This is a genomic window from Hymenobacter sp. YIM 151500-1, assembly GCF_025979885.1.
GTDB lineage: Bacteria > Bacteroidota > Bacteroidia > Cytophagales > Hymenobacteraceae > Hymenobacter.
On record NZ_CP110139.1, the window covers coordinates 2,821,709 to 2,865,000 of the forward strand.

Here is a 43,292-nt window from a genome sequence, read left to right on the forward strand (position 1 = left end):
AGTCGAGCAGGTTGCTGGTGAGGCGGGCTCGCATGAGGCCGTTGGAGGTGGCCGCCAGCAGAAACCCGCCCGCTACGGCCGTGGCGTAGGCCCGCACCACCGTGCCGCCCGGCCCGATGTTGGTGTAGGTGTCGCGGATTTCCAGGCGGGCCACATCCAACACCACAATGCCGAAGCTGGTGGCCAGGTAGGCTAGGCGCCCGTTGAGGTGGATGTGGTTGATAACCTTGCTGCCGCTGATTTCCTTGCGCAGAATGTCGGTAAGGTTGCGCACCTGCGCCTCGCCGCTGCCCAGGCGCAGCAGGTCGAGGTTGGTGTTGCGGTAGGCCACCACCAGCTGCTGCCCTACCGAGTCGTAGGCCAGCGCACTTACGCCCACGTCCGAGAGTCCGTCGCGGCGGGACAGCAGGCGGGTGGTGTTCAGCTCCTTGTCGTAGTAGAAAAAGGCGTCGGCCGTGGCCACGTACACGCGGCTGCCCGCTTCGGCCAGGGCCGTGGCGCGGTTGGTAGGCAGGTGAAGCTGCCAGTCGCCGAAGCCCACTCCGCCCGCCGACTGCGCCCCAGCCGGGCTGGTTAGCAGCAGCAAGCACGCAAGCAGCACCCAGGAACAGCGGCGGAAGTGAGGCATGAGAAGTGAGAGGTGATTAGACATGAGACAGTAAGATAGGAGAAGTGAGACTTCGTGCTGACAGCATGGTTACCGAAACATCGTCTCAGGTCTCACTTCTCATCGTCTCAGGTCTAGTATTCTCACTTCTTTCCCCTTCATGCCTTCCTGGAAGCAGTAGCGGCAGCGGGCCTCGTAGGCGTCGGTTTCGCCGAGCAGAATTTTGTCTTCGGAAGCCGCGACACGGAAGGAATAGGAGGCAATTTCGCCGCAGCACACGCAGATGGCGTGCACCTTGGTCACGAACTCAGCCACAGCCATCAGGGCCGGCATGGGGCCGAAGGGGCGGCCCTGGAAGTCCATATCGAGGCCGGCCACGATGACGCGGGTGCCGCCGTTGGCCAGCTGCACGCACACATCCACCAGCGACTCGTCGAAAAACTGCGCCTCGTCGATACCTACTACGTCGCAGCCGCTGGCCAGCAGCAGCATTTCCTGGGCCACCGGCACGGGCGTGGAGCGGATACTGTTCTGGTTGTGCGACACCACATCTTCCAGGTGGTAGCGGGTGTCGAGGGCGGGCTTGAAGATTTCGACCCGCTGGCGGGCTATTTTGGCGCGGTTGAGCCGGCGAATCAGCTCCTCGGTTTTGCCCGAAAACATGGAGCCGCACACAACCTCAAGCCAGCCCCGGCGGGCTGTGTCGCGGCCCGTTCCTACGCGCGGTTCTATAAACACAATGGCAAGCTGCGGAGTGAGTAAATGAAAGATGCGGCCAGCTGAACCGGCCGATGCAGAAGCCGAAAGTACGAGTTTAGCAGCACAGATTGTGCAGATTGACCGGATTGCCCAGCCCTAGAACTACGGCGCGCAGCTCGCGCGTCGCCCGCGCCGCTTGACTGGCCCCTGAGCTCCAAGGGCTGCCGCTTTGGGCCAGGCAGAGTAGTTCGACAAAGCCACTGCATAGCCAGAAGTTCAGCCCTGGGAAGCCCGAATGATTGGCGCGCTACGGCCCGTACTGCACGTGCGGGAGCTGCACGGCGCGGGGCACGCGCACCACCACTTCGGCGGCCGGGGCGGCGGTGGGCAGCAGGCGGGCCTGGCAGGTGAGGCGCTCGGTGGGCAGGAGGCGGCCGGCGGCGCGGTAGCGCAATTCGGCTTCGGTGGGCGGCGTTAGGTGGTCGGGGCCGTGCAGCACCTCTACCCGGCAGGTGGTGCAGCGCCCCCGGCCTCCGCAGGCGTGCAGCCAGTCGTGGCCGGCGGCCTGCACGCTGGCCAGCAGCGTGGCACCGGCCGACGTCGAAATGGGCCCGGCGGGCAGGTTTTGCACGGTTAGAGTGGGCATCTTTGCCTAAATTGCCCGTTGAACCAGGCTTTCCATGAAGACCAAATATAGCGACGCCAAGTGTGAACAATACGGCCGCCTGCTGGCCGCCCTGCTCTGCGACCAGCACTTCGGGGCCCGGCCCACAGCCACGCTCGACGGCCCGGCCGTGCTGCGCTTTACGCCCATTCGGCAGGTAAACCTGTTTGTGGTGCAGCAGCTGCTGGGCAAGTGGACCGCCGAAATGAGCCGTCTGCGCAGCCCCTACTTCGATTTCGAGGATGCCGATGTGCGCCAGGCCCTGACCCAGTTTATGAACGTGCTGTCGAGGCGCATCAAGCTGACGCGGCCCGCGTTTGAGCCCCTGCTGGCCACGGCCATCCAGGACACGCTGCTGGGCGCCCTCGACCCGGCCGACACGTTTGGGCGCAAGCTGGTGGGCGAGCAAGCCACCGCCACACCCGAGCAGCTGCGCGAAGGCCTGCGCTACCTCGACTTCAACAAGCCGGTGTTTGAGGGCTTTGTGGACCTGCTGCCCGCCGGCCAGGCCCAGGAGCGGGAGTACCTGACCAGCCGCTTCCGCCTGCACCTGGAAACCCAAGCTGCCGAGCTACAGCCCCTGCCCGAGCTGCTGGCGCAGTTCAACGTGCTGCTGCCCATCACCGAAGCCGACCTGAGCGAAGAAGCTGCCGCGCCCCAGCCCGCCACGGTTGCCGCGCCAGCACCGACTACCGCGGCACCCGCTGCTCCGGCCCCTACTCCGGCGCCCGCGCCAACTCCGGTTCCGGCGGCGGCTGAGCCCGTGCAGCCAGCCGCTGCGGCCGTCGCGCCCGTAGGGCCAGCTTCGGTAGCTGCTGCCACGGCGCCGCCCGCCACGGTGCCCTTATACGAAAAGTTGAAAGCCGAGCAGCCGGCCGCTCCCACGCTCAGCGAAACGCTGCGCCCGGACCGGGCCGGCGCCATGCTGGCCGAAAAAGCGCCCAAGGTGGAATCGTTGCGCGAAGCCATTTCCATCAACCAGCGCTTCAGCTTCATCAACGAGCTGTTCAACGGCGAGAACATGGAGTACCACGCCGCCATTCAGCACCTCGATACCCTGCCCGACGCCGAATCGGCGAAGCAGTACGTGACGGGCCGCCTGGCCTCCCAGTACAACTGGACCCGCAAGGAAGAGCACGTCAACAAGCTGCTAAAGCTGATTGACCGGAAGTTTGCGTGAGTTGTTGAGCGGCAAGCTGCTGTTCTAGGCTGTGTGGACAGTTGATACCAGCCCGTCATGCTGAGCGGAGCCGGAGGCGCAGTCGAAGCATCTCTACCTCTGGCTAATCTCAATCGTGTGAACGAAGCGGTAGAGATGCTTCGGCAAGCGGACGCCAGATGAAGCAGGACGGTTTTTTTACTGTTTTTGGACAGTTGGTACCAGACCCTAGCGGAAGTTCCAGAACATCAGCTTGCGGCTTGAAGCTTACGGCTTGCCGCTCACCTAGTACCGCTCCAAATCCTGCTTGCGGTAGGCGTCGATGGCCAGCAGGATAAACAGCAGCACGGTAAAGGACCACAGTGAGGAGCCGCCGTAGCTGAAGAAGGGCAGCGGTATTCCCACCACGGGCGCCAGGCCGATGGTCATGCCGATGTTGACGCAGAAGTGAAAGAAGATGATGCTGGCCACGCAGTAGCCGTAGGTGCGCCCAAACACCGATTTCTGCCGCTCGGCCACGTACACGATGCGCGCCAGCAGGGTCACGAACAGCACGATGGTGACCATGGAACCCAGCCAGCCCCATTCCTCGCCCACGGTGCAGAAGATGAAGTCGGTGCTTTGCTCGGGCACAAAGTCGAACTTGGTTTGAGTGCCTTGCAGGAAGCCCTTGCCGGCCAAACCACCCGAGCCGATGGCAATTTTGGACTGCGTGACGTTCCAGCCCACGCCCAGCGGATCGGCCGAGGGGTTGATGAGCACCTCGATGCGCTTGCGCTGGTGGGGCTGGAGCACGTTGTTGAAGAAGAAATCAACCCCGAATACCATCCCGATTACCACGGCCCACACGCTCAGCGACAGGGGCAGGTGGTGGCGTATCACCTTGGGGTTGAAGAGAAACACCAGCCCGAGCAGCACGGTAAAAGCCGCCGCCAGCCACAGCTTGGGCACCAGCAGGGCCAGAATAAGGATAATGCCCGCCGCGGCCAGGATCAGCAGGATCAGCGGCGACATGCCCTCCCGGAAATAAGCCAGCAGAAACGCCCCGAACACCAGGGCCTGGCCGGTTTCGTTGGCGGCCAGGATGAGCAGGGGCGGCAGCAGCGTGAGGCCGGCCAGCACCAGCTGGTCGCGGAAGTTTTGCTGGCGCAGGTTGATGCTGGCCATGTAGCGCGACACAGCCAGGGCCGTGACGAACTTGGCAAACTCGGCCGGTTGCAGGCGCATGGGCCCCAGCTCCAGCCACGACCGGGACCCGGCAATGGGCCGGGCAATAAACGGCGTGATAATGAGCAGCAGAATCATGCCCCCGTACAGCGCAAACGCAAACGTATCGTAGGCCTTATAATCGACGACGAGCAGCACCACAATCAGTACCACGGCGGCCCCAATCCAGAGTATTTGCTTGAACCAGTTGAAGGCCATCAGCTCCTGGAAGCTGAGGCTGCGCAACGGGTCAGCCGGCGCGTCGGGCGAGTAGCTGGCCGCGTACACATTGAGCCAGCCCAGCCCCACCATGAGCAGGTAGAGCAGGACCGTTACCCAGTCGATGCTGCGGGAATATCTTGCGGGCGAGGATGGCATAGGGTGTTTGTCATTCCGAGCGGAGCGAGGAATCTGGGGTAGCTTCTTGCAGGTAACCCAGATTCCTCGCTCCGCTCGGAATGACAGGTAGTTAATGTCGTTTTACAAACCGACTGGCGGGGCCCTGGAGCCAGTATTCCCAGCGTTTGCGCCAGGGGGCGATGTTGCCGCGCAGGTATTTTTCCATCATCAAAGCAGCTAGGGGCGCGGCGGATGAGCCCCCGAAGCCGGCGTTTTCGATGAAGACGGCAATGGCAATCTGGGGGTCGTCGGCGGGGGCGAAGGCGGCGAAGGTGGCGTGGTCGTCGCCGTGGGGGTTTTGCACGGTGCCGGTTTTGCCAGCCACCGAAATGCCGAATTCCAGCAGACTGGCGTAGTTGCCCGTACCGCCGCGCCCATCTACCACCGACTGCATGCCCGGAATAATAGCCTCGAAGTGCTGCGGGTCCACGCCCACGGTATGCCGCTCCCGAAACTGGGGCAGCGGCCCGCTTTGGCCCACGCTGCGCACAAAGTGGGGCGTGTAGTAGTGGCCGCGGTTGGCAATGGTGGCCATGATATTGGCCATTTGCAGGCCGGTAATGCCAATTTCGCCCTGCCCGATGCTCAAAGAGTACACCGTGCGGTAGTTCCAGCGGTGGTAGCCGTTGCGTTTGTCGTAGAAATCAGGGGATGGAATCAGGCCTTTTTTCTCCTGCAAGAGGTCCACACCCAGCTTTTCGCCCAGCCCGAAGTTCATTACCTGCCGGCGCCACTCGCCCAGGCCCAGGCGGGCGTCCTCGAAGCGGTTGGCCGAGCGGCCGCGCAGCACCGCTGCCCGCATCACTTGGTAGAAATACGGGTTGCAGCTCTGCTTGATGGCAATGCCCACGTGGCCGGGGTACTCGTGGCGGTGGGTGCAGCGCACCAGCTTCTGGTTGCAGGCAAAGCCGGTGGCGGGCGTCACCACGCCCATTTGCAAAGCCACCAGCTCGTTTACTAGCTTAAACACCGAGCCCGGCGGGTAGGTGGCCATGAGCGGGCGGTTGAACAAGGGCTTGGCCGTGTCCTGAAGCAGGGCCATGTAGCGGTTGCCCATGCCCTTGCCCGACAGCGTGGCCGGCTCAAAGGCCGGCGCCGACACAAAAGCCAGAATCTCGCCGGTTTTGGGGTCGAGGGCCACAATGGAGCCGCGCTTGTTCTGCATCAGCAGCTCCCCGTAAGCCTGTAGCTCCGAGTCGATGCTCAGGTGCAAGTCCTGCCCGGCCACCGACAGCGTATCAAACTCCCCGCCCCGAAAAGCGCCCTTCTCTATGCCGCGCACGTTGACCATGCGGTACTGCACGCCGCGCCGGCCCATGAGCTGGCTTTCGTAGTAGGACTCCAGCCCCGTAATGCCCAAGAAGTCGCCGGGCTGGTACTTGGCGTACTTCGGTTTTTCGAGAAAGGCGGGCGGTATGGAGCCCACGTAACCCAGAGCGTGGGCCAGGTTGGGCGTGTTGTAGGACCGCGCCATGCGCGCCTTGATGCTGAAGCCGGGAAAGTCAATCAGGTTGTCCTGAATGGCAGCCAGCTCTGGCGTGCTCAGGTTCTGCACCAGCGGCGAGGCCTTGACGCGGCTGAATTTTTTGGCGGCCTGGAGCCCGGCGCGCACCTCTTCCAGGGGCAGTTGCAGCAGCTGGCAGAAGCGTAGCGTGTCGAGTTGCTTCACCTCGCGCGGCACCACCATCAGGTCGTACACGGGCGTGTTCTGCACCAGAATCTGGCCTTTGCGGTCGTAAATCAGGCCCCGGTACGGCACCTGCACGATGCGCTGGAGCGTGTTGCGGTCGGCGGCCAGCTTGTAGCTGCCGTCCAGCACCTGGATATAAAAAAGACGTACCGCAAACACCAGCGCCACAGCCAGGAAAATGGCCTGAACCACGTACTTGCGGCCTTCGAGGTATTGCAAAACGGAAAAAGCTGAAGAAGTAAACGCTCCGAACCTGTTGTTGGACCGGCAAAGATACAACGCAGGCCTCACCCCCCAACCTTGCCACTGCTCCACGCGCCATATCCCATGAAGAAGCCTGCTGATTGACGCTTCCCATGCCGGCGACAACCCCTGGCGGCAGACTTAGCCAGCAGAGCTGGCGCGTCTGCCCGCCGGAGTTGGGGCAAATCTCCGGACTTGCGGCCGCGCAGCGGCCATGCGGAACTGCGCCGTCTGGATTAGTTGTGCGGCCAAAAGATGTAACGCGAAGTTGTACTTCGCGACGTGCCAGAACGAAATCGTGCGGCAACGCTCTAACGCGTCGCGAAGTACAACTTCGCGTTACATTCTTCTAGCGCAGGTGGCTAACCCACACGGCCCCTACGCCTGATGGCCGCTGTGCGGCCGCAAGTCGGGAGACTTGCCCCATTATCCGGCGAGCAGACGCGCCACCTACGGTGGCAAGTCTGCCGCCAGGAACCGGCTTCTACCGGTTGCGCCGCCGGGTGGGGAAGAAAATCAGCTGAATAATCAGCAGCGTTAACGTGGTGTAGAGGGTACTGGCAATGATTTTGGTCAGCGTGAGGCCCACCACTCGGAAGCTACCCAGCTCCAGCAGAAAAAACGCCGCGTGGTGCATGGCCACCAGCAGCAGCAAGTACACCATTGTCCACTGCCAGCCCATCTGGTGGATGTTCACCGAGTCCTGGGCGTCGTACCCGTCGCGGGGGGTGAGCAGGCGCAGCACCCAGGGGCGCACGTACATGAGCAGCACGGCAGCGGCGGCGTGCACCCCGCCGGTGTCGAAGAATACGTCCAGCGTGAGGCCCGTCACGAACCCCAGCACCAGCTGCACCACAATGGGCGTGGTGATGGGCAAAAACAGCATAAAACCCAGGTAAATCAGACACCAGCCCCGGTCAAACAGCACAAAGGGGCTGCTGCTGATGAGCCACACGTAGAGGCCCACATACACCACAAAGCGCAGCAGCTGCACCAGGAGCACACCCACGATTCCGCCCCTCATGGCCGCTCCTCCCCTTCCGGCTTCAGGCCGGCCCGCGCCTCCACCGTGTCACGCTCGGCTTTGGGGCGGCTGGTTACCACATACACGTGGGTGAGGCGCGAGAAATCCACGGCCAGGCGCATACGCACGGTCCAGAAGTTCTTGTCAGGCTCTTTCACGAAGGAATCCACGGTACCCACCAGAACGCCCTCCGGAAACAAAGCATTATACCCCGACGTGACGATGGTGTCGCCGCGCACCAGCTTGTTCTGGCGCGGAATGTAGTCCAGTAGCGCGTGGGTGGGGTCGTCGCCCAGCCAGCGCACCGTGCCAAACGTTCCGTCGCGGCGGATCTTGGCCGATAGGTTGGTCTTGGAGTGCAGCATCGACGTGACGGTAGTATAGTGCTCCGAGGCCACTTTCACCCGGCCCACCACGCCCTCAGCAGCCACCACGCCCATGCCGGGCCGCACGCCATCCACAGTGCCCACGTTCAGGGTCAGGTAGTTATCCACGCGGCGCAGGGTGTTATTGACCACGCGGGCCGGAATCAAGGGGTAGTCAGGGTCGCGGGCCGGGAGCTGGCGCAGGCCCAGCAGCAGCGAATCGGGGCGGCCAAGGAGGGCCAGCCGGGCCTGGGTGAGGCTGTCCTGAGCTACGGGCAGCACGGGGGCTTCACGATTACTGAGGTCGGGGCGGTAGAGCTGCTGGCGCAGACGGGCGTTTTCCTGCATCAGCCCCCGGTTTACTTCCACCAGCCGGAAATAGTCGTACACCTGGGTGCGCCAGTCGAGCACCTGTCCCACGTAGGCATTGGCCGAGTTGAAAAACGCCGCCCGCTGGTAGGAGCTGTTGCGCACCAGCAAGTACAAGCTCGCCACTTCCAGCAACGCAAACACGAGGATGCCCCGGTAGCGAAACAGAAAGGCGAACAGGTTTCTCATGAAAGTTAGAAGGTTTAAAAGTTAAAAAGTTGAGAAGTTCAGATGCTTTCCGGCAAACCAGTCACTTCCAAACTTCTCGACTTTTTAACTTCCAAACTTACGTTAGCAGCACGCTGCGGAAGGCGGTAATGTTTTTGATGGCGGCGCCGGTGCCGCGCACCACGGCGCGCAGCGGGTCTTCGGCAATGTGGATGGGCAGCTTGGTTTTCACGGCCAGGCGCTTGTCGAGGCCGCGGAGCAGGGCGCCCCCGCCGGTGAGGTGGATGCCGTTCTCGTAGATGTCGGCCGACAGCTCGGGCGGACTGATTTCCAGGGCTTTAAGTACAGCTTCCTCGATTTTGGCCACCGACTTATCGAGAGCAATGGCAATTTCGGCGGAGGTTACCTTGATAACCTTCGGGATGCCGGTCATCAGGTCACGGCCTCGCACCTCGAAGTCGGCGGGCGTTTGCTCTAGTTCGGTGAGGGCCGCGCCTACTTCAATCTTGATGCGCTCGGCGCTTCGTTCCCCGATCAGCAGGTTGTGCTGGCGGCGCATGTAGTCCAGAATGTCCTGGTTGAACACGTCGCCGGCCGTCTTGATTGACTGGTCGCAGACGATACCCGACAGGGCAATTACCGCAATTTCGGTGGTGCCGCCCCCAATGTCGATAATCATAGAGCCCACCGGCTGCTCCACATCAATACCGATGCCGATGGCAGCGGCCATGGGCTCCTGAATCATCCAGACTTCCTTGGCCCCGGCGTGCTCGGCGGAGTCACGCACGGCGCGCTTTTCTACTTCTGTGATGCCCGAAGGAATGCAGATAACCATGCGGTGCGAGGGCTGAAACAGCCGCGTCCGCGTGTCAATCATCTTAATCATGCCCTTAATCATTTCCTCGGCGGCGTGGAAATCGGCAATAACGCCGTCTTTGAGCGGGCGGATGGTCTTGATGTTGTCGTGGGTTTTCTCGTGCATCTGCTGCGCCTGACGACCCACGGCAATTACCTTATTGGTGGTCCGGTCCTTGGCAATGATGCTGGGCTCGTCCACCACAATCTTGTCGTTATGAATAATAAGCGTATTGGCCGTGCCCAGGTCAATGGCAATGTCGCTGGTCAGAAAATTGAAAAAACCCATGGGTTGACGACAAGTGAATGAGGTTGGGCCGGTTGCGCCCACAAAAAAAGTGGGGCAAAAGTACGCAAGTTTAGGGGAAGGTAGTGAGGAGGTGAATAGTGAGGAGGTGAATAGTGAGGAGGTGAATAGTGAGGAGGTGACAGGTGACAAGAGGAACAGTCATGCTGAGCTTGCCGAAGCATCTCTCCCGCTTCGTCCTCACGATTAAAATTAGCCAGCGGTAGAGATGCTTCGACTTCGCCTCCGGCTCCGCTCAGCATGACCGACGTGTTACCTGTCACGTGTCACGTGTCACCTCATCACCTTATTACCTCACTAATGCTTGAAGTGGCGCACGCCGGTCATCACCATAGCCAGGCCCAGGCGGTTGCAGGCGTCGATGCTGTCTTGGTCTTTGATGGAGCCGCCGGGCTGTACCACGGCCCGGATACCAGCTTCGGCGGCAATTTCCACGCAGTCGGGGAAGGGAAAAAAGGCATCGGAGGCCATAACGGCGCCTTGCAGATTGAAGCCGAAGCTTCGGGCTTTTTCAATGGCTTGGCGCAGGGCATCTACCCTCGAGGTTTGGCCCACGCCGGAGGCCAACAGCTGGCCGGCCGTGGCTAGCACGATGGTGTTGCTCTTGGTGTGCTTGCACACTTTCAGGGAAAACTCCAAGGCTGCCACTTCCTCAGCCGTCGGGGCCGACTCGGTGACGGTGCGGAACTCGGCGGCGCCTTCCATAGCCCGGTCGAAGTCCTGCTCGATGAGGCCGTTGAGTAGGGTTTTCACCTGCCTAGTGGGGAAGGCCACGGGCTTCTGGCGCAGCAGGATGCGGTTTTTCTTGCTTTGCAGCACTGGCAGGGCGGCGGCCTCAAACTCCGGGGCAATCAGCACCTCGAAAAACAGCTTGTTCAGCTCCTCGGCCGTGGCGGCATCCACGGGCTTGTTCACGATAATCACCCCGCCGAAAGCCGACACCGAGTCGCAGCTCAGGGCGTTCAGGTAGGCTTCGCGCAGGGTGCCGGCCTGGGCTACACCGCAGGCGTTGGTGTGCTTTAGAATAGCGCAGGCTGCCGGCCCCTCGGCCCCGAACTCCTGCATGAGCAGCACGGCCGCGTCCACGTCCACGAGGTTGTTGTAGCTCAGCTGCTTGCCGTGAAGCTGGTCGAACAGGGCGTTCAAGTCGCCGTAGAAGGTACCTTGCTGGTGGGGGTTTTCGCCGTAGCGTAGGGGCGTAGCAGGCTTCTCGCTGAGCTTGAGCGCGGCACCGGCCAGCTCGGTGCCCTGGGCCAGGTAGCGGAAGATGTGGGTGTCGTAGTGGGATGTCTGCTCGAAGGCAGCGGCGGCGTAGTGGCGGCGGTCCTCCAGGTCGGTGGCGCAGCCTTTAGCCTGCAGTAGCTCGGTTACGGCCGCGTACTGGTCGCGGGAGCTAACCACCAGCACGTCGCGGTAGTTTTTGGCCGCGGCCCGCAGCAGGGAGATGCCACCGATGTCGATTTTCTCAATTACGTCAGCCTCCGAAGCGCCCGAGGCTACGGTTTCCTCGAACGGGTACAAGTCCACAATCACCAGGTCAATGGGCGGAATCTGGTGCTGATCGGCTTCTTGTAGGTCGCCGGCTTCGTGGCGGCGGTGCAGGATGCCGCCGAACACCTTGGGGTGCAGGGTTTTGACACGCCCGCCAAACACGGCCGGAAAACCAGTCAGGCTTTCAACGGCTGTTACCGGAGCGCCCTGCTCCTCAATAAATTGCTGGGTGCCGCCCGTGGAGTAGATGGTTACACCGTGCTCCTTCAGCAATGCTACCAACGGCTCCAGCCGGTCTTTATAGTAGACGGAAACGAGGGCGGAGCGAATGGGCTGGGGCTGCATACGGAAGGAAGGTTGGGTGAAAGAACGAATCCGGCCGCGAAGGTAAGCAGCCCGGCTATGCAGCGGATGTTACCGAATTGTTATCTGGTTGAAGCCGTTTCAAAAGCTCAGAAACAGAGTATGGGCGCTATGCCCAATCAACCCAGCAGCCTTTATTTTAACCATCCTGCATGGTCCATACCTCTATCAAAAGCAATGATGAACACGCTGTATAAAGCACTGCTGCTTTTCGCCATTGTGGTGAGCTTTCTGCCAGCAAATGCCATGGGGCCTCCTACGCAGGGCTGTGAACAAGCAGCCACAGCTGCTCTGGCAACAGTAATTAAGGATGCTCGGCTAGCCAGATATCTGCTTGGTCACGCCCGGAATAACATTCCCATTCGAGTGGGATTTACCGCGTGGCCCCGTTGGGCTTGCTTTTGCACAGCCATGTTTTTTTTAAGCCCAGTTTAAAAGGCCTCGCCCAGCGCCAGGAAGAACGTGCCGGGCGAGTTGCTACCGCCGGCGTAGTCGAGGCGGATGTTGAGCCGGTCGCGGCGGTTGAAGCGGAAGCGCAGGCCCGCCCCGCCGGCTATCTTGGTTTTGTCGAGCTCCAGGTCCGAGACGCGGTTGCCTACTTCGCCCACTCCGGCAAAAACGGCCCCGTCGATGCGCCAGAACAGCTTTTGCCGGATTTCGCCTTGAAACGCGACGGTTTGCCGGTCGCGAAAACGCAGCTCGTAGATGCCGCGCATGATGCTGGCGTAGTTGAACAGGGCACTGCTCAGGTTTTCAGCCATGCCGCCCAACTCCCGGAATGGCACGTTGCCTCCGTGAAACTGGCCAATAAAGTTCAGGGCCAGGATGGTGTTGGTAGAGCCGAACAGGGGCCGGAAGTGGCGCACGTCGAGCTGGTAACGGGTGAAATGAAAGTCGGAGCCGGTCCAGCGCCGGTTCACTGTCCCGTACGCGTCCACGAACCAGCCGCGGTAGGTGGCCAGCACATTGTCGCGGCTGTCGTAGAGCACGGCTGGCCCGAAGCCCGAGACAAACGTGTTCTGCCGCTCCCGCGCCGACACGCGCGGGTCGCTCAGAAACGAATGCAGCCGGCCTTCGTTGTCGGTGCCTACCGGCTCGATGTCGGTGGTATTGGTGAGGCGGTAGCGTACCCCGGCAAACAGGTTGGGCCGCACCCGCGCCAGGGCTTTCTGGTCGAAAATCAACAGCTTATAACTCAGCGTTGACTCGCGGCTGCGGCTGGTTTCGTTGCCAATGCCGTAGAAAAACAATTCCTGGTTGTAGTGGCTCAGCTCCCCCGAGAAAAGCAGCTTTTCGCCCTTGGTGAAAATGGTATGCGTAAGCTGGGCCGTGCTCTGCCCTTCCTGCGAAACCCACGCAAACAAGCGGGCGTTGGACTTGCGCACGGTGGTGTCTTTCCCGAAGCGCCACACCGGCAAAATCGACAAGCCACCCGCAAAGCCAGTTTCCTGCTGAGCAAACACGAACGGCAAGGGAATCAGGTTGGGCTTGTCGCGGGGCTCAAACCACCCCCGAATGCCGGTGCGGGATGTAGGTGGGGGTGGGGCAGTGGAGCCAGCAGCAGAGTCGATAGGAGTAACCTGAGCACTACCAAAAAGTGGCAATAGGCATAACGCCAGCACCGAACATAGAAAACGCATAGCGCAGCAACTTAGAAGTTTAATCCGTATTACCCTGAAGCATATCTACTTACCCAAACGAACTTTCACGCCACGAAATTGCCGCCCCGTGTAGCCCACTAAAAGGCCTCGCCCACGGCGAAGTAGATGCTGCCGGGCGTATTGCTGCCGCCGGCGTAATCGAGGCGGATGTTGAGCCGGTCGCGGCGGTTGAAGCGGAAACGCAGGCCCGCTCCAGCCGCAATCTTGGTTTTGTCGAGTTCGAGGTCCGACATCCGGTTGCCCACCTCCCCTACCCCGGCAAACACAGCCCCATCGAAACGCCAGAACAGCTTCTGCCGGATTTCGCCCTGGAATACCACCGTCTGCCGGTCGCGGAAGCGCGACTCGTAGATGCCGCGCATGATGGCAGCGTTGTTGAACAAGGCCCCGCCCAGGTTTTGGCCCATGCCGCCCATTTCCCGGAACGGTACCGCCCCCGAATGAAACTGCCCGATGAGGTTCAGGGCCAGAATGGTATTGGTGGACCCGAACAAGGGCCGGAAGTGCCGGGCGTCGAGTTGGTAGCGGGTGAAGCGGTAATCGGAGCCCAGCCCCGAGCCGTGAAACAAGACGTGGGCATCAAGAAAATTGCCGCGGTACGTAGCCAGCACGTTGTCGCGCCCATCGTACAGCACGGAGGGGCCTACGCCGGAAACAAACGTATTCTGCCGCTCCCGGGCCGTGAGGCGGGGGTCAACCAGAAAATAATTGGGGCGGCCCTCGTCATCGGTGCCTTGCGGCTCGATGTCGGTGGTGTTGGTGAGGCGGTAGCGCACCCCCGCAAACAGGTTGTCGCCGACCCGCGCCAGGGCTTTTTCGTCGAATATGAGAAGCTTGTAGGTTAGCTCCGACTCGCGGCTGGTGCTGGTTTCGTTGCCGATGCCGTAGTAGAACAGCTTCTGGTCGTAGCGGCTCAGCTCGCCGGAGAAGTAGAACCGCTCACCCGGCGTGAAAATGGTGTGCGTGAGCTGGATGGTGCTCTGCTTCTTCTGGGAAAACCACGCAATCAGGCGGGCGTTGGACTTACGCACGGTGGTATCGGTACCGAAGCGCCACACGGGCAACACGGCCGCCCCACCCGCAAAACCGGTTTCCTGCTGGTAAAACGCCACCGGCACCGGAATAAAGTTGGGCTTGTCGCTGGGCGCAAACAAGGACGTACGGGTATTGGCAGCAGAGCGTGCACCGGCCGAAGCAGAGTCGGCAGACGAAGTTTGAGCCAGGGCCGGAGAAGCAGCCAGCACACCAATGGCCAGCAGCGGGTAGAGGAAGCGCATATATAGAAAGCTGATTCAGAGGCAGAACCGGCGCCTCCAACCGGAGCTGCTTTTCGCAGCCGGCTGGGCGCCACTGCCTTCGCTAACGCAACTGTCTGGCCTACGGTTGTACTGGCTAACTGCCCTCGGCTTCTCGCCTACCCTCTTTCGGCCCATAGCATGGAAAGCAGCCCGGCCAGCATCAGCACCTTGCACCAAGTGCTGAGCGCCGCAAAATGGCGGCGGCGGTCGGCGCGGGCCAGCTGCCAGGCTAGGCCGCCCAGCGGGGCCAGCACCAGCCCCAGCAGCCAGCCGCCCAGCAGCCGGTGCCCCGTGCGCCAGGCTTCCAGGCCGGCGCCCGCCACCAGCAGGGCCAGGCATGCCAGGAAAAACCCTGCCACCCACTTGGTGCGAGCCACGCCCCACACCAGGGGCAGGGTACGGCAGTCGTGGGCGGCGTCGCCGCGCATGTCCTCTACGTCTTTCACAATCTCGCGCACCACGGTAAGCAGAAAAGCCGCCAGAGCATACACCCACACGGCCTCCGAGCCGGTCCGGGCTTGCAGCTCGGGCAGCAGCACCAGGGCACCCGTGAGCGTGGCAATGGTGACGTTGCCCACCAGGGCCACCCGCTTAAACCGCGCCGAGTAGCCCCACAGCATCAGGGCCGAGCCCAGGTGCACCAGGCCCAGGCGCGGAGCCAGGGCCCCGCTCACCACCACGCCCAGCCCCGAGAGCAGCACATGAGCCAGCATGGCGTGGCGGCGGTTGACGGTGCGCCCCACCACCAGCCGGCCGGGCCGGTTGATGGCGTCAATCTTCACGTCGTAGTAGTCGTTGATGATGTAGCCGCCGGCGGCCACGCTCAGGGAGGCCAGCAGGAGCAGGCCAAACTCAGCGGGTAGCACCTGCGGCCAGGACGCGCCAGGCAGCAGCAGGCAGGCCCGCACCAGCACCAGGCACAAGGCCATCATAAGCAGGTTGGGCAGGCGCACCAGCCGGCTCAGCTGCCGCCACACCCCTTCCGGTGGCCCGTCGGCGGGCAGCGGGGCAGAAGCAGATCCGGCGGCAGTGGGCGTCATTACAAGCAGCAACACGAGCGAGCCGGCAAAGATGCACGATGCCCAGCAAAAGAAAGCCCCTCCCAGCATGGGGAGGGGCTTTGCTGTATGCTAAAAACCTTATGTAAAGCTGATGCTTACAGTTTCTTCACATTTACCGCATTAACACCTTTGCGGCCTTCCTGCGTGTCAAACTCCACGCGGTCATTCTGTTGGATCTGGCCCCCGTTAAGACCGGTAACATGGACGAAGAAATCTTCCTTCGTGCCGTCTTCCGTAATGAAGCCGTAGCCCTTCGACTCATTAAAGAATTTTACGGTTCCTGTTTTCATGAAATAAAGAAAATGGAGTGAATGATGGTCGGGTAAATATAGAGGTAAATTAGAAAAGCACAACCCTTGCGCCACGCAACCAGACCGGGGCCAACAGACTGCTAAAAACGGCTAAACCGGCCCCCAGGTTGCTTGTCCTACCATTTCTGCTGGTGCCTGAGCACGGCCTCAATCAGCTCGCGCGCGGCGCCGTGCCCGCCGGGCAGGGCCGCGGCATAGTTGCTGATGGCCCGCACATCGGCGGCGGCGTCGGCGGGGCAGGCCGCTACGGCGCAGCGCCGCATTACCTCCACGTCGGGCACGTCGTCGCCCATGTAGGCAATGTGGGCGGGGTCGAGGCGGTAGGTGTTAATGTAGGTATTGAAGATTTTCATCTTGTCATCGACACCCAGGAAAATGTCGCGCACGTCGAGCGACTCCAGCCGCTTGCGTACGCCTTCTTCCTCGCGGCCCGAGATAACAGCCACCCGGTAGCCCTGGCGCAGGGCGTGCCGGATGGCGTAGCCGTCGCGGATGTGGAAGGCCCGCGCCTGCTCGCCCGAGTTCAGGGCCAGCAGCGTACCATCGGTCAGCACGCCATCCACGTCGAAGATAAAGGCGGAAATGACCGCCAGGTCGGGTAGGATACGGGTTGCACTCATGCCAGAAACCAAAGAAAAACAGCAAGGGATAAAATGCCGAAGAGCGGCCGGCGGCCGGAGCAACGGTAACGGTTAGGTTCCACTCCTTTCGCTGGTCACTCTTCGGGCTGGCAGCCAGGCCGCCGCCTATTGGTTATCGCGCCACTCGTACACCCACTTGGCCTGAATCTGCTCCAGGTGGCCCTCATTGGCCTGCTCGCGGGTGCCGGCGAAGTTGGGCAAGCTCAGCACCCACTCCAGCAAGTCGGTGAAGCGGATGCGGTAAATCTTGTTTTCGCCGAATTCGTCGCCGAACTTCTCGTAGAGCGCCATGGCAATGTCCTCATGGTCGCCCCAGTGTATGGGGGGCTCGAAGTGGTTCATGTGGGAAAGTTTAGAAGGGAGAAAGTTTATAAGTTAAAAAGTTGGCTGAAGCAGCTACAAATGCCTGTAAATTGGGCTCAGAAGTTCACTTTCTACTTTCTCAACTTTCTAACTTCTCAACTACACTTAGTGGCCGAGGAAGTTCTGGGGCGGAATCAGCACAACCAGATCTTCGTTGCCCTGCACCACGCACTGGCAGCCCAGGCGGGAGTTGATGCGCGGATTGATGGCCCGGTCGATGAAGTCTTCTTCCTTATCCGAAATTTCCGGCAAATCGTCCTCCCCCGCCAGGACGTAGACGTGGCAGGTGCTACAGCCGCACACGCCGCCGCAGTTGTGCTGAAGCTGAATATCGTTGTTGAGGGCCACATCCAGCACCGATTCGCCCTGGGCGGCCACGTGGGTCTGGTCGGGCTGGCCGTCCTGAAACTTGAAGGTGATGTTGACGACTTTCACGGCGTAACTCGTTGAGCGGGGCTAAATGCGGGCACGAAGGTACGCACCCCTGCCTCCGAATCAAAGCTGGGCACCGGCCTCATTGTTTGGCAGCGGCCCGCTGGCAATATGCTGAATGCTGCGCGTCAGCTCATTATACAGGTGCTGCCAGCCCGGATGGGCGGCCAGCGCCTCCTGGTGCCGGGCCAGGGTGGGGGCGTCGTGGCGCAGGGCCGGGCCGGTTTGCACGGTGAAGGGCGGGGCGGCCAGGGCTTTGCTCACGGTTTCCATCACCAGCGGGTGCAGCAGCTCGAAGGGCAAGCCGGCCTCGGTAGCCAGGGCGTGCCCGATGCCCAGCAGGTGGTTGATGAAGTTGCAGGCAAACACGGCGGCCACGTGCAGGCGCAAGCGCTGCGCGGTATCCACGGGGCGTACGTCGGCGCTGAGGCGGCGGGCCAGCTCCCGCAGCTGGCCGTAGGTAGCGGCGTCGGCGGCTTCCAGGCACAGGGGCACGGCGTGCCAGTTGATGGTCCGGCCGGGGCTGAAGGTCTGGAGCGGATACAGCACGCCGGCGCGCACCTGGGGCACGGCCGCCACCGCCGCCAGGGGCAGGGCGCCGGCCGTGTGCGCCACCACCGCCCCGGCCGGAAAGCGGGCCGCGGCCAGCACAACGGGCACGGCCGCATCGGGCACCAGCAATAGGTAGAGGTCGGCCGGGGGCAGCTGGGTTAGGTCGGTGCCGGCGGTGGCGCCGGGCAGCTGCCGGGCCAGGGCCGCGGCCGAAGCGGCCGTGCGGCTCCAGACGTGGCGCACCGAGCAGCCCGCCGCCACCAGCGCCGGCCCCAGGTGCTGGGCCACGCGCCCCGCCCCGAGCAGCACCACCGAGTGTAATGCAGAAGTAGCCATACGGAAGCAAAGAAACACGCCGCCGCGCACTTGGCCCCGGCCACACCGGAGCCGCCCCACGCCGCGCAGCCGAATCTGCCGGGTGCTTAGCTGCGCAGACTAGCCGGTAGTGCCCTGGAGGTGGTGTTGGCGGCCCTGGGGCGGATTGCCAGTCAGGTACTGATACTTATTTTTCTAGCTGTCAGCCGAAAATATGGCTGCTGCCGCCGATATGATTTTAATTTTTAGCGGGACTTCTTGAAGTATTTTCAGAATATTGCTCCGCTTTCCACCTTGCCTTCCCCAGCCATGCACGCGTGCTGGCTTTTCTTCCCTTCCAACTTTCTTTCACGTATGCCCAACTCCTACTTTTCCTGGCCCTCCCTGCCGCTGGCGGGCTGGGCGCTGGCGGCTCTCGGCCTGATTGCCCTGCCAGCACCGGCCCAGCATCTTTCTCCGCAACCTGCCCCAGCCGAAACGCAGGCGCCAGAGTCGGTTACCGGCCCCACGGCCCGGCGCCCCCAGGGTACCACGGCCATGCCCTACACCACCGCCCTGGCCCTGAACGTAGCCGGCACCTACACCGACCTAGGCACGGGCGGCACGGTCATCAGCACCCCCAACAACGACGACGCCAACTCCCAGCCCCAAGAAATCGGGTTTCCCTTTTCCTACAATGGCACCACGTTTTCGCGGTTTGTGCTGAACACCAACGGCTTCATCAAGCTGGGCGAAGCAGCCCCGGCCGCCAACGCGCTAAACGTGCTGCTCAACACCACCGACGCCAACGTGCTGGCGCCAGCCTCGGGTGTGGACCTGGAAGGCGCCGCCGACCAAGCCGCCAACCCGACGGAGTTTCGGGTGGCCACTACCGGCGCGGCGGGCAGCCGGGTGTGCACCATTCAGTTCAAGAACCTGCGCGACAAACCCACCGGAACGGGCACTACGGCCATTCCGGCGCAGATGAGCACCATGCAGTTCCAGATTCGGCTGTACGAAGGCTCCAATACCATTGACTTCGTGTACGGTACCTGGACCGCCACCGCCAATACGCCCACCGGGCAACCCTTCCGTATTGGCTTGAAAGGCAACGCCTTGAGCAACGGCACCACGCCCACGGCCGCCGACCTGGCCGAGCTGAGCCTAGTTGCCAAACCCAGCCTTTCTGCCTGGAGCACCGCCACGTTTGCCAACACCACCGTATCGGGCACGCAAACTTTTCCGGCTTCGCACTTTGTCCGCAACACGGTGCTGCCCGACCCCGGCCGCACGTACCGGTTCCGGGCGGTGCTGCCGGCCACCGATGCAGCCGTAGCCACTATTCACACCCTGGGCAAGCTGGCCGTGCCCAACTCCTTGCCGCACACGGTAGTGGCGGCCGTTACCAACCGCGGCACGGCGGCCCTGACCAACCTGCCCGTGACGCTCACCGTGTCGGGGGCCAACACCTTTACCAGCACCAAAACCATTACCACGCTAGCGGCCGGTGCCACGGCCGCCGTTACCTTCGATGCTTACCCGGCTACGCTGGCGCTGGGTACCAACAACTTGAGCGTGAGCGTGCCCGATGATGCCGAAAGCAGCAATAACACGCTGACCTACACCCAGCAGGTAACCAGCAACGCCCTGGCCTACGTGGACGACCGGCAGCCGATGAACCCTACAGGCATTGGGGCTGCCGATGCCATGCTGGCCGCCCGCTACACCGTGTCGCAGCTTTCGTACCTGAACGAGGTGAAAGCCACGTTTGTGGCTAATGCTAACAATACGGGCGGCTTCCGGATTGTAATTTATGATGCCACGGGAGCTAACAACACACCGGGCAACGAGCTGTACACCTCGACAGTGCAAAACCGCACGGCAGCGGGCGGCACCATTACCGTGCCTTTACCTGGCGTACCGGTGAATGGCTCATTTTTTATTGCCATTCGCGAAGCTGCTACCAACGTATTCCTCGGCTACCAGGTAGAGAATCCATTGCGCGTTAACACGTTTTACTTCCAGGTTCCGGGTGGGGCCTGGACGGCGCTCAGCTCAAACAACCCGCTGCGCCTAGCCCTGGATGCTACGCTGGGCGTTGCGCCGGCTTGCCCCATTCCGGTTGCCATAACCATTGGCAACGTACAGGCCCGCAGCGCCACCATCACCTTCACGGCTTCGGCCAACGCAACTTCTTTCACGGTATTATACGGCCCGGCGGGCTTCAATCCCGCCACCGAGGGCGCGCGCGTGACGAGTGCTACTTCGCCCATTCCGTTGGCCGGCCTCGTGGGCAACACGCGCTACGACGTATACGTGCAGGCGAACTGCGGCGGCACCGACAAAAGCATACTGCTGGGTCCTTTCACCTTCCGTACGCCCTGCGACGTGCCTCAGCTGGTGACAACTTTCCCGTACCGCGAGAATTTCGACAACGTGCTGGCCGGCACGCCGTTGTGCGAAGCTACCATCCTCAACGATAACAACGACAACCGGACCTGGCGCGTAGCGTCCACCTACACCAACAATAAGCAGACGATTCAGCTGGCCGAATCGGGCCCCAACGCCCTGCTGTACGAGTACAGCACCGTGGCCGGCGCCAACGCCGACGACTGGTATTTCACGGCGCCGCTCAGCCTGAAAGCCAACATGCGCTATCAGCTGTCGTTCCGCTACCGTACGTTCAGCACCCTGCCCGAGCGGCTGGAAGTGAAATACGGCACGGGCACCACGGCCGCTGCCCAAACCAACCTGCTGTGGCAAAACGATAACATTACCACCCAGGCCTACACCTCGGCTAATGCTACCAGCACCCCGGCCGTGGCCCTGATGGCACCCACTGCGGACGGCACTTACTACGTGGGCTTCCACGTGTACAGCCTTGCCGACCAGTTTCTGCTGGCCCTGGACAACGTGGAAATTACCGCTGCGGCCGTAACGGGCACTTCTCAGGCACTGATGCGGGCGGTGAACTTTTACCCCAACCCCACGGCGGGTCAGCTGACAGTGGACGTGCGCGGAGCCAGCGCCCGCGGCGGCTTGCAAGTGGAAGTAACCAACCTGCTCGGCCAGCGTGTGCACACCGCCACCGTCCGCGACAACGCCGAAAACACCCTGAATCTGTCTCACCTCGCCGGTGGCATGTACACCGTAAAAGTGCTGGCCGGCAACGAGTACATGGTGCGCAACGTGGTACTGGCGAAGTAGTGAAGTGCTAAGCCTAGCTCAGGGGCCATTATGCAATAAATCTCCCTTTATCTTAACAAGGATGGCAGCTTTATAAGCTGCCATCCTTGTTTATAAATTAACTCAAAAATACCGCAACCACCTACTCTACCTGTTAAACTGCTATAGCAATGACTTTTAAATAGTTTGGTGCTAGTTAAAAGTCAATAATAATAATTTTATGCAATTACATATACATAGTTATAGCCGGCTCAGAGCACCATTACTTTTCTGATTAAGTAAGTACATCACAAGTTGACACATTTTCTATAATCGTGATGATGCCAAATGTCAGTATTATAACTATTTATAGCTGATTAGATTAATTTTATAAAACTATAAAATTATAAATATTTTATCAAAAACTCACTCTACGTTAGGACATCAGTATGTATAGTATGAATTTTCTATAAAAATACATTGAACTATTGTAATCCAGTTATTATCTCTCTAACTAGCGTTAGAACTAATAACCCAAACGAAATTTCATAATGAGAAGACTAGTGCTAACATCCGCAGTGCTCTCGATGATACTTTCATCGTGCGAAAGTGTCATGAACGATGAGGCTCAGCCCAAATTAGATGGCAAAAGTTCCGCTAAGTTTGTTTTAACTGATGGCGCCGAAGATCCTGATGGTGGCACCATTGATCTTACACCACAACTTCGCAACCAGTATCTTGACAACCTTGCTAAGACATTAGCAATAGTAATCAGAAAAAATCCTGAAGTCGGTCGAATTATAAAAAATAACGCTTTACAGAAAATCGATGGAGATTACGACATATTGTACAGCAACTTAGAAAACACCAATGTAAGTGGTTCAACAATTGGTGAATTGATGCGGCAGGAGGGATTTCAGAATTTCATACCTAAAGCTGGAGAAAACACGGTTTCACTCGGTATTAGTGATGAATATAGCAAGAAAACTATTATATCTATTCCATCTAATATTGAAGATTATACCGAAAATATTATTCTAAACACGAAAGTGGCTTCTTTCCCGTTTGGAAATGATGAAACAATTAGTTCTGTTGTTGCTTACGATGGCGATGGAAATTCTAGTACTGTAAGTGCATTACAAGAGCCGTCAGAGCCATATGTGGTAGTTAGCTTTGGTGAACGTATTGATGATGCTGGTCTAGTTAAGGAAGAGTTTAGAAACCTGAATGACCCATCAGGCCGTACTCAAAATCGTAATGTAAATGATGGTGAGTTTATCACAGCTATTAAATGCAATAATTTAGGGGCTATTGAACCTTGGTTGAGAGGGAAACCTGAATTAAGATTGTACGTTGCGAGTGCCGTTGCTGATTTAAATACAAGCGGTCCTCCGACGGTAAACGGTGTGAAAATACAGGATGGTGTCTTATTTGCTACTGCTAAGAGAAAGGAAATTGATAATAAGTTTTATTCTGTTAATGATTATAGATTATTCACTTGGACTCAAAAGTATTCCGATTATTACACGATGGCCTGGATAGAAGAAGATGGCGGACCTACCGTAACATTTAAACTTAGTGTCACACCCAAATTCGCTTTTGTAACTACTTCTACAGCTGATTTGAACATTGATTTTAGCAACTGGGAAAAGGATGATAATTTAGGTTCTGTTCAAGTGTACAGGCCTGATCTGGCAGCCAATACTTTGGGTGAAATTAGATTTGGAACAACATTTACAACACAAATAATATCCAAACCCTAAATCGGAATTATTGAAGCACAAAAAGCTCCGGTGCGCGGCACTGGAGCTTTTTGTGCTTGTGAGAGTATTTACGCAACCTTCTGCTGGCGGACGCGGGGGTTTGGGCGCTTCTGCGGTGCGGCAGTCACCTCGCCAGCAGCGCCCGATTCTGCCGAGGCTTCCGGCTCGCGGCGGCGCTTGTAGATGGCCATGCCGAAGCCCAGGGCCATGAGCAGGGTGCCGCTCCAGAGCAGGTTGATGAAGGGCTTTTCGACGGCTTTCAGGATGATGTAGTCTTTCTGGGTGGTGCTCACCCCGAAGGTGAACTTGCCCTTGGTGGGGTCGATGTTGAGCAGGGACAAGCGCAGGCCCAGGTCCTCCACCTCGTCGGGTACGCGGCCGATGAGGCGGTTACGCACCACAAACATGGGGTGGACGTGGTACTGCTTCTTCTCCCCGTGCACGATAACGTCGCCTTGAATGGCCAGGTCGCCTTTCTGTAGGCCCAGGCCGGCGGTTTGGTGGGCCGGCTCCACGCCGCGGAACACGGCAAAATAGTCGTTCAGGAAGATGGTGTCGCCGATGCTTAGCACATGCTCCTTTACCTCGCTCCAGTCTTTCTCCTTGTTGGGGTCGGGAATGGAGCTGACGTGGGAGTAGATGTCGTGGGAGGCGAACTGCTTGATGTCGGGCGAAGCCAGCAGGCCGCCCATTTCCTCGTTCACCTGGGCGCGCGGGTAGAGCGTGAAGGCCTCGCCGGTTTTGCGGTCCTTGTACTCGACGCGGTAGTAGGTGTTTTCGGGCAGGATTTCCAACGTGTCGCCGGCTTTGTAGTACACCTGCTCGCCGCGCTTGATGTCGGCGCGGGCCAGAGCCTTGTACTCGTCGGCGGTGCGGAAGAGCAGCTGCTTATCCACGTAGCCGGGCACGCCGGGCACGTCGAAGTACTGGCCAGTGTACGTAACGTCGTACTTGCCCATCGGAGCTTTGTCGTTGCGCCAGAGCAGCACGTTGTCGCGGTTCATTTCCTCGTTGAACTCCCGCGAGTACAAGAGGCCCGACACGTTTTTGCTGATAACATTGGAGTAGCCGGCCGAGGCCAGAATGCCCAGCAGCATCAACGCAATGCCGATATGGGCCACTCCGCCGCCCGATAGGCTTACCTTGCGGCGCAGCAGCGTAAGCACCATGCTCAGGTTGGCCAGCACCCCAAACAGAGCCGTGGTAAGCAGCACGATGTAGACCGGCTCCATCTTGAGGCCGTAGTAGCGTACCAGCAGAATTACGAGGGCCGCGCCGAGCAGCGTGAGCATGGCCGGCACCGTGAGGGTGTTGGTCAGGCTTTCCCGGTTGTTTTTCTGCCACCACATCACCTGGGCCAGGCCCGAGAAGAAAGCCACGCCCACGCCCATCCACAGCTGAATTTTGGTGTAGTGGGCAATCTGGTCGGCGGGCAGGGCCATGTTGGACTTGATGCCTACGAAGCCCAGGAAGGCATTGTACACCGGAATGCTGGTGGTGACCAGCACCTGGAACGCGCCCAGGCACAGTACCGTGGCCCCCACAAACACCCACAGCTCGGCGTTATAAGTGGTCAGCTCTTTGTCGGAAATCGGAATCTGCTTCCAGCGCCACACCAGCAACCCGATGCTGAGCACCACGAAAGCCATGAGGTAGATAATCAGCTGCCCCGACAAGCCCAGGTCGGTGAACGAGTGCACGGAGGCGTTGCCCAACACCCCGCTACGGGTCAGGAAGGTGGCGTACAGGATGAGCAGAAACGTGGCTATTACCAGCACAAACGAAGTGCGCAAACCCAGGCGGCTGCGCTGCCAGAGCACCATGCCGTGCAGGGAGGCCACCAGCACCAGCCATGGAATGTAGACGGCATTTTCCACCGGGTCCCAGTTCCAGTAGCCCCCGAAGTTCAGGGTTTCGTAGGCCCAGTAGGCGCCCATCATAATGCCCACGCCCAGCACCAGCCCGCCCCAGAGCGTCCAGCGCGTAGCTGGGCGCACCCAGGAAGTTAAGTCGCCTTTCCACAGAGCCGCCACGGCGTAGGCAAACGGCACCAGGGTCAGGGCAAAGCCCAGGAACAGCGTGGGCGGGTGAATCACCATCCAGTAGTTCTGAAGCAGGGCGTTCAGGCCGGTACCGTCCTTGGGTACGAAGTTGGGGTCGGTCTTCCACACCGGCAGGTCGGGCATGAAGTCGCGCAGCAGAATAAAGGGCGAAGACCCGATTTTCAGGTTGCCAACCACCACTACGCCCAGAATCATGCTGGTCAGGAACAACTGCACGCCGGCAAACACGGTCATAACCGGAGCTTCCCAGCGGCGGGCGACCCGCAGCAGCACCAGCCCAATGAGCACGTGCCAGAAAATCCAAAGCAGGAAGCTGCCCTCCTGCCCTTCCCAAAAGCAGGAAATCATGTAGTACACCGGCAAATGGTTGGAGCTGTGGCTCCAGGCGTAGTAGTACTCGTAGCGGTGGCCGTGGATGATGCCAAACAGGCAGGCAATGACGGCCACCACCGCCGCGCCGTGCACCAGGAATGCCCCGCGCCCCAGCCGCAGCCAGGCCGGGTCGGTGTCGCCCAGAGCCCGGCCCCGCGAGGCCATGTAGTAGGAGTACGCCGCCACGGTGGCCGCCACGAAGGCCACAATGACACTCAGATGCCCGACGTCGCCGATTAAGGTATTCAACATGGTAATACTGCGTTGAAGAAGAGAGGGAAGCCCAGGCTAACTACCCGGCCACCGGTAAGTTGTTTTAAGAACCGCCCTGCCGCTGGCTAACCAGCCGTTTCAGGCGGGCCCGGTGCCCCCGCCGGGCCCAGTTGTGCTGGGCTTTGGCGGCCTTCCGAGCTGTTTCGGCGGCCCGTAAGGCGCTTTCCGGCGGCAGCTGCCGGTATGCGTACCACTGCTGCTGCACCAGAGCCGGCACGGACCCGTCCGGCGCGGTAGTCACCACCTGATACAGGTAGCGCCCCGGCGTGCGGAGCGTATCGGTCCAGGTGTAGTCGGGGCTGGCGGCACCATAGGTGGTGCGGCGCACCGGCACAGTAGCCACTACCGAAGCCCGAAACGCCCGCGCCTCCCGCCGCAACACTCGAAACTGCTGGGCCGCACCCAGCGAATCGGGCAGTTGCCAGTGCAGCGTAAAAACCGAGTTGGCTACCGGCACCACTGCCGCCAAGGGCGGAGGCGCCACGGCCGGCAGCCCGCGCGGCTTGTCACTGATTGCCAAGGTGAACCGGCAAAAGTCTTTGAGGTAGCCATCCACATTCAGCAGGTAGGGCTGCCCGGCTTGCAGCGAGTCCAGGGTCACAAACACGTCGTCCTGGCTGCCCAACGAAGTGCACGACAGCACCCGATACGTGGCTGGCTGGCAGGGCCGGCCGGTTTGCACTACCAACTGCACGCCCCGCGTGTCGCGGCACTGCTGCTGCCCGATGTTGACGTAGTAGCGTCCCGACACGCGCGGCGTAAACTCAAACCACTGGTCGTTGTGGTATTCGATGCACTTGCCAGTCAGGGCCTCGTCCACGCACGCCCACTGCACGGTGCAGCCCGTAGTAGTTGACGTCACCGTTTCCCCCACTTTCAGCACCCGCCGCCGCTCGATGTCGTCGTTGGGAACCTGGGCTTTAAGAATTAAAAATTGAGAATTAAAAATTAAAAATGAGGTAGTTACGAAAAGCTGTAGGCGAAAATTCGCCGCAAAGCTCCATCGTAAATACCGTTGCCATCTGCTCATTTTTAATTTTTAATTCTCAATTTTTAATTAACTGAGGCAGTGGCTCCTTTGATATCTTTCTCCACGTACTTCGACGGGCACTTGAGCAGGATTTTGTCGGCCACGAACACGTTCTGGCGCATGGCCCCCGTAATCACCACCTGCTCCGACTTGTCGAAGTCCTGAGGCTTAGGGTTGAAGTAGACCACGCGCTGAGCCAGGCGGTTAGTATCGACCAGCGTGAAGGCGAAGTAGTTGGGGTCGAGGGTAGGATTATATTCCAGGCCCAGGATATTTTGCTGCCCGTCGCGGGGCAGGCGGCCCACCACGTGCACTTTGGTCAGGTTGCCTTCGGCGGCCCGCTCCCGAGCTTCCTTGAACGACACGTACACACTGGCGTCGCCGGCGGCACTCATGATGATGGCAATGGCAATGGCAATTACTCCAATAGCCAGCAGATGTGCTTTTTTCATGGATGAAGCAACAAGTATTTCCCGAAGGGTCAAGAACTTTCAGAACAGCAAACTACGCCGCAAAGGTCCGCAGGAATGGTGAAATAGTGAGGTGATGAGTAGTGTTGGAGTGGTAACCGTCATGTGTCACCACCTCACCACTTCACCATTACTCCTTCACTTCCCGCTCCAGGCGGGCGAGCTTACGGTCCAGAGAAATCAGAAAGAAGAGCAGCCCGGCCAGCACCACGGCCACGACGGCCACGACGACATAGATTTTGCCGTCAGCGCGGAAGGCGTCAGCCATTTCGGGCTGGGCCTCTGCCTGGGCAGCAGCACGCAGCACCGGCAGCAGCCAGGCCAGCAGCATCAGCACCGAGTGGCGTCCTGTGCCCTTTCTAAGCCCCCAAGTCCCTAAGTCCCTAAGTCCCTTATTAAGCCAGCTGTTTTTCATATAGTTTGAGTTTGAGCAGGGAAAGACGGCTGGCCACCTGGGCCAGCCAGAAGGCCAGCAGGGTCCAGCCAATGACAGCCGGGTAAAACACCAAGCGCATGTCGCTGTCGAGGTCGTACTTGGCAAAGGCCGGGTTGCCGCCCGCGCCGGGGTGAAGCGAGTCGGTGAGGCGGGGCAGGATGTAAAACAGCGGCATAGCCGTGGCGAAGGCGAAGATGTTGTAGATGGCCGAGATGCGGGCCCGCTGCTGCTCATCGGTGAAGGAGGAGCGCAGCACCAGGTAAGCGCCGTAGATGAGCATGGCAATGGCCGCGCCGTTGAGCTTGGGGTCGTTGGTCCACCAGGCGCCCCAGGTATAGCGGGCCCAGATACTACCCGTCGCTAAGCCCACGCAACCCATCAGGATGCCAATGCGGGCCGCCTCGTGGGCCCGGATGTCCAGCTCCGGAGCGGGCTGGCGCAGGTAGCGCACCGAGTAGTACACCGACGCTACCAGAATGGCCGTCATCCCGAACCACATGGGCACGTGGAAGTACAGGTTGCGGATGCTTTCGTTGAGAATGGCCAGGCGCGGCACTGGCATCAGCAGCCCCGCCACGGCCACGTACAGCAGCAGCACCACACTCAAGGCTTTCCACCAGTTTTTCATAGGCTAGATGTGAGATAGAAGAGGTGAGAAGTGAGAAGAGCCCAGCCGCATAGCGCGCTGCTGGTTTTCTCTCCTAAACCACCCAAGCAAAAACAAGCCAGAGGGCCTTTTTGTGCGGGGTAAACAAGCGGCGTCTCACTTCTCATATCTAAACCTCCCCCTTCTAGATTAAGAACGCCACAGAAAAGGAAACAGCAGGTACGACACCGCCCCCACTAGCATATTCAGGGCCAGCAGGGTGAGCAGGGAGCTTTGGCTGGCCTCGAACTCCAGCCCATCCAGCGCGTTTTTCGATACTTTGATGAGCAGCAGCAACATGGGCACCATCAGCGGAAAGCCCAGCACGGCCATGAGCGTGCTGCTGTTGGTGGCTTTGGCCGCAATGCCCGACACCAGCGTGAGCGTGCTGGCAAAGCCCACGGCGCCCAGCGCCACATTGCCCACAAATAGCGGCACATCCTGCACGGGGTTGCCGAGAACCGCGGCATACAGTCCCAGGGCCACCAGGGCCAGCCCCAGCAGCAGCAGAGCGTTGTAACTGATTTTGGCCAGAATCACCGCCTGGGGCCGCACCACGGTGTAGTAGTACAGCATCCGTCCCCGGCTTTCCTGCAAGAAGCCTTTGGCCACGGCATTGACGGCCGAAAACAGCAGCACAATCCAGAACAACGCATTCCAGGCCGGAGCTGGCAGCTGCCCGCCGCGCAGTGAGAAGCTGAGGTAGCACACAAACACGGTGCTGCCCACGTAGAGCAACATGCCATTCAGGGCCGCGCGCTGCCGCCACTCCAGGCGGAAGTCCTTCTGCATCAGGGTCCAAATTTCGCTGAGAAGCGTCACGGCAGCGCGGCTGGTAAACAAGACCGCAAAGATACAACCGGATGAGGCTAGATGGGTACCCGCGCGCCAGGATTGTTCCCGCCCCCGACGATTCGCCACCAAAACCAAGCGGCCGGCCCCCTTTCAGGAGCCAGCCGCCAGCACTATCGAATACAGCCCGTTATGCTGAGCATGTGGCGCATCAAGCCAGGGTGCGCAGACGAAGCCGAAGCATCTCTCCCGCTTCGTCTGCACATAATGAGAGTTACCCGCGGTAGAGATGCTTCGACAGGCTCAGCATGACGGGGTTATTTCTCGCTTCTCACTTCCAACCTCTCCCTTAGAAATCATACCCCAGCGACACGTACAGCCGCGGGCCGCTGACCGAGTAGTTTTCGCGGCCCCAGGCCAGGTCGCCCTTCACGTAGAAGCCCAGCATGGTGGTGCGCATGCCTACGCCGTAGCCGTATAAGAGCGGGTTGCGGAAGTTGATGACGTTGGCGCTGAAGGCGTTACCGGAGCCGCCCGCCTCGATGGTGTTGAACGAATTGTTGACGCTGAACGGGTTGGAGCCGGCGTAGGTGGTGCCCATGTCGCCGAAAGCTGTGAGCTGAAGGTTGCGGAAGAAACCCGATTCAATGGGCTTACGCGACAGGTACTGCACGATGGGCAGGCGCAGCTCGGTGTTGAACAGCACGTACTTGGGCCCGGTGCGCTGGCTGAAGTCGAAGCCCCGCAGGTTGGTCACGAACTGCTGGTAGAACAGCTCGGTGGGATTGGGCAGGGGCGGGTCGCTGGTGACGAGCTGGCCGTCCTCGTAACGGTTGTTCAGCCAATTGTCCATGCCGCCCAGGCGGAAGAAGGGCGGCACCGACCCGCCACCGATAAACTGCCCGAAGCTGGCGCGGTTGGCCCAAATCAGCTGGCGGTGGATTTTCTGATAGTGGCGCAGGTCTATGAAAATCTTGGTAAAGTCTCGGGCACCCCCGTCGAGGCCGCGCAGGCGGGTCACGCCTACTTTCATGCGGGTACCTTCCAGCATGTTCACGCCCGTCACCACGGAGTTGTCGAACACCAGCTCGCCCACCCCACCCAGGAAGTTGAAGTTCTGGTCGCGCGAACCGCTCAGGTCCTCAAACACGCGGCGGCTCACATTCACGAAGCGCGGGCCCAGGCGCACGCTCAGGTTGTGGGTGAGCGGGTAAGCCAGTGTGGGCGCTATTTCGTGGCGGCCGTAGCGCACACGGGGCGTGAGCGGGTTCGGCGACACGGTGAGGTCGAAGAAGTAGGCCTGCTTCTGATAGGCAATGCTCCAGTCGTAGCGCCGCGTCAGGTTGGTATACTCGGCGAAGATGTTGCTGGTGCGCAGGTCGGTGAGGGCGAAAATGCCGGCCCGGATGCGGTGGTTTTCCATCAGGTCCATCATGTTCACCTGCCCGCGCAAGCCCAGGCCCAGCAGCGGGTCTACCTGCAAGGTCGACACCACGTTGTCGATGGTGAAGCGGGTGTCGTAGCGGAAAGGGCCGGACAAGGCCGAGGTTTCGGCCGGAGCGGCCTGGGGCAAGGCTACTACCGTAGCCGCCGACCGCCGCCACCGCTGCGGCTGTGGTGATGCCCTTGACATCGGAATGTCCTCATCAAACTCGTAGTCACTGGTATTGATGCGGGCGTTGCTGGGCTGCTTTTGCTGCGGTTGGGGTGCAGCCGGGGTCGGCGCGGCGGCCGAATCAGCTGGCGCTGGGGCCGTAGCGGGGGCAGCCTGGCGGTTGCCGTTCTGGCCGGTGGCGTTGGCAATGGTAGGGCCGGGGCGGCCCGCCGCTGGCGCCGTAGCCTTGGCCGGGCGCGACCGGTCTTCCAGTGTTTCCTGCCGGGCCGTCTTATACAGCACCAAGTTATCGGGCAGCGGGTAGCTGGGGTAGAGGTACACGTAGTCGCGGCCGTCCTCGGCGGCCACGAAGCTTAGCGCCCCCGTGGTGGCGTTGTAGTCGTAATTCTTGACGTTGGTCCGGAAGCTGGACACGGCCCGGTACTCCTTCGACGGCAGCCGCAAACGGTACAGGCTGCGCACTCCACTTTCCTCGCTGGCAAACAGGATTTCCGTATCAGACAAAGCCCGCGGGCGGCCTTCGTTGGAAATGGTGCTCACCAGCGTTTCTACGGGCTGGGCGCGGCCGTCGAGGTGGTAGAGGAACAGGTCGTAGTTGTTTACCACCGAGGCAAAGTCGCCGGTAGCCGCCCCGGCCGAGTCGAGCCAGCGGTTGGAGCTGAACACAATGCCATTGCCGCCGGGCAGGAACACCGGCTCCACGTCATCGAACACGTCGTTGGTGAGGCGCTCCGGGGTGCGCTTGCCGGCCCGCAGCAGGTACAAGTCGGTGCGTCCCTCGCGGGTACCGCTGAATACGAGCGACTTACCATCGGGCGAGTAGCTCAGGTCCGTTACCTGCGAGAAAGGCGAAAACACCGAGGTGGTTTTGCCGAACGTGGGCAGCAGCGCCTTCACCCGCGTCAGCAGACTTGACACGCCCCCATCAGCCTCGCGCAGGTGCAGGGTCATGTCGCCCTTGTGCATCTCGGCCACGGTTACCTGGCCGTTGCCGCGCCAAGCCAGCACCGGCAGGCGGATTTCCACTTCCTGGTCGGGGGTTTTGAAGCCGCCGCGGTGGATGATGTCCCGGCCTTTGCCGTCGCGGCCCACCACTACCACGCGGTAGCGGCCCCGGTCGTTCTGCACGTAGGCCAGGCGCTGGCCGTTAGGGCTCAGTACGGGCTGCGAGTACACCACGCCCCGGCGGTTGGTGCGGCCCAGCTGCCGGGCCTCTTCGGGGTCCACGTAGGCGGTTTGGGGCTGGGCGTTGAGCTGGCGGTAATACGTCAGCCAGTCTTTCAGAAACACCTTGTAGGGCACGTTCAGCGAGGAGCTGATGCCCACTTCCACGTCGCGGGTGATGCGCGTCAGGTTCAGGATGTTCTGGATGGAAGTATAGCCGTACCGCTCGGCAATGTAGTTCCAGATGCTCTGGCCGGCCAGCTCCGGGTTGCGCACGAAAAACGGTGCCGTGCGGGTGCCCTCGTGCTCCTGAAGCATGGTGCGCATATAGTCGTCCATCTCCACGCTCCAACCCTGGGCCGCGTAGGCCGACGCCCCGCTGATAAACCAGTTGGGCAGCTGGAGCAAGTAGCTGCTCTGAATGATTTCCTTCAGGGAGCCGCCGTACATCATGTCGTTGAGCAGCACCTGGGTGATGCGGCTGCTCAGCTCCTGCTTGAAGCGCGTCTGCTGGCCCTGAAACGCCAGCTGCACCTTGGTCATGCGCAGCAGGGAAGTTTCGCCGCCGGTTTGGTACTTATCGGCTTGCAGGCCCACGTTGCTCTGCCGCAGGTCGCCCACCGAATTATAGAGCATGATGGTGGTCTTCGAGTACGGATAGTACCCAATCAGACCCGTAATGCGCTGCAACTCCTTTTCGGCGTAGTCGGCCGCGTTGCGGGCCAGAGCCTCGCCGCCGGCATAGTAGTAGATGTTGAAGTTCTGGGTGCTGAGCTGTTGCCAGGCGAAGTCCTTGTATTGGATGCGCACCCGCCCAAAAGGCTCCTGGGCAGTTTGGGCCTGGGCCGTTGCGCCAAAAAGCAGCTGGAGACCTAGTAATAAGGTTGCCAGGGTCGCCGGCCGGCCACTGCCACGCCGAAAAAGATAGGACAAGTGCTTCATATAGTAGTAGCAGAAAAACTACGAGCGGGAATCAACAGGAACAACTCCAGCCGGGGCCGGAGGCACTCGGTACAACGCCTGGTAGCGCTGGATATGTACTTCGGGCCACACTGGCTGGCCGTGCTCCAGCCAATCAGCCATGAGCTGAGCCAGCCGCGGCGCCAGCATAACGCCTTTGGAGCCAAATCCATTAAAGATATGCACGCCCGGCGCCGCTGGGTGGGTACCCAGCAACGGTTTCCGGTCGCGCACGGCGGGCCGCACTCCGGCCCGCTGGCCCGTTACGCGGAAGGGCCGGTCGGTCATGTCCTGCAGGCGCTGGCTTAGCTCCTGCCGGGCTTCCGGGGTGATACCCGTTGCAAACGGCGGCCAGCGGTAGGTGGCTCCCACCCGCAGCTGCCCGCCCCCGAGCGGCACAGCGTACGCCCCTTTGTTCAGGACGTAATCGGTACCTAACTCGTTGCACTCCACGTCGAGCACCTCGCCTTGGTTGGGGGTGAGGGGCAGCCAGTGAAAATACGGGTTGTGCGCGGCGGCAGCTCCTTCGCAGCAGACCACGTGCCGGGCGTGCACGCGGCCAGCGTAGATGAGGCCACCTTCCGGGGCCGGAACAAGCTGCTGCCAGTCAAAAGTTTCGTGCTGCAGCCACCCGTTCTGCTGACCTTCAGCGGCAAGGGCGTCGAGCACCCGCTCCACCAGCACGTAGCCGCCGCCCTGGATGCAGATGCCGCCAAATGGCTGCCGCACGCCAGGTACAGGCGGCAGAAGTGCGTCGGGCTCGGGCACGAAGTCAAGCCAGGGCCGGTCGGCGCTGCGGGCCAGCACGGTGTTTTGCTCAGCAATAGAAGAAAACAGCTTGATGATGGGCAGCTCAACCAGAAACCGTTGCCCAAACCGTTGCTCCAGGCCCCGGTAAAAAGCGTTGGCTGCCGGCAGCAGCTCGGCGGCTCGCCACGCCAGGGCAAACCGCTTGCCGGCCACCGGGTTCATCAGCCCCGCCGCTACCCGCGAAGCCGAGTCGGGCTGGGGCGCGTCCAGCACCAGTACGGCGCGGCCGCGGCCCCGCAGCTCGGCCGCCAGCGTAGCCCCGGCTATGCCGTGCCCAACAATCAGGTACTCCACGTGTGTCATGGCAAGCAAGGTACGTAGGCGGAAGCTACAAGTAGAAGGAAGCTACAAGCTGTACGCCGCAAGCTGCAAGCATGGGCTAGGCTGTGTGGACAGTTGAGTTGATATAAGACCGTCATGCTCCATCTGGCGTCCGCTTGCCGAAGCATCTCTACCGCTTCGTTGCGAATGCCTGCTTTGAGGCTAACGATTGAGTTAGCCAGCGGGAGAGATGCTTCGACTTCGCTCCGCTGCGCTCAGCATGACAGCCTTTTTGCTGTTTTTGGACAACTGTCCACTCACCCTAGTATCCAAACAGAAGCTTGCAGCTTGCGGCGTACAGCTTGTAGCTCTCAAAGCGCCGCTCTGTTCGCGGCAAGACTCGTAACTTACCCGCTGAATATTGGATGGGCTGCGCGGCGGCCCTTTTTACTTCCTACATGACCGTCTCCGGCTTCACGTTCAACGCCTTTTCCGAAAATACCTACCTGCTGCACGATGCCTCGGGCGAGTGCGTCATCGTGGACCCCGGCTGCTACGAGCCGGCCGAGCAACGGGCCCTCAAAGCGTTTATTGAGGCCCAGAACCTGCGGGTGGTGCTCCTGCTGAACACCCACTGTCACATCGACCACGTGTTCGGCAATCAGTTTATCCTCGACACCTATAAAGTACCCTTTCTGATTCACGAGTCCGACCTGGGCACGCTGCGCGCCGTGCCCGCCTACGCGCCCGGCTACGGCTTTACCCGCTACGAGCCGGCCGAGCCCACCGGCTTTCTGACGCCGGACCAGCCCGTGCGCTTCGGCCAGACGGAGTTGGAAGTGCGCTTCACGCCGGGCCACGCCCCCGGCCACGTGGTGTTCTACCACGCCGCCTCGGGCACCATTATCGGCGGCGACGTGCTGTTTCAGGGCAGCATCGGCCGCACCGACCTGCCCGGTGGCGACTACGCCACGCTGATAGCCAGCATCAAAACCCAGCTGCTCATCCTACCCGACACTACCGTGGTGTACCCCGGCCACGGCCCCGCCACCACCATCGGCCAGGAGCGCCGTACGAACCCGTTTTTGAATTAAAAATTGAGAATTAAAAAGTAGAAATGAGCACGCCGGCTGGTCCACTCATCTGCTAATTTTTAATTCATAATTTTTAATTTTTAATTCTCTCAATGAAAAACCATTTACCCAACGCCGTTACCTGTCTGAATCTATTTGCCGGGTGCCTAGCGTTGAGCAGCATTTTTGCGGGCCGGCTCGAACTGGCCTCTTACTTCGTGGCGCTGGCGGCCTTATTCGACTTTTTCGATGGCCTGCTGGCACGGGCCCTGCACGCCTCCTCCCCCATCGGCAAAGACCTCGACTCCCTGGCCGATATGGTGTCGTTCGGGGTGGTGCCGGGGGCTTTTCTGTTCGATTTGCTGATGCAGGCTGGCTCCGGGCTGCCCTCCTGGGTGCCCTACGGCGGGTTCATAGTGACTGTCTTTTCAGCCCTGCGCCTGGCTAAGTTCAACAACGACACCCGCCAAACCACCTCCTTCATTGGCCTGCCCACACCGGCTTGCACCATTCTGGTAGCCTCGCTCCCACTCATTCTCACGTACGATACCTTCGGCGTGCAACGCCTGATTCTGAACCCGTGGGTGTTGCTGGGCCTCACTGTGCTACTATCGGGGCTGCTGGTGGCCGAGCTACCGCTGTTTGCGCTGAAGTTTAAAAACCTGCGCTGGCAGGACAATCAGGTGCGGTTCGTGTTTCTGCTGCTGAGCGTGGGGCTGCTACTGGTGCTGCAAGCCGCCGCCGTACCCCTTATCATCCTGCTGTACGTGCTGCTGTCGATGCTGCGGCCGGCTCAGGTGTGAGCGTATCAGGTGTGAGTGTAAGGGCGCACAATATTTGCGGTCCAGCGTAGTTCCTAGTTTCTCCGGCACCTGACTGGGCTATCTGAACCGTAGCCAACCGGACGCTGTTAGTGCGTCACTACTTCCGAAGTCCGTATCTTACGTACGCTCTGAGATTTCGATTATGCGCTTTTTTACCCGCTGGGTTTTGCTGTGCCTGGGATGGCTGGGCTGTTGCCTGCCTGCCGCCGCTCAGTCTGCCGGTTCGCCCCGCGTGGTGCGGGCGCAGCTTGTGTGGCAAGGCGTCGAGCAAGTAGCTGTGCAGGGTCAAAAGCGGCGCGTGCCCACCTTTGCGGGGGCCTTATACCGCCCAGGCCAGCCGGTAGGCACGTTTCAGCTGCGGCTGCCGGGCCTCGTCTCGGCCGGGCAGCTTACCGAAACCGAGTACGCCGCCCTTACGCCCCTGGAAGTCCGTCAGCTGCCTGTAGAGCAGCTGCCTGCCACCCCGGCCGTGCGGCTGATGTCGGGTACCGAAAACCGCCAGCCGGTAACCTTGCTGGCCTTGGAGCCCTTCCGGCGCAACCCCCAAACCGGGCAGGCCGAGAAGCTGGTGTCGTTTGCTTTTTCCTATGAGCCAGCCCCGGCCGAAGCCCGCCGCGGCACCGGCACGCACGCCTACGCCCAGGCCTCGGTGCTGCGCCAGGGCGACTGGTTTAAGGTGGGCGTGCCCGGCAGCGGCATGTACAAGCTCGACAAAAACCTGCTGCGCACTCTGGGCCTGAACGTGCAGACCCTCGACCCCAGCCGCCTGCGCCTCTACGGCAACGCCACCGGCACCCTGCCCCAGCCCAACCGCGCCTTCCGCCCCGACGACCTCACCGAAAACGCCATCCAGTTCGTCGGCGACGCCAACGCCACCTTCGACGACAACGAATACTTCCTGTTCTACGCCCGCGGCCCCCATACCTGGGCGCGTGAGGGTACTACCAGCCGCTTCCGCCACCAGCTCAACCCCTACGCCGACACAGCCTATTACTTCCTGACGGTGGGCACCACGGCCGGCCGGCGCGTGCAGGCAGCCCCAGCCGTTACGGGGGCTGCTTCGGCCCGCATCAGCACATTTGCCGAGCGCCAGTTTTATGAGCTGGACCTGCTGAACCTGGCTAAATCGGGCCGCACGTGGGTGGGCGAGGAATTCGGCAATGGCACGCAGAAGACGGTTACGTTTTCGGTAACCGACCTGGTGCCGGGCTCTTCGGCTCAGCTTACGTCATCCGTGGTGGCTTCGTCGGTGCAGGCTACGGTGTTTCAGGCTATGCTCAACGGGCAGAATCTAGGCACCCAAACCGTACCGGGCTACAGCTGCCAGGGCGGCTTCGGCTGCTACCCCGAAATAGCCAATTCTGCGCTCAGCACGCTCAGCTGGACTGTGCCGGCCACGCCACCCGCCGAGTTGCGCCTCCAACTTACCTACACCGGCGGCTCCGACCCCGCCGCCCGCGGCTACCTCGACTACGTGGAGCTGAACACCCGGCGCCAGCTGCGCTTCAGTGGTAATTCGCTGGAGTTTCGCTCTTTGGAAAACATCAGTTCCACCGCCGTCAGCCAGTTTGAGCTATCCAATGCCACCGCCGCCACGGCCGTGTGGGACGTTACCAACCCGCGCCGCCCGGCCGCGGTGGCCCTCAGCAACGGCGCCTTCCTAGCCCGCACCGATACCGTGCGGGAGTTTGTGGCGTTTGCTCCGGCTGGTTCCGGCTTCCTGACGCCCCGGTTGTTTGGGCGCGTGGCCAACCAGAACCTGCACGCCCTCAACCTCGACGGCAAGCTGGACCTGCTTATTGTGGCGCACCCCACCTTTGCCGCCCAGGCCGAGCGGCTGGCCGCCCACCGCCGCACTCACGACGGCCTCGTGGCCCAGGTAGTCACCACCACGCAGGCGTACAACGAGTTCAGTTCGGGCGGCCAGGACGTAACCGCCATCCGGGACCTGATGCGCATGGTTTACGAGCGGGCCCCCACTAATAAGCAGCTTTACCTGCTGCTGTTCGGCGACGCTTCCTACGACTATAAATCCGACCCCGCCAACGACCCCGCCCAGCTGCCCGCGTGGTGGAAAGACCGACAGCCCGCCAACGCCGACCGGATTGCCCAGAACTACGTGCCGGTGTATGAGTCCGAGGAGTCTTTTGACCGCATCCTAAATTCCCGGCCCGGTGGGCGCGGCATCACCTATTCTTCCGACGACTATTTCGGCCTGCTCGACGAAGACGAGGGCGCCTGGCTGCCCAACACCAACAACGAGCTGCTCGACGTGGGCGTGGGCCGCCTGCCGGTGCGCACGCCCGTGGGCCAGCCCCGCAACGACGACATGGCCCGGCTGGTGGTCGATAAGCTGATTGCCTACGACAGCCCCACCAGCTACGGCAAGTGGCGCAACCGCCTCACCTTCGTCACCGACGACGGCGACGGCAACCTGTTCACCTTGTCGGGCGCTGAGCCCCTGGCTAATCCCATCGACACCCGCCAGCCGGCCTACAACGTGCACAAGGTCTACCTCGACATGTTCCCGCAGGTTGCTTTAGCCGCCGGCCAACGGTCACCGGTCGCCGAGCGGGCCATTGACGAAGCCATTGAGCAGGGCTCTTTGCTGACTACCTACATCGGTCATGGTGGCCCCAAGAGCTGGGCCGACGAGCAGATTCTGACCGAAGCCTCCGTCCGACGCCTGCAAAACCGCAACCGCCTGACGTTCATGTTCACTGGCACCTGCGACTTCAGCACCTACGACAATCCGGAGTTTACCTCAGCCGGCGAACAGGCCCTGACTGATACCGATGGTGGCGCCATTGGCCTGTTCACGACCACCCGCGTGGTGTACGCCAACACCAACCAGGTACTGGCCACCGAGTTCATGCGCGAAGTGCTCCAGCGCCGCCCCAATGGCAGCCTACCCCGCCTCGGCGACGTGGTGGTGGCCTCCAAAAACGCCGCCGTAGCCGGCGACAACAACCGCAACTTCGCCTTGCTCGGCGACCCTTCCATGCGCCTGGCGTATCCTGCGCAGCAGGTGGTACTCACCGAGCTAAACGGCCAGCCTGTTTCCGCCACCCGCCCCGATACGCTCAAAGCCTTGCAACAGGTGACGCTGGTGGGCGAAGTGCAGCAGAACGGCCGCCGCCTCAGTAGCTTCACGGGCACGGCGCAGGTAACGGTGTTTGAGAAGAAGTCCGAGGTAGTAACGCTCGGCGACGACCCATCCGACGGCCCCCAGCGCATTTCTGTGCGCGAAAATGCCCTGTATGACGGCCAGGCCACCGTGCGCAATGGGCAGTTCCGCCTGAGCTTCGTGGTGCCCAAGGACATCAACTACAGTGTGGGCCTGGGCAAAATCAGCCTGTACGCTTCCGATGCTAGTACCCGCCTCGATGCCCACGGCGCGCAGCTGGTGCCCGTGGGCGACGCCGCCAAGCAGGCTCGTCTGGATACCGTTCCGCCCCGCATTCGGCTGTTCATGGACAACGAGTCCTTTGTGTTTGGCGGACTCACGGGCACTAGCTCCACCTTGCTGGCCCGACTGCGCGACGAAAGCGGCATCAACACCGCCGGCACCGGCATCGGCCACGACCTCACCGCCACCCTCGACAATGACCCCAGCAAGGTGGTTGTGCTCAACGATTTTTACACGGCCGAAGTCGACAGCTTCCAGGCCGGCCGGGTCCGCTACTTGTTCAAAGACCTGACGCCAGGCCCCCACGTGCTGCGTCTCAAAGCCTGGGATACGCACAACAACTCCGCCGAGCGCAACCTGGAGTTCATTGCGGCTTCTAATGAGAAACTGGCCTTGCAGCACGTGCTCAACTACCCCAACCCGTTTTCCCGGGCCACCACCTTCCACTTCGACCACAACCGCGCCGGCGAAGACCTCGAAATTCGGGTGCAGATATTTACTGTATCTGGTAAGCTCGTCCGCACGTTAGAAGCCACGGCTTTGAGCAGCGGCTCGCATCTGGCCTCGCTCACCTGGGACGGCCGCGACGAATATCAGGATCAATTAGCCCGCGGCGTATACGTTTATCGGGTCAGCGTCCGTTCTTCCCGGGATAACTCTACGGCCTCCAAGTTTGAAAAGCTAGTGCTGATCAATTAAAACTTCCTTCTTTCGCCTACCTTCCGCTCCACTTTGCTTTTTATATGAATCTGACCAAGCTACCCTTGCGTTTTTTTCTCATTCCTGGTCTGCTGGGTTTGGCGTTTACTTCGCACGCGCAGAGCCGTGTTAGCGCCATTACCACGGCCGTCCCCATTTTCACCGTAAGTCCCGATGCCCGGGCAGCGGCTCTGGGCGAAGCTGGGGTAGCTACCAGCCCCGACGCCAACGCTTCGTACTTCAATGCCGGTAAGCTTGGCTTTATTCGCCACAAGCACACCATTTCCGCTTCTTACACGCCGTGGCTGGCCACTATTGCCAACGACATGGGCTTGGCCTACCTGTCTGGCATCACCAAAATCGGCGAGCGGGGAGCCCTCACTACGGCGCTTACTTATTTTGATCTGGGCGAGATTCAGTATCGGGACGACCGGGGTAATGAAAAAGGCATCTTTAACCCCAAAGAATATGCCTTGACCGTCGGCTACGGCCAAAAGCTAAGCGACAACTTCGGAGTAGGCTTAAATGCCCGCTACATCCGTTCCAATCTCACCGGCAGCAATGCTGATTTCAAACCTGCCAACTCCGTAGCCGTTGACCTTGGCGCTTACTACACCAAGGACCTGACCATTGGTAGCGGCAGCTACAATCTGAGCCTGGGTGCCGCGGTTTCTAACATCGGTCAGAAAATCACTTACACTAATCCTACGCAGGCTGACTTCCTACCCACCAACCTCAAGCTCGGCACCGCCATCACCCGCGAGCTAGATGCCTACAACAAGCTCACCTTCGTTTTCGACGCTAATAAGCTGCTCGTGCCCTCGCCCTATTACATTGAAGGCCGTGAAAACACCGACCCCGATGTGGTAGCCGAAAATGATCGGCGTAAGAACTACGGCATTGTGCGCGGTATTACCAGCTCGTTTAGCGACGCTCCCGGCGGATTTAGCGAAGAATTAAAGGAAATCAATCTCTCCACCGGTCTGGAATATACCTATAACGACTTGCTCATGGCGCGCGTAGGCTACTTTTACGAGAACAGCATGAAAGGCGACCGGCAGTACTTGAGCTTCGGCTTAGGGGTGCGCTATCAGGTATTTGGAGTTGATGGAGCCTATCTTGTGCCCAACAGCAAAGTCAACCCGCTGGCTCAAACAATCCGTGTCTCGCTGCACTTTAACTTCAATGAGCTGCAGGAAGCCTTCGGTGGCTCCACCGACGGTACTACTACCAACTAATTTCTCTTTTGATGCTCGACCGTACAGTCGCTCCTCCCGTTCAGCCGCTGGCCCGCGTAACGCTGCCCGCGGCTGACGTGTTTTTGCTCCCTAATGGCGCTCGTCTGCACGTGCTGCACAACGATGCCCAGCCTGTTGTGCGTTTGCAAGTAGTGTTGAAAGCCGGCAAGTGGTATGAGCCGGCTCCGGGCGTCTCGCTCCTCACGGCCCGCATGCTGCTCGAAGGTACCCGCACCCGCTCAGCCCGCCAAATTGCCGATGAAGTTGCTTTCTACGGTGCCTCCCTCGAGTGCGAACAGGGATTCGACCGGGCTACTCTCACACTCTACTGCCTGACTCGTCATGTAGCTCACTTGCTCCCCCTTATTCACGATGTTCTGACCGGGCCCACCTTTCCGGCTCCCGAATTCGAGCTGCTTAAGACCCGCACCATTCAGAATGTGCAAGTCGAGCGGCAGAAAACCAGCTACCTGGCTGCCGAACAATTCTCGCACAACCTATTTGGGCCTAGCTATCCGTACGGTGTCAAGTTTGATGAGCAGGCATTTCGTGCTGTGACGCAAGAGCAAGTGCACCAATTTCACCAGCAAGCGTATCAGCTGTCCCAAGCAGAGATTTTCCTGTGCGGCGACGTGAACGAGGAGCACCGTCAGCTGCTACACGAAATGCTGGGCACCCGTGTGTCTTCACCTGGCGCTTTCTTGGCTGAACCGTCAGCTCCTAGCCCTCAAAATAAACCCGAATATGCACACGTGCCAGTAAGCGGCAGCTTACAATCATCTCTACGCATAGGCCGGCTCTGGCCAGGACTTAGCCATCCACAAACTCATCAGCTACAAGTGCTTGTTAAAGTGCTCGGTGGCTATTTTGGCTCGCGCCTAATGAAGAATATTCGTGAGGATAAAGGCTTCACGTATGGCATATACGCCAGCGTTGGTCCCCGGGAACACGCCACTAGTTTTGTTATCGGCTCTGATGTCAATGCAGCAAGCACTGCTGCCGCCATCCAAGAAACTCATTACGAACTCCGACGTCTCCAAGAAGAATTAATTCCCCAGGAAGAATTACAGACGGTCAAGAACTACATGACCGGTAAGTTCGCCAATGAACTAAGCACAGTGTTCGAGCAGTGTGACAAGTATAAAAATCTGGTATTCCACAATTTACCCGAAACGTTCTACTCAGATTTTATCACGCAAGTCCAATCTGTAGAAGCCACTACTCTTCAAGAGTTAGCGCAAGCCTATTTGTCGCCAAATACTATGCTCACTGTCGTATCTGGCCCATCACCTTCCTAACGCTACATGTGAGCCCTAAAAATAGTCCGTAGTAATAGAGCAGAACATTTTACCGTAGCCTATAAGTACTTATGTGACTAGAACATATAAGAGTAGCAATACGAAAGCCCTCATAGAATTCTGCTTAGAATTCTATGAGGGCTTTGCTTTATAACAAGCAAGATACAGCCGTACTAAATCGTCAGGGGGAGGGGGCCGGGGCGGCGCTGCTAGTGGCAGCGACCGGCTCCGGCCCCCTCCCCCGTACGGGCTACAAAAAGATTGGCGGCGACCGACTCTCCCACCGGTGAAGGCAGTACCATAGGCGCGCCGGGGCTTAACGACTCTGTTCGGAATGGGAAGAGGTGAACACCCGGGCTAAAGCCACCATTACTAACGCTGTTCGACCCGCATCCCTTCCCAGAAGGGACGCGCCGCCAACCAGCCAAAGCCTGACATAAAAGCCACGAGTAAGAAAGCCGGCGCCACAGCGCTGCGCCTGGAAACGGTCGAGTACTTAGTACCCCTCGGCTGTGCCCTCTCGGACTCTACACCTAGGGCCTATCTACGTGGTCGTCTCCCACGGCTCTTCCACTTGGAGATCTCATCTTCGGGTGAGTTTCGCACTTAGATGCTTTCAGCGCTTATCTCTTCCCAGCGTCGCTACCCAGCGCTGCACCTGGCGGCACAACTGGTGCACGAGCGGCTGGTCCATCCCGGTCCTCTCGTA

33 protein-coding genes and 2 rRNA genes (2 of these 35 running past the window's edge) are annotated in these 43,292 nt (G+C 60.3%); 8 read left to right on the forward strand and 27 right to left on the reverse strand.

Features of this window, described 5'->3' with window-relative positions; genetic code table 11:
- The 3 genes from porZ to OIS53_RS11820 all read right to left on the reverse strand — a co-directional run.
- On the reverse strand, positions 1 to 652 hold the start of the coding sequence (porZ, locus tag OIS53_RS11810; RefSeq protein WP_264678776.1) for a type IX secretion system anionic LPS delivery protein PorZ. The gene continues 1,727 nt to the left of window position 1, outside the view; 652 of the gene's 2,379 nt are visible here — the first part of the coding sequence; it begins with the start codon at positions 650 to 652; its stop codon lies off the left edge, out of view.
- A 75-nt stretch (positions 653 to 727) separates the two neighbouring features.
- Positions 728 to 1,345, reverse strand: coding sequence for a thymidine kinase (locus OIS53_RS11815; protein ID WP_264678777.1), 618 nt, complete (start codon positions 1,343 to 1,345; stop codon positions 728 to 730).
- A 268-nt stretch (positions 1,346 to 1,613) separates the two neighbouring features.
- Positions 1,614 to 1,952 (reverse strand): (2Fe-2S)-binding protein, encoded by a 339-nt coding sequence (locus tag OIS53_RS11820; RefSeq protein ID WP_264678778.1) that lies wholly within the window; start codon positions 1,950 to 1,952, stop codon positions 1,614 to 1,616.
- 34 nt (positions 1,953 to 1,986) lie between these two features.
- Here OIS53_RS11820 and OIS53_RS11825 point away from each other — a divergent pair, with 34 nt between their 5' ends.
- Positions 1,987 to 3,150 carry a hypothetical protein gene (locus OIS53_RS11825; protein ID WP_264678779.1) on the forward strand — a complete coding sequence of 388 codons (1,164 nt, stop codon included), beginning with the start codon at positions 1,987 to 1,989 and terminating at the stop codon, positions 3,148 to 3,150.
- Between the two features lie 264 nt (positions 3,151 to 3,414).
- On the opposite strand, the gene rodA is transcribed toward OIS53_RS11825, so the two are convergent.
- The 14 genes from rodA to OIS53_RS11895 all read right to left on the reverse strand — a co-directional run bounded on the left by rodA (position 3,415) and on the right by OIS53_RS11895 (position 18,264).
- On the reverse strand, positions 3,415 to 4,713 hold the full coding sequence (gene rodA / locus OIS53_RS11830; RefSeq protein ID WP_264678780.1) for a rod shape-determining protein RodA: 1,299 nt from the start codon (positions 4,711 to 4,713) through the stop codon (positions 3,415 to 3,417).
- A gap of 91 nt (positions 4,714 to 4,804) precedes the next feature.
- Positions 4,805 to 6,643: a penicillin-binding protein 2 gene (gene mrdA, locus OIS53_RS11835; RefSeq protein WP_264678781.1), complete on the reverse strand. Its 1,839-nt coding sequence runs from the start codon at positions 6,641 to 6,643 to the stop codon at positions 4,805 to 4,807.
- 508 nt (positions 6,644 to 7,151) lie between these two features.
- Positions 7,152 to 7,691, reverse strand: a complete 540-nt coding sequence (locus OIS53_RS11840) for a hypothetical protein (RefSeq protein WP_264678782.1) — start codon at positions 7,689 to 7,691, stop codon at positions 7,152 to 7,154.
- Positions 7,688 to 8,614, reverse strand: coding sequence for a rod shape-determining protein MreC (gene mreC, locus OIS53_RS11845; protein ID WP_264678783.1), 927 nt, complete (start codon positions 8,612 to 8,614; stop codon positions 7,688 to 7,690). Before mreC ends, OIS53_RS11840 begins: the two co-directional genes overlap by 4 nt.
- Before the next feature lie 97 nt (positions 8,615 to 8,711).
- A complete protein-coding gene (locus tag OIS53_RS11850; protein WP_264678784.1) occupies positions 8,712 to 9,737 on the reverse strand; it encodes a rod shape-determining protein in 1,026 nt (341 codons plus the stop codon).
- Between the two features lie 315 nt (positions 9,738 to 10,052).
- Positions 10,053 to 11,591, reverse strand: coding sequence for a bifunctional phosphoribosylaminoimidazolecarboxamide formyltransferase/IMP cyclohydrolase (gene purH, locus OIS53_RS11855; RefSeq protein WP_264678785.1), 1,539 nt, complete (start codon positions 11,589 to 11,591; stop codon positions 10,053 to 10,055).
- 449 nt (positions 11,592 to 12,040) lie between these two features.
- Positions 12,041 to 13,249, reverse strand: a complete 1,209-nt coding sequence (locus OIS53_RS11860) for a BamA/TamA family outer membrane protein (RefSeq protein WP_264678786.1) — start codon at positions 13,247 to 13,249, stop codon at positions 12,041 to 12,043.
- A 98-nt stretch (positions 13,250 to 13,347) separates the two neighbouring features.
- Positions 13,348 to 14,547 carry an outer membrane protein assembly factor gene (locus OIS53_RS11865; protein WP_264678787.1) on the reverse strand — a complete coding sequence of 400 codons (1,200 nt, stop codon included), beginning with the start codon at positions 14,545 to 14,547 and terminating at the stop codon, positions 13,348 to 13,350.
- Positions 14,548 to 14,684: 137 nt separating this feature from the next.
- On the reverse strand, positions 14,685 to 15,623 hold the full coding sequence (locus OIS53_RS11870; protein ID WP_264678788.1) for a geranylgeranylglycerol-phosphate geranylgeranyltransferase: 939 nt from the start codon (positions 15,621 to 15,623) through the stop codon (positions 14,685 to 14,687).
- A 101-nt stretch (positions 15,624 to 15,724) separates the two neighbouring features.
- Positions 15,725 to 15,919, reverse strand: a complete 195-nt coding sequence (locus OIS53_RS11875; RefSeq protein ID WP_139514799.1) for a cold-shock protein — start codon at positions 15,917 to 15,919, stop codon at positions 15,725 to 15,727.
- Between the two features lie 137 nt (positions 15,920 to 16,056).
- Positions 16,057 to 16,560, reverse strand: a complete 504-nt coding sequence (locus OIS53_RS11880) for a KdsC family phosphatase (protein WP_264678789.1) — start codon at positions 16,558 to 16,560, stop codon at positions 16,057 to 16,059.
- 126 nt (positions 16,561 to 16,686) lie between these two features.
- On the reverse strand, positions 16,687 to 16,923 hold the full coding sequence (iscX, locus tag OIS53_RS11885) for a Fe-S cluster assembly protein IscX (RefSeq protein ID WP_264678790.1): 237 nt from the start codon (positions 16,921 to 16,923) through the stop codon (positions 16,687 to 16,689).
- A 126-nt stretch (positions 16,924 to 17,049) separates the two neighbouring features.
- Positions 17,050 to 17,379 carry a (2Fe-2S)-binding protein gene (locus tag OIS53_RS11890; protein ID WP_264678791.1) on the reverse strand — a complete coding sequence of 110 codons (330 nt, stop codon included), beginning with the start codon at positions 17,377 to 17,379 and terminating at the stop codon, positions 17,050 to 17,052.
- A gap of 60 nt (positions 17,380 to 17,439) precedes the next feature.
- Positions 17,440 to 18,264 carry a Rossmann-like and DUF2520 domain-containing protein gene (locus tag OIS53_RS11895; protein ID WP_264678792.1) on the reverse strand — a complete coding sequence of 275 codons (825 nt, stop codon included), beginning with the start codon at positions 18,262 to 18,264 and terminating at the stop codon, positions 17,440 to 17,442.
- 333 nt (positions 18,265 to 18,597) lie between these two features.
- Here OIS53_RS11895 and OIS53_RS11900 point away from each other — a divergent pair, with 333 nt between their 5' ends.
- Together OIS53_RS11900 and OIS53_RS11905 are read left to right on the forward strand one after the other, a co-directional pair.
- The gene (locus OIS53_RS11900; protein WP_264678793.1) at positions 18,598 to 21,429 is read left to right on the forward strand and encodes a T9SS-dependent choice-of-anchor J family protein; all 2,832 of its coding nucleotides are present in this window, start codon (positions 18,598 to 18,600) and stop codon (positions 21,427 to 21,429) included.
- A 572-nt stretch (positions 21,430 to 22,001) separates the two neighbouring features.
- Positions 22,002 to 23,150, forward strand: a complete 1,149-nt coding sequence (locus OIS53_RS11905) for a hypothetical protein (protein ID WP_264678794.1) — start codon at positions 22,002 to 22,004, stop codon at positions 23,148 to 23,150.
- Positions 23,151 to 23,218: 68 nt separating this feature from the next.
- On the opposite strand, the gene ccsA is transcribed toward OIS53_RS11905, so the two are convergent.
- From ccsA to OIS53_RS11945, 8 genes are all read right to left on the reverse strand, one after another.
- Positions 23,219 to 25,837 carry a cytochrome c biogenesis protein CcsA gene (gene ccsA / locus OIS53_RS11910; RefSeq protein ID WP_264678795.1) on the reverse strand — a complete coding sequence of 873 codons (2,619 nt, stop codon included), beginning with the start codon at positions 25,835 to 25,837 and terminating at the stop codon, positions 23,219 to 23,221.
- 64 nt (positions 25,838 to 25,901) lie between these two features.
- Positions 25,902 to 26,720, reverse strand: coding sequence for a hypothetical protein (locus OIS53_RS11915; protein WP_264678796.1), 819 nt, complete (start codon positions 26,718 to 26,720; stop codon positions 25,902 to 25,904).
- A 191-nt stretch (positions 26,721 to 26,911) separates the two neighbouring features.
- On the reverse strand, positions 26,912 to 27,340 hold the full coding sequence (locus tag OIS53_RS11920; RefSeq protein WP_264678797.1) for a cytochrome c maturation protein CcmE: 429 nt from the start codon (positions 27,338 to 27,340) through the stop codon (positions 26,912 to 26,914).
- 148 nt (positions 27,341 to 27,488) lie between these two features.
- Complete coding sequence (locus OIS53_RS11925; protein ID WP_264678798.1) at positions 27,489 to 27,689, reverse strand: CcmD family protein; 201 nt, start codon at positions 27,687 to 27,689, stop codon at positions 27,489 to 27,491.
- A gap of 64 nt (positions 27,690 to 27,753) precedes the next feature.
- The gene (locus OIS53_RS11930) at positions 27,754 to 28,422 is read right to left on the reverse strand and encodes a cytochrome c biogenesis protein (RefSeq protein WP_264678799.1); all 669 of its coding nucleotides are present in this window, start codon (positions 28,420 to 28,422) and stop codon (positions 27,754 to 27,756) included.
- A 168-nt stretch (positions 28,423 to 28,590) separates the two neighbouring features.
- On the reverse strand, positions 28,591 to 29,232 hold the full coding sequence (locus OIS53_RS11935; protein WP_264682351.1) for a heme exporter protein CcmB: 642 nt from the start codon (positions 29,230 to 29,232) through the stop codon (positions 28,591 to 28,593).
- Positions 29,233 to 29,581: 349 nt separating this feature from the next.
- Positions 29,582 to 32,953, reverse strand: coding sequence for a hypothetical protein (locus OIS53_RS11940; protein WP_264678800.1), 3,372 nt, complete (start codon positions 32,951 to 32,953; stop codon positions 29,582 to 29,584).
- 18 nt (positions 32,954 to 32,971) lie between these two features.
- A complete protein-coding gene (locus OIS53_RS11945; RefSeq protein WP_264678801.1) occupies positions 32,972 to 34,084 on the reverse strand; it encodes an NAD(P)/FAD-dependent oxidoreductase in 1,113 nt (370 codons plus the stop codon).
- A 416-nt stretch (positions 34,085 to 34,500) separates the two neighbouring features.
- Between OIS53_RS11945 and OIS53_RS11950 the strand changes: the two genes are divergently transcribed.
- The 5 genes from OIS53_RS11950 (at position 34,501) to OIS53_RS11970 (ending at position 42,583) form a co-directional block, all read left to right on the forward strand.
- Positions 34,501 to 35,136, forward strand: coding sequence for an MBL fold metallo-hydrolase (locus OIS53_RS11950; protein WP_264678802.1), 636 nt, complete (start codon positions 34,501 to 34,503; stop codon positions 35,134 to 35,136).
- A 92-nt stretch (positions 35,137 to 35,228) separates the two neighbouring features.
- On the forward strand, positions 35,229 to 35,918 hold the full coding sequence (locus OIS53_RS11955) for a CDP-alcohol phosphatidyltransferase family protein (RefSeq protein ID WP_264678803.1): 690 nt from the start codon (positions 35,229 to 35,231) through the stop codon (positions 35,916 to 35,918).
- A gap of 163 nt (positions 35,919 to 36,081) precedes the next feature.
- Positions 36,082 to 40,047, forward strand: coding sequence for a type IX secretion system sortase PorU (gene porU, locus OIS53_RS11960; RefSeq protein WP_264678804.1), 3,966 nt, complete (start codon positions 36,082 to 36,084; stop codon positions 40,045 to 40,047).
- 65 nt (positions 40,048 to 40,112) lie between these two features.
- A complete protein-coding gene (gene porV / locus OIS53_RS11965) occupies positions 40,113 to 41,285 on the forward strand; it encodes a type IX secretion system outer membrane channel protein PorV (protein WP_264678805.1) in 1,173 nt (390 codons plus the stop codon).
- 11 nt (positions 41,286 to 41,296) lie between these two features.
- The gene (locus OIS53_RS11970) at positions 41,297 to 42,583 is read left to right on the forward strand and encodes a M16 family metallopeptidase (RefSeq protein WP_264678806.1); all 1,287 of its coding nucleotides are present in this window, start codon (positions 41,297 to 41,299) and stop codon (positions 42,581 to 42,583) included.
- A gap of 259 nt (positions 42,584 to 42,842) precedes the next feature.
- Here the strand turns inward: OIS53_RS11970 and rrf are convergent.
- Together rrf and OIS53_RS11980 are read right to left on the reverse strand one after the other, a co-directional pair.
- Positions 42,843 to 42,954, reverse strand: a 5S ribosomal RNA gene (gene rrf, locus OIS53_RS11975).
- Between the two features lie 105 nt (positions 42,955 to 43,059).
- Positions 43,060 to 43,292: ribosomal RNA gene (locus OIS53_RS11980) — 23S ribosomal RNA — on the reverse strand (it continues 2,682 nt past the right edge of the window).

What these genes read in the sequence shown, in the direction of transcription:
- OIS53_RS11895 (WP_264678792.1), bottom strand. Translation starts at nt 18,264, where the DNA reads ATGGCTACTTCTGCATTACACTCGGTGGTGCTGCTCGGGGCGGGGCGC.
- OIS53_RS11880 (WP_264678789.1), bottom strand. Translation starts at nt 16,560, where the DNA reads ATGAGTGCAACCCGTATCCTACCCGACCTGGCGGTCATTTCCGCCTTT.
- OIS53_RS11920 (WP_264678797.1), bottom strand. Translation starts at nt 27,340, where the DNA reads ATGAAAAAAGCACATCTGCTGGCTATTGGAGTAATTGCCATTGCCATT.
- OIS53_RS11825 (WP_264678779.1), top strand. Translation starts at nt 1,987, where the DNA reads ATGAAGACCAAATATAGCGACGCCAAGTGTGAACAATACGGCCGCCTG.
- OIS53_RS11865 (WP_264678787.1), bottom strand. Translation starts at nt 14,547, where the DNA reads ATGCGCTTCCTCTACCCGCTGCTGGCCATTGGTGTGCTGGCTGCTTCT.
- ccsA (WP_264678795.1), bottom strand. Translation starts at nt 25,837, where the DNA reads ATGTTGAATACCTTAATCGGCGACGTCGGGCATCTGAGTGTCATTGTG.
- porU (WP_264678804.1), top strand. Translation starts at nt 36,082, where the DNA reads ATGCGCTTTTTTACCCGCTGGGTTTTGCTGTGCCTGGGATGGCTGGGC.
- OIS53_RS11875 (WP_139514799.1), bottom strand. Translation starts at nt 15,919, where the DNA reads ATGAAAACAGGAACCGTAAAATTCTTTAATGAGTCGAAGGGCTACGGC.
- OIS53_RS11940 (WP_264678800.1), bottom strand. Translation starts at nt 32,953, where the DNA reads ATGAAGCACTTGTCCTATCTTTTTCGGCGTGGCAGTGGCCGGCCGGCG.
- OIS53_RS11925 (WP_264678798.1), bottom strand. Translation starts at nt 27,689, where the DNA reads ATGCTGCTGGCCTGGCTGCTGCCGGTGCTGCGTGCTGCTGCCCAGGCA.
- OIS53_RS11930 (WP_264678799.1), bottom strand. Translation starts at nt 28,422, where the DNA reads ATGAAAAACTGGTGGAAAGCCTTGAGTGTGGTGCTGCTGCTGTACGTG.
- OIS53_RS11945 (WP_264678801.1), bottom strand. Translation starts at nt 34,084, where the DNA reads ATGACACACGTGGAGTACCTGATTGTTGGGCACGGCATAGCCGGGGCT.
- mreC (WP_264678783.1), bottom strand. Translation starts at nt 8,614, where the DNA reads ATGAGAAACCTGTTCGCCTTTCTGTTTCGCTACCGGGGCATCCTCGTG.
- iscX (WP_264678790.1), bottom strand. Translation starts at nt 16,923, where the DNA reads ATGAACCACTTCGAGCCCCCCATACACTGGGGCGACCATGAGGACATT.
- OIS53_RS11905 (WP_264678794.1), top strand. Translation starts at nt 22,002, where the DNA reads ATGAACGATGAGGCTCAGCCCAAATTAGATGGCAAAAGTTCCGCTAAG.
- OIS53_RS11970 (WP_264678806.1), top strand. Translation starts at nt 41,297, where the DNA reads ATGCTCGACCGTACAGTCGCTCCTCCCGTTCAGCCGCTGGCCCGCGTA.
- OIS53_RS11820 (WP_264678778.1), bottom strand. Translation starts at nt 1,952, where the DNA reads ATGCCCACTCTAACCGTGCAAAACCTGCCCGCCGGGCCCATTTCGACG.
- OIS53_RS11840 (WP_264678782.1), bottom strand. Translation starts at nt 7,691, where the DNA reads ATGAGGGGCGGAATCGTGGGTGTGCTCCTGGTGCAGCTGCTGCGCTTT.
- OIS53_RS11950 (WP_264678802.1), top strand. Translation starts at nt 34,501, where the DNA reads ATGACCGTCTCCGGCTTCACGTTCAACGCCTTTTCCGAAAATACCTAC.
- rodA (WP_264678780.1), bottom strand. Translation starts at nt 4,713, where the DNA reads ATGCCATCCTCGCCCGCAAGATATTCCCGCAGCATCGACTGGGTAACG.
- OIS53_RS11955 (WP_264678803.1), top strand. Translation starts at nt 35,229, where the DNA reads ATGAAAAACCATTTACCCAACGCCGTTACCTGTCTGAATCTATTTGCC.
- OIS53_RS11850 (WP_264678784.1), bottom strand. Translation starts at nt 9,737, where the DNA reads ATGGGTTTTTTCAATTTTCTGACCAGCGACATTGCCATTGACCTGGGC.
- OIS53_RS11900 (WP_264678793.1), top strand. Translation starts at nt 18,598, where the DNA reads ATGCCCAACTCCTACTTTTCCTGGCCCTCCCTGCCGCTGGCGGGCTGG.
- OIS53_RS11935 (WP_264682351.1), bottom strand. Translation starts at nt 29,232, where the DNA reads ATGCAGAAGGACTTCCGCCTGGAGTGGCGGCAGCGCGCGGCCCTGAAT.
- OIS53_RS11860 (WP_264678786.1), bottom strand. Translation starts at nt 13,249, where the DNA reads ATGCGTTTTCTATGTTCGGTGCTGGCGTTATGCCTATTGCCACTTTTT.
- purH (WP_264678785.1), bottom strand. Translation starts at nt 11,591, where the DNA reads ATGCAGCCCCAGCCCATTCGCTCCGCCCTCGTTTCCGTCTACTATAAA.